Here is a 45,591-nt window from a genome sequence, read left to right on the forward strand (position 1 = left end):
TGGTGCGGATCGCCAAGGAGCACGACGTCCTGTGCACCGCCATCGTGCTCGACGTCCCCCAGCGCCTCGCCCGCGAGCGCAACGAGGGCCGCCCCGACCGCGACTTCGGCCCGCAGGTCATCACCCGCCAGACCCGCGACCTCAAGCGCAACCTCAAGCGGCTGAGCAAGGAGGGCTTCCGCACGGTGCACGTGCTCAACGGCCCCGACGAGATCGACTCCGCGGTCGTGCGGACCGAGAAGGGCTGGACCGACAAGCGCGATCTGACCGGCCCGTTCGACATCATCGGCGACGTCCACGGCTGCCGCGCCGAGCTCGAGGAGCTGCTCGCCGGGCTGGGCTACGCCGTGCGCCGCGACGACCACGGCCGCGCCGTGGGCGCCCACCACCCCGATGGCCGCACCGCCGTGTTCGTCGGCGACCTCGTCGACCGCGGCCCCGACACCCCGGGCGTGCTCCGGCTGGCCATGGGCATGGCCGGCGACGGCGACGCCCTGTGCGTGTCCGGGAACCACGAGAACAAGCTGGTCCGGGCGCTGAAGGGCCGCAAGGTCCAGACCACCCACGGCCTCGCCGAATCCCTGGAGCAGCTCGGCCGCGAAACCCCGGAGTTCCGCGACGAGGCGCTGGCCTTCTGCGACTCCCTGCTCAGCCACTACGTCCTCGACTCCGGCCGCCTGGTGGTGGCCCACGCCGGGCTGAAGGAGGCCTACCACGGGCGGGCGTCGGGCCGGGTCCGGTCGTTCGCGCTCTACGGCGAGACCACGGGCGAGACCGACGAGTTCGGCCTGCCCGTGCGCCACCCCTGGGCGCTCGACTACCGCGGCCGGGCGGCCGTGGTCTACGGGCACGTCCCCACGCCCGAGCCCGAGTGGATCAACAGCACCATCTGCCTCGACACCGGCTGCGTCTTCGGCGGCCGGCTCACCGCGCTGCGCTACCCCGAACGCGACCTCGTGCACGTGCCGGCCCAAGGGGTCTGGTTCGAGCCCGCCAAGCCGTTCGCGGGGGCGCAGGGCGGGGCGGACCGCGCGGCCGGTCCCGACCCGTCGCGCGCGGCGGGCGTCCTGGACATCGGCGACGTCGTCCCCGACCCCGGCTACGGCCGCCGCGAGCCCGTGGCCACCGCGCACGGCTCCGTCACCGTCCCGCACGAGAACGCGGCGGCCGCGCTCGAGGTCATGAGCAGGTTCGCCGTCGATCCCCGCTGGCTGCTGTACCTGCCACCGACCATGGCCCCGGCGCCCACGTCCACCGATCCCGGGCTGCTGGAGCACCCGGGCGAGGCGTTCGGCCACTACCTCGGCGCGGGCGTGGGGCGGGTCGTGTGCCAGGAGAAGCACATGGGCTCGCGCGCCGTCGTCGTGGTCTGCCGCGACGACATCGCGGCGGCGCGCCGCTTCGTGCCCGGGGCCACCGGGGCCGTCTACACGCGCACCGGCCGGCCGTTCTTCGCCGACCCGCACACCGAGGCCGCGGTGCTCGACACCCTGCGCGAGGGCATCGGCGCCGCCGGGCTGTGGGAGCGGTTCGCCACCGACTGGATCGCGTTCGACGGCGAGATGCTTCCGTGGTCGGCCAAGGCCGAAGGCCTGATCCGCGAGCAGTACGCCTCGGTGGGGGCGGCGGCGCGCGCCGCCCTGCCCGCGGCCGCCGAAGCGCTGGCCGCGGCGGCCGGGCGCGGTCTCGACGTCGCCGGCCTCTCCGGGCTGGTCGAGCGCCACAGCGCAGGGATCGAGGCGTTCAGCCAGGTCTACCGGCGCTACACCTGGCCCACCGACGGCGCCGCCGGCCTGCGCTACGCGCCGTTCGCGGTGCTGGCCGCCGAAGGCGCCGAGTTCGGCGACCGCGACCACGTGTGGCACATGGGGGTGGCCGAGGCCCTGGCCGAGCACTGCCCGATGGTGCGCACCACCCGCTACCGGGTGGTCGACACCACCGACCCCAAGGCCACCGACGCCGCCGCGGTGTGGTGGGAGGACCTGGTGTCGGCCGGGGGCGAGGGGATGGTCGTCAAGCCGTTCGACGGCGCGCTGGCCACCGGGCGCAAGGGGCTGGTCCAGCCGGGGCTGAAGGTGCGCGGGCCCGAGTACCTGCGCATCATCTACGGCCCCGACTATCTCGAGCCCCAGCGCATGGAGGCGCTCCGCGACCGCAGGCTCGGCCGCAAGAGCGGGCTGGCCCTGCGCGAGCACAAGCTCGGCCTCGAGGCGCTGGCCCGCCACGCCCGCGATGAACCCCTGTGGCGGGTCCACCAGCCGGTGTTCGCCATCCTGGCCCTGGAATCCGAACCCGTCGACCCCCGGTTGTGACCCCCGACCCCTCTCCTCCCGCCTTGGCCGCCGTCAGACCGCGGACCGGTCGGGGGTCGGGGAGGAGGCCGGGGTCGGTCCGAGGGCCCGCCGGGCGAACACCGTGCCCGAACGTCACGCTTGGCTCCTCTCTCAGCTCGGGCCGCTCTGCGGGCCTGGGGCCTCCGGGCGGGGCGGCGCTGCCCCCGGCCGCTCGTCGGCTCGTGGTGACGGGTCCACAGCGGAGGTGACGGATGAGCGGGGGCGTCGGTGTGCATGCCGACGTCCCCATTGGCGTTCCGACCTGCGGCGACACCGGTTCGGAGCCGTTGGGGCGGGCCACGGTGGGTCGCCGTACGCCAGGGGCGGCCAGGCTTTTCGGTCGGACATGGGCCAGGATCCTCCGCCGGCCCGGACCCATGGGTCCGGCCCGTCGGGGCCCGTCCGTGGCGGGTGATTTCGGAGGTTGGGTCGGACGGAGCGGCATAGTTCGCTACCCAGGAAACCAACCAAGGAAACAAGATGCCTAAAAAAAGACCACACAAAACTTTGTTTTCGGCTGACGGTGTGTGATTGACTGCTCCGCGCTACGCCCCGACGCGGCCCGTCACCGTGTGGCCGGCCCGCGCCCCCTACGTTCTTGGAGGCACACATGTCCGCTCTCCGCCGAGGCATGACCATCGCATCGTCGATGGTCGCCGGCCTCGCCCTCACCTTCGGCCTTTCGGTCGCCATCGCCTCTCCGGCCTCGGCCGCGGGCACATTCCAGCTCTGCAATGTGGGCTCTGGATACTGGGCCGTCGCGGACTTCGGATCCGGATTCACGAGCCGCGCCGTCAGCTCCGGCCAGTGCACCAGCTTCAGCACCAACGGCGGCGTGGACTTTAAGGTGACGATCACGAACTCCGGCGGGCGGAACAAGACCACCACCAGCTACCACATCCCGAGCGGCCGGAGCATGAACTTCTCCACCGGCGGCACCTTCTCCGCCCCCCAGTTCACCCCGCAGGTCCACTAGGACGCCGCCGGTGCCGGACCCGGGCCGTGCGCTGCGGCCCGGGCCGGCCCGCCCTTCCGGGGCCGCAGGTAGGCTCGGCACCTGTGGGCACCGGCGACCTGGCGCGGCACCGGCGCCTCATCGCCCGGCGGCCCGTCCCGGTCCGCGGCCGGGGGTTCCCAAGCGAGGAGATCCGGATGAAGGTCCTGCTGACCGGCGGTGCCGGGTACATCGGCACGCACACCGCCGTCGAGCTGATCGCGGCGGGCCACGACGTCGTGGTCCTGGACTCCCTGGTCAACGCCCATGCCGAGGCCCTGCGCCGGGTCGAGCGCATCACCGGGCGGGAGGTGCCGCTGCACGTCGGCGACTGCGCCGACCCCGTTGCCGTGCAGAAGGTGTTCGCCGACCACGCCCCCGACGCCGTCGTCCACTGCGCCGGGCTCAAGGCCGTCGGCGAATCCGTGGGGCAGCCGCTGCGGTACTACCGCAACAACCTCGACGCGCTCCTCACGCTGTGCGAGACCGCGCGCGACCACGGCGTGCACCGGCTGGTGTTCAGCTCCTCGGCCACTGTCTACGGCGACCCCGCCACGGTCCCCATCACCGAGGACATGCCGCTGTCGGTCACCAACCCCTACGGCGCCACCAAGCTCTTCGCCGAGCAGATCCTGCGCGACCTCGCCGCGGCCGACAACGCCTGGAGCATCACCGCGCTGCGCTACTTCAACCCGATCGGCGCCCACCCCAGCGGCCTGATCGGCGAGGACCCCCAGGGCGTGCCCAACAACCTCTTCCCCTACCTCGCGCAGGTCGCCGTGGGCCACCGCGACCGGCTGCTCGTCTTCGGCGACGACTACGACACCCCCGACGGCACCGGGGTGCGCGACTACCTGCACGTGACCGACCTCGCGCGCGGCCACGTCGCCGCGCTCGACCACCTCGGCGACTCCACCGGCTTCCGCGCCTACAACCTCGGCACCGGCGCGGGCACCTCGGTCCTCGAAGCCGTCCGGCTCTTCGAACGCGCCTCCGGCGCCGCCATCGTCCACGAGGTCACCGGCCGGCGCCCGGGCGACATCGCCACCTGCTACGCCGACCCCTCCGCCGCGCTGCGCGACCTCGGCTGGCGGGCCGAGAAGACGGTGGCCGACGCCTGCGCCGACGCCTGGCGCTGGCAGGCCGAGAACCCCCTCGGCTTCAACGTCCCCCAGGACTTCGCCGGGGCCCGGGTCGAGGTCTACGACGAGCTGTGGCAGGAGGACCGCGACGGCGGCCACCCGGAGCTCGGCCGGACGCTTTCGGTGTGGGGGCGCAGCGCCTCGGGCACCTGGCTCGGCCGGTCCGACGCCCTGCGCGACCTCAGCGCCGACGACATCGACGTCCTGATCGAGAACGACGGGTACCTGTTCGTCAGCGAACTGGGCCGCGACCAGGTGCTCGCCCGCCTCGCGGCGGCGTTCCCCGGGGCCGACATCCACTACTACGACGACGACACCCCCGACGGCGGCGAACTCACCGATACGGCCGGCGTCGACCCGGTCTTCCGGGTGGAGTACCTCATGGGCCGACCGGTATCCGACTAGCGGCCCGGCCCGGACGGCCGGCCAGGTAATCGGTTGGGCCCGGGGATCCTTCGCGGGCGCGCGAGCATCTCGCCGGGTCGGGGGTCCGGGTCATGAAGATCTCCGTCATCGCGGGCAACGATGGGGCCCTGCGCTTCTACGAGCGGGAAGGTGCCGTCGATTTCGTGAAGACGCTGGTCATGCCGGTCTCAGGGTGATGGCGCACAGGCCGTTGCGGACGTGCCCGCAGCTCAAGGAAGGGGTGCTCCATGGCGATCCTCGTGCTCTTCACCAAGACCGGTGAGGGGCCGGACACCGTCTCCTATGCGTGCGGCTTCGACGGGAATTCGGAGGAGTTCCACTTCACCCTCGGCACCGGTGACCTCGAACTGCGGGACCGGACGGACGGCGAGCCCGTCCCCCACGCCGTGCTGTGCGCGCGGTCCAAGGCCGTGCGCATGTTCCGCGAGACCGGCACCTGGCCGGCCCGCGGCGCCTACTGCGCCTGACCCCGCGCCGGGCCGCGCTTCGAGGTCACGACGGCCCCTGCGCGGTGGCCCGCGTGACGGTGGGGACCCGCTTCTGGGCGGGGACCAAGGGGGCCGAGCGCTCGGGCGAGTGGATGTGCTCGGGCCGGATGCCCTGCATCATGACCCGCGCCACCACCCGCGACCAGCCGCGGATGCCCGGCGCCGTGCGCAGGGGGAACGGGATGTGGGGCTCCTCCGTCGCCGAGAGCACGCGCCGGATCACCTGGCGCTGGATGACCTGCTGGAACAGCTGGGTGCCCGCGGTGGCGGCCCAGCGCCGCTGCTGCACGCGGGCGAGCAGCGCCGGGTTGAGCGTCCGCTCGAACCGCCGCGGGTCGGCCTGCGCCCGCAGCAGCGGCTCGGACAGCAGGTTGGCCGATGCCACGGCGTCCTGGATCGCGAGGTTGATGCCGACCCCGCCGATCGGCGACATGGTGTGCGCCGCGTCGCCGATGCACAGGTAGCCGGGGCGGAACCAGCGCCGGAGCCGGTCCAGGCCGACCTCGAGGTAGGCGACCTTGTCCCAGCCGTCGATCTCGCGGACGTTCTTCTCGCCGAGGAAGGGCAGCACCTCGAGCAGCCGCTCCTGGAACTCCTCGATGCTGCGGGTGCGCACATCGTCGGCGCCGTCGGCGTCCTTGGGGATGAGGTAGGCGACCTGCCAGTAGTCGCCGCGGTCGATCGCGACCGCCATGGCACCGGTGCCCAGGCGGCCGTTGAGCCCGACCTCGGGGGCGTCGGGGTCGCGGGAGACGCGCAGCCACAGGACGTCCATGGGTGCGCCCAGGTCGACCGGGACCAGCCCCGCGGCGTCGCGCAGCCGTGATCGGCGCCCGTCGGCGGAGACCGTCAGCACGGCGTGCAGCTCGCGCTCCTCCTCGGAGCCGTCCTCGCCGCGCTGGATGTAGCGCAGGCCGCGCACGGCCCCGTCCTCCTCGATCGGCGCCGTGGCCTCGGCGCGCATCAGCAGCCGGAACCCCGAGTACCGCCGCGCGTGCTCGACCAGCATGTTGAGGAAGTCCCACTGCGGGATCAGCGCGATGTAGGGGTGCGGCCACGGGTACCGCGACAGGTCGGCGGCGACGAACGGCTGCTCCGCCGCGCCGATGGTCAGGCGGGTCGCGTTGCGGTGGGGGATGCGCTCCAGCTCCTCGCCGAGGCCGAGCTCGTCGAGGAGTTCCAGGGTGGAGGGGTGCACGGTGTCGCCGCGGAAGTCGCGGATGAAGTCGCCGTGCTTCTCCAGCACGGTGACCTCGACCCCGGCCCGGGCGAGCAGCAGCCCCAGCATGATCCCGGCGGGCCCGCCCCCGGAGATGGCGACGGTGGTGGTGTCCGTGTGCGTCTCGGTGTGCGTCATTGCAGCCTCCCAAAGACCGCGTCTCGTGTTGCGTCGAAATTAATTCAACGCCTGATGAAATGGAACCCCCGTCACCCGTCCCCTGTCCAGGGGGCGGCGGCTGTGATGTGGGCGACGTTGTCGCACCCAGGTCCTCTGCCCCGACGGAGCCGCGAAAACGTGGTTACCGGTGGGTAGTCAGGCGTCGGCGGGCGGACTAGGCTCCCGGCATGGCACCCGCCGCCCGCCGCCCCACGGAGGCACCGATGCTCGATCCCTCGCTGATCAGCAGGCTCACCCGGCGCGTCGCCGCCGCCTCCGGCGCCACCTCCACCACCAGCGCGCCGTTCACCGGCAAGCCGCTCGCGGAGCTGCCGCAGTCGTCCGCTGCCGACGTCGCCGGCGCCTTCGAGCGCGCCCGGACCGCGCAGGCCGCGTGGGCGGCCCTCCCGCCGCGCGACCGCGTGGCCCCGTTCGAGCGCTTCCACGACCTCGTGCTGGACCGGCAGCGCGAGATCCTGGACATCGTGCAGTGGGAGACCGGCAAGGCGCGGCGGCACGCCTTCGAGGAGGTCTACGACGCCGCCGGGGGCACCCTCTACTACGCGCGCCGCGGCCCGGCGCTGCTCCGCCGCCGGCGCACCCCGGGCGCGGTGCCGGGGGCCACCCGCACCTACGTGCACCACCAGCCCAAGGGCGTCGTCAGCGTCATCACCCCGTGGAACTATCCGCTCACGCTGCCGGTGGCCGACGCCGTTCCGGCGCTGATCGCGGGCAACGCCGTCGTCGCCAAGCCCGACACCCAGACCGCGCTGACCGCGCTGTGGGCCATCGACCTGCTCGTCGAGGCCGGGCTCCCCGAGGACCTGTGGATCCCCGTCCTGGGCGAGCCCGCCGAGATCGGCGACGCCCTCGTCGACCACGCCGACCACGTCTCCTTCACCGGGTCCTCGGCCGTGGGCGCGCACATCGCCCAGCGCGCGGCGGCCCGGCTGGTGAGTTGCTCAGCGGAGCTGGGCGGCAAGAACCCCGCCATCGTCTGCGAGGACGCCGACCTCGACCGGACGGTCGAGGGGGTGCTGCGGGCGTGCTTCAGCAACGCCGGGCAGCTGTGCATCTCCATGGAGCGCATCTTCGTCCACGACGCGATCCACGACGACTTCGCGGGTCGGCTGGCGGCGGCGGTCGGCGAGATGACCCTCAACGCCGACCTCGACTTCACCGCGGACATGGGGTCCCTCACCTACCGGCGCCAGCTCGACCGGGTGGCCGCCCACGTCGAGGACGCCCGCGCCAAGGGGGCCGACGTCCTGGCGGGCGGCCGTCCCCGCCCCGACATCGGCCCGCTGTTCTACGAGCCCACCCTGCTGGCCGGGGTGACAGAGGACATGGACGCCTGCGCCGATGAGACCTTCGGCCCGGTGGCCGCCGTCCACCGCTTCGCCGACGAGGACGAGGCGGTCGAGCGCGCCAACGCCACCGGTTACGGGCTCAACGCCAGCATCTGGACCCGCGACGTCGCGCGCGGCAGGCGCCTCGCCGAACGGATCCGCAGCGGAACCGTCAACATCAACGAGGGCTACGGCGCCGCATGGGCGAGCTACGACGCCCCGATGGGCGGCATGAAGCGGTCGGGCCTGGGCCGCCGCCACGGCGCAGAGGGCCTGCTGCGCTACACCGAGCCCCAGACGATCGCCAGCCAGCACCTGGTGGGCCTGGCCGGCCCGCCCGGAATGGACGGCGAAACCCTCGCCAAGACCCTCACCCTCGGCGCCCGGCTGATGAAGCGGTTCCGCATCCGGTAGGGGCGCGGGACCCTCCGGCATCGGGTACCCGGACACGTCCGGAGGGTATTCTTGCAGGTCAGGATTATTCTGAGAATTTTTCGCGTCTTCGGCGAACCAAGATCGTGGCCCTGGCATCGCACATAGTGCATTCGCAATTAAGCCACAAAGATGCCTAGAAAGAGACGGTCCGAAATGCTGAAGAAGATCGGTGTGCGCTCGGCTCAGACGTTCGCTCTCGGGGCCGTCGTGGCCTCCGGACTCGCCATGGCCGCCCCGGCTTTCGCCGACGACGCGTCCACCGCCGGGCCGAAGGCCCTGGGCGCCCCGGCCGCCTCCGACAACGCGTCCGAGAACGCCGCTGAGAACGCGTCCGAGGTCGGCACGGCGAGCGTCCGGGACTGCACCGCAGAGGACTTCGTCACCGAGGAGACCCGCGACGCCGCCGCCGGCAGCGTGTACATCACCATCACCTTCGAGAAGCTGGAGCCGTCCGACCCCTACGACGACGAGGCGTGCACGATGTACGGGGCACTGGACCGGATGTACTGGGGCGACGAGGAGGGCGAGATGATCGGCGGGTTCGGCCGGCAGGTGGGCTCCGCCGACTCCGTGTTCGGCATGTCCCCCGGGGACCAGGCCACGGTGACCATCAAGCGCCCCAACCCGGAGAACTACGACGAGTCGGAGTGCGAGCCGACCGAGGTCGACGGAATGTACCTCCAGCTCTTCAACGACGACACGACGACCTTCACGAACACCGAGGGCCAGGACAGCGTGTGCGCCACCGAGCTGAGCGTCTCCACGGTCTCCGAGATCACCAAGGTCGAGGCCTGAGAGACCTGACCCTCCAGCCCACCCCGACCACGCCGAGCATGGGGGACGTGCCCGGACGGTCGCCATCGGGGCGGGTGGCGGACGGCATGACCTGAGCAGCGGCCGGGGCACCGAACGGGTGCCCCGGCCGACGTGGTCAAGGGGCCGGGGAGAACCCGATGGCCATGCGTGATCCTGCTCCGTGCGCGGCCCCGGTACCGGCGAATTAGACTGGTTGCGACCCACACCCCATCTACCTGCGGGAAGGCCGTTACGTGTCCCTTGCCGGTGCTGGCGACAGCACGTTCGACACCGTCCTCGTCGTGGACTTCGGCGCGCAGTACGCGCAGCTGATCGCGCGGCGGGTGCGTGAATGCAACGTCTACAGCGAGATCGTGCCCTCGACCATGCCCGTCGAGGAGATGATCGCCAAGAACCCGAAGGCGATCATCCTGTCCGGCGGGCCCTCCTCGGTCTACGCCGACGGCGCCCCGCAGGCGCCCCGCAGCCTGTTCGAGACCGGGGTCCCGACCTTCGGCATCTGCTACGGCTACCAGGCGATGGTCCAGGCGCTCGGCGGCACGGTCGCCAAGACCGGCCTGAGTGAGTTCGGCCGTACCGAGGTCGAGGTCACGGCCGGCTCCCTGCTCTTCGACGGCCTGCCCGCCAGCCAGACCGTGTGGATGTCCCACGGCGACTCCGTCGCCCAGGCCCCCGACGGTTTCGTCGCCACCGCCAGCACGGCGAGCACCCCCGTCGCCGCCGTGGAGAACCGCGAGCGCGGCCTCTACGGCGTCCAGTTCCACCCCGAGGTCATGCACAGCGAGCACGGCCAGGCCGTGCTGCGCCACTTCCTCTACGAGGGCGCCGGGTGCCGCCCCACGTGGACGATGGTCAACATCGTCGACGAGCAGATCGAGCGCATCCGCTCTGAGGTCGGGGCCAAGCGCGTCATCTGCGCGCTGAGCGGCGGCGTCGACTCCGCTGTGGCCGGGGCGCTGGTGCAGCGCGCCGTCGGCGACCAGCTCACCTGCGTGTTCGTCGACCACGGGCTGCTGCGCAAGGGCGAGGCGGAGCAGGTCGAGAAGGACTTCGTGGCCTCCACCGGCGCCGCCCTCAAGGTGGTCGACGCCCAGGAGCGCTTCCTGTCCGCTCTGGCCGGGGTCACCGACCCCGAGGAGAAGCGGAAGATCATCGGCCGGGAGTTCATCCGGGTCTTCGAGCAGGCCGCCCGCGAGGTCGTCGCCGAGGGCGGCGAGGCCGACGAGGACGTCGAGTTCCTGGTCCAGGGCACGCTCTACCCCGACGTCGTGGAGTCGGGCGGCGGCACCGGGACCGCCAACATCAAGTCCCACCACAACGTCGGCGGGCTGCCCGACGACCTCCAGTTCAGCCTGGTCGAGCCGCTGCGGGAACTGTTCAAGGACGAGGTCCGCCGCGTCGGCGAGGAGCTGGGCCTGCCCGCGGAGATGGTCTGGCGCCAGCCCTTCCCCGGCCCCGGCCTGGGCATCCGCATCATCGGCGAGGTCACCCGCGACCGCCTCGACGTCCTCCGCGAGGCCGACGCCATCGCCCGCGAGGAGCTGTCGCGCGCCGGCCTCGACCGCGACATCTGGCAGTGCCCGGTCGTGCTGCTCGCCGACGTCCGCTCGGTGGGCGTGCAGGGCGACGGCCGCACCTACGGCCACCCCGTGGTCCTGCGCCCCGTGAGCAGTGAGGACGCCATGACCGCCGACTGGTCGCGCGTGCCCTACGACGTGCTCGCCACGATCTCCAACCGCATCACCAACGAGGTCCGCGAGATCAACCGGGTCACCCTCGACATCACGAGCAAGCCGCCCGGCACCATCGAGTGGGAGTAGATCGGGGCGCGCTCCGGAACCACCACGCCCCCGCCGCTGTCAGCGGCGGGGGCGTTTTCACATCCGACGCCGGTCCGGTCACAGGCCGAACGCGCCGCCCTCGATGAGGATCACCAGCCCGATGCCGATGAGCACCACCGGCAGCAGGATGTGCCCCCACCGGCTGAGGACGCCGGCCACCGCGGGGCGGCTGGTGATGAAGTAGCCCGCCGCGCACCACACGGCGAGCAGAATCAGGAAGACCACGCCGTAGACGGCCATCCCCGCGAGACCCGCCGTTGCGAACACGGGGACGTAGACGCCGATGTTGTCGCCCCCGTTGGCGAAGGTGACCAGGGCGACCGCGGCGATAGCGGGTCCCTTGCCGGGAGCGGTGCCGCCGCCTTCCTCCTCGTCCTCCTTGCCGCGGTCACGCCAGACCTGCCACGCGGCGCGCAGGCCCAGTAGCAGGGGCAGCAGCCCCAGATACGGCAGCGCCTCCTCCGGCAGGAAGGTCGCGCCGAAGGCGCCCGCCAGCGCCACCGCCAGGATCGCCCCGAACCCAAGGTACTGGCCGATGACGATCCGCAGGGCGGAACCGCGCCTGCCCGCACCCTGTGCGAAGAACAGCGCCAGGATGACGATGTCGTCGATGTTGGTGACGGCGAACAGCAGAGCGGCCTGGACGATGATGCCCGGGGTCACGTTCGGTCTCCTCCGCGTTGTGCCGGTTCGTCACCGTAGCGGATCGACGGAGGGCGGGCGACGGGGGCGGTGTCGTCTCATTCTTTGGACACGACATCGCAGTAGTAGTTCACGGATCGAAAGAACCGCACGCTGCCCACCTCGGCTCCGTCGAGCACCGCGCCGCCCATGGCCGCGAGGACCGGGTCGCGGCTGGATGCCAGCGCGACGAGGGTGGACCCCCGGGAATCTTGGGGGATTCCCGGGATCGTGATGGTTTCCAGCGATGCGTCCAGGACGGTGGAAGCGGCATCGCATGCGCTGTCGCGGCTCACGGTCTCCGGCGCGACCTGTGTCGCTAATTCCGCCCGTTGCTCGGTGATCGGGGCGGCGGACGCCGACAGTTCCGGGACAAAGATCGCGCCCAGCGCGGTGGCCACCGCTGAGGCGGCCGCGATCGCTCCGCCGACCCGGTGCCGGAGCCGACGACTGGGGGAGGCCACGGGCTCATGCTTGGGCCGGAGCCGGTCGACGGCCCTCCGCAGCAGGGATCCGGCCAGCGCGCAGGAACAGAAGACCGCGAGCAGCGGGATGGTCACAAGAGTGACGGCGCTCGGATCCGCGTACCCTTCGCGCATCGTGTCCCAGACGGAGCCCCAGCAGGAGCCGGACGGATTCTGCACCGTGCACCCTGTGGCGGTGCCCACCACGAAGACGGCGGGTGCCGGCGCCGCCACTGTGAACGCGCACACGGTGGCGGCGCACAACGCGGCACCGGTCCGGCCGCGTCCGCCGATCCAGGCCCCGAGTCCAAGGCTCACCACCACGATCGCGAGCAACGTGAGGAGGCCGATGATGATGAGGGCGACGGACGTGTATCGCTGAAGCGAGGCGCTGGACGAAGGGCTGTACATCACGAGCGCCGCTGTCATCGCAGCGAAAGCGGCGAGGAGGACGATCCCTGCCGTCATCGGCATGTACGGGCGGCGCGCCAGTGTGCCCGTTCCCGTGGTCCAGGTAGAGGCGGAGACCGCGAAGGCCGCCGCGCATCCGGCCGCCGCGCATAACGCGGGGGAATCGGTGGCTGTGGTGAAGAGGGCCACTCCGACGGCGATCGGGCCGAGCCCGCCCTCGTTGGCCAGCGTTCCGGTGAAGCCGGTCCACCATGTGAACGCGCAGCCGAAGACCACCGCGCCGCAGAGGATACCGGCGGCGCATGCCGCACGTCTGCGCTGCGTGGCCTCCAGCCATATCCGCGCGCACAGTGCCGACCACCGGAGAAAGGCGAAGCAGACGGCCCACAGAGCCGCGGCCGACGCCATGGCGAGACCCGGATGCGGTGCCAGTAGGAACCCGGACCATCCGGGGAAGAGCAGATGGGGCAGCGAGTACCCGAGAAGTATTCCGGATGCCAGCGCGGTGGCCGCGGTACCCGCTCGGCGCAGGCGCACGGAACCCGCATGGACCGCGTTCCACACCTCCGCCGCGACAACGGCGCCGATCGGTGCGGCGAGCAGGAGGCCGACGTCCGGGCCCGCCTGAAACGGGGCGCTCGCGGTCACGAGCCTGCCGACGACTCCCAGGTGCAGGTAGCCGGTGCCCAGCGTGAGCCCGGCGATGAACAGGTCGCCTCGGCTGATGGCGGCGAGCGGGCGCGGATCGCCGAGGACGCGCAATCGGCTTCCGGGAGAGGGGTGATAGCCGCGGAACCGGCGCCACCACGTCGGTCGATCGTCCGTGGAGCGCATATCGGTGAGGATGGCGCGCAGGCCATCGCCGGCCGGGCCCGCTTGGGCCGCCCGGACGTCGGCATAGTGCTCGCGGGTGCGCAGGACCCGGGCGCGCATCGCCTGGAGGACGATCAGGGCGGGGACTACCGTGGCGATGGGTCCCAGCACGATCCTCCAGTACTCGGCCAGCTCGTTGGGCACCTGAACCGTGCCCGCGGCCAGCAGGAAGACCAATAGGGGAACGCCGAGAACGACCGCGAAGGCCCACCATGAGGCGATCGTCAGGTAGGTGAGTCCGACGTCGCGATTGCGCAGGTGGGCTTCTTCATGGCGGAGCACGGACAAGGACCGGATGTCGAGCCCGTGGCCGTCCTCCTGCTCAACGAGTAGGGAGGAGTCGACGGACATCCGGTACCGCCCGAATGCCCCGAACACGCGGGCGCCGCCCGTGGTGCCCCGAGTGATCAAGATGTCAACGCGGCGGCCTGCACGGTCGGGCCCGGTGGTCATCCCGGAGCGGGCGAGGCGGAGCGCCCCGTCGTCGGGATCGCGGACCGGGTTCAGCCGCCGAGCCAGAATGGCGGGATGGACCGCGTGGGCGGCCACGGTGAGCAGTGCCCAGATCGGTCCCGCAGCTATCAGGTAGAGAGCGATGAGTCGTTCCTGTCGGATGTGGCAGGTGAGGAATGTGTTGAGGACGGCGTGGTCGGAAAGCGCATCGGCCTCGGAGCGAACCTGGTCCGCGCATGACGCCGACGTAAATCCCAGCGGATCCACCCCATAGGCGAGCCCCAATGGCACGTACCAGATCCCCGCGTACATCGCTCCGACCGCCGCGGCCATGATGAGCAGGGCGAACCGGATCCGGGTCGCCGACGGCAGCAGGAACGGGTCGAACCGGTCGGCCGTCTGCTCTTCGACGGTGCCGGGATCAGTCGTCGTCACCGGGACCGCCCGGGCGCGTGAGTTCCGCGACGATCGCGGCGGCCAGGTCTCCCGCCTGTTCCGGCGGGATGCCGGTGCGCACGGCCCGTTCGGTGATGGCGGCGACGATGCCGGGGATCTCCGCCGAGCTGAGCGGCCGGATCTCCGTATCGGGGCCGGGTGCCGCGCGTCGCCGCAGTCGCAGCAGCTCCGCGATCCGGCGCCATGCCCGGTTCCACCAGGGGCGGATGGAATCGGCGATCGATTCGACGACCAGGTCGTGAAGTACCCCCAGCACGAAACCGGTGATCACCCCGACGGCGATCGAGCCGAACCCCAGCGGATTGTCGCCTCCGCGCTTCGCACGGCCCTTCGTGAAGAAGAACTCGTCGAGGACCTGCGGGTAGGCGGCCATTTCATCGGGGGCGATCTTCGCCACCACGGTCGCCGCGACGGAATCGATCGTCACGGGATTCGGCGGAAAAGGTCGTGTTTCGGACATCCGGGTCGACCTCCGAATCGCGGGGGAGCGGGAGGATAACGGTAAGTGATAACCGCGGAATTCTCCGGGGGCTCCCTTTTCTTTGGCGCGATCCGGCCATCCGTGTGTAACGGGCCCGGCCCTTAGGAACCCGCCTCCACCGAATGGCCGGCGAGCAGGTCCGGCAGCGGCTCCGTGTGCACGACGTGCAGGGTGGAGACCGCACGGGTCAGCACGACATAGAGGCGGTGCAGGCCCCGCGGCTCGGCGGCGACGATGCGGGCGGGCTCGGCGGTGACCACCGCGTCGAACTCCAGGCCCTTGGCCAGCGACGCGGGGACGCACACCAGCCGCTCGGCCTCCAGCGCGTCGTCGGCGGCGCCCAGTATCCCCGCCGCCAGCCCGGCGGCCGTGACGGCGGCGTGCAGGGCGGGCAGGTCGGTGTCGGCGGCGATCAGCCCGACCGACCCTTCCCCGGCCAGGGCGGTGCGGCACGCGCCGACGACCGCCTCGGCCAGCCCGCCGGCCCGCGCAGCGGCGATGTGCAGCGACCCGGGGGAGCGGCGGATCGCCACCGGGGCGCCGAGCCCGGGCGCGATCCGCGGCAGCAGCCGGGCCGCGAAGTCGATGATCTGCGCCGGGACCCGGTAGCCGCGGTCCAGGACGGCGAGCCGACCGTCGGGCTTGCCCAGGTGGTGCAGGAGGGTGTCCCAGTCGTCCGCCGCATTGGGCGCCGTGCCCTGGGCGATGTCGCCCAGGACGGTGCACGAGCCGCCGGCCGCGCGCCGCCCCAGCGCGCGGGCCTGCATCGGGCTCAGGTCCTGGGCCTCGTCGATCACGATGTGGCCCAGGCTCTCGGGGCGCTCGATGAGCCCGGCGGCCTCGTCGATCAGCGCGAGGTCGGCCTCGGACCAGCGGGCGCTCTTGGGGCCGCGCGGCCGCCCCGGCAGCAGGACCATCGCCTGCTCCTCCGGGGTGAGCAGGCCGTCGGCGGCGCGGGCGAGCCGGCCGGGATCGGTGAGCAGGCCCAGCAGCAGCCGCACGGGGTCGGCCTTGGGCCACATGGCGGTGACGGCGGCGCGGACCTCGCGCGTGCGCCGCACCTGGTCGTGGGTGCGGTCGTCGCACGCCTCGCCGGCCGCCTCCATGAGGCTGAGAACGGTGTGCGCGATGCGGTGGGCGAGCAGGTCGCGCCCTGCTCCGTAGGGCACCCCGCGCTCCCGCAGCTCCGCCAGCAGGCCGGCGAGGTCCTCGGGGTAGAGCCGGTAGCGCCGCGACCCCCGCTGCACCACCAGGGTCTCGGTGGCCGGCCGCGGCAGCGACCACAGGTCGCGGCGGATCACCTCGGCCATGCGGGCGTCGCCCTTGAGGCGGGCGGTGGCGGGGTCGTCGGCGGCGCGCACCGGGACGGTCTCCAGCAGTTCGCGCAGCGTGGTCTGGGCGACGTCGATCTCGCCGAGCGCGGGCAGGACGTTGCGGATGTAGGACAGGAACGACCGGTTGGGGCCGACGATGGCCACACCGGACCGGCCCAGCCGCTTGCGCTCGGTGTAGAGCAGGAAGGCGATGCGGTGCAGCCCCACGGCGGTCTTGCCGGTGCCGGGGGCGCCCTGCACGCACAGCGTGGTGGTGAGCGGGGCGCGGACGAGGTCGTCCTGCTCGGGCTGGATGGTCGCGACGATGTCGCGCATCGGACCGGTGCGGGGGCGCTCGATCTCGGCGGTCAGCAGGTGGCCGCCGAGGGCGGCCGCGGCCGGCAGGACGTCGCCCCCGGCGATGTCCTCGTCCTCGAATGCGGTCAGCTCGGCGGCGTTGCCGAACCCGTAGCGGCGGCGCACGCGCACGCCCATCGGGTCGGCGGGGCTGGCGCGGTAGAACGCCACCGAGATGGGGGCGCGCCAGTCGAGCACCATCGCGCGCCCGTGCTCGTCGTGCACGTGGCGGCGGCCGATGTGGACGCGGTCGGCCGCACCGCCGGTGTCGCCGCTCTCGCCCTCGCCTTCGAACACGGTCCCGGCGGCGAAGTCGAGCCGGCCGAAGAAGAGCGGGGTGTCGGGGAGGTCGGCCAGCGCCTCGGCGCGCAGCGCCCGTGCCTGCTTCAGCGCCTGGGTGGACACCCAGTCGCCGTAGACCTCGGGGGTCTCGGTGGCGAGGACGTCGTCGCGCATGCGGCGCAGGGCGTCGCGGGAGGCGGTGAGGTGGGCGCGCTCGGCCGCGATCTCGGGGTCGAGGGCAGGGGAGGGCTCGGGTACGGGCATGGGGTGGACCTCTGTGCGGGCGGGAACGGATGGACGGCGGCGGGTGCGTGGGTTCCCGCCCCGGGCCTGTGACCCGGTTCGTGCCGATCCTCAGCGCGCAGACGTGCAGTGCCGCCGGAGCGAAACATCGATGCTAATGCACCGCGCACCGCGTGGCAAAAAGGAAAGGCGGCGCGCCCGCCCCCGGTTCCCGGATCCGCCCCGCTTTTCCCCAGGATCGGGTAAAACCGCCGACACGTCCCCCGGGCCCTCGCGAACCGTGCCGTCCGCGCGATATCCGTGGCGTGACCACGGAATTCGCGGTCATCGTTCTTCGCTCGTCGCATCGGGGGTTCCTGTGAGTGTGAGTGTCTGGGCCGGCATTGTGGGCGAATTCTTCGGCACGGCGCTCCTGGTGCTGTTCGGTGGCGGCGTCTGCGCCGCCCTCGCGCTGAACAAGTCCAAGGCGAAGGGCGCGGGGTGGGTCGCCATCGCATTCGGGTGGGGGTTCGGCGTCCTGGCCGGCGCCTATATGGCCTTCCCGCTGTCCGGGGGGCACATCAACCCGGCGGTGACCGTAGGTCTGGCGTTCGCCACCGGCGACTTCTCCAAGATCCCCACCTACATCCCGGCGCAGGTGCTCGGCGCGATGCTCGGTGCCTTCCTGGTCTGGCTCACCTACCTGTGCCAGTTCCGGGAGTCGCCGGGCCCGTTCCTGAGCATCTTCTCCACCGAGCCCGAGGTCCGCCGCAGCGGGCTGAACCTCGTCACCGAGATCATCGCGACCTTCGCGCTCGTCTTCGTCATCGTCATCACCGGCGCCTACCGGGAGCTCCAGGCGTCGGGCACCGGGGTGCTGATCGTGGCCCTGCTGGTGGTGGGGATCGGGCTCTCGCTGGGCGGCCCCACCGGGTACGCCATCAACCCCGCGCGCGACCTCGGCCCGCGCATCGTCCACCAGCTGCTGCCGATCGCGGGCAAGCAGACCTCCGACTGGGCCTACTCCTGGGTGCCCGTGGTCGGGCCGCTCCTGGGCGGCGCCATCGGCGGCCTGCTCGGCGGCACGGTGGTGTCGCTGCTGTAACCCGCCCCCCGGCCCGGCCACCCGATTTCCCCGCCCGCCGAACCCGGTACTACATTGTGTCGTAGTAGAGGGAACGGAGGCGGGCGTGGTCGACGCGCTGACCACCACCATCGAGATCGCGTCGCTGATCATCGCCGTGTGGTGCCTGATCACCACCTTCCGCGACCGCCCGATGCTGGTCCCCCACCTGGTGGCCATGGGCGTGCTGTGGCTGCTCGTCATCGGGCAGGCAGTGGTCTCGGGCGTGCTGATGGCCGGAGGCGAGCGCCCCGCCGAGACCGTGACCTTCATCGGCTACCTCGCCACCATCGTCCTCATCCCCCCGGCCTGCGCCGTGTGGGGGTTCATGGAGCGCAGCCGGTGGGGCCCCGCGGTGATCGCCTTCGCCTGCCTCATCCTCCCGGTCATGATTGTGCGGCTGGAGCAGATCTGGGACCCCTCCCGTGTCTGAGCCCGCCTCGCGCACCGGGCCCGGGCGGGTACTGATCGCGGTCTACGCGGTCTTCGCCCTGGCCGCCACGGCCCGCGCCGCCGTGCAGATCCTCACGAGGTTCGAGGACGCCCCCCTCGCCTACCTGCTGTCCGCTGTGGCCGGGGCGGTCTACATCGTGGCCGCCGTCGGCATCGCCCGGCGCGGCCGCACCGCCCACCGCGTGGCCATGGTGTCGTGCGCCGTCGAGCTCCTCGGCGTGCTCGTGGTCGGCGGTCTCAGCCTCGCCTTCCCCGCCGCCTTCCCCGACGACACCGTCTGGTCCCGGTTCGGCAGCGGCTACCTGTTCATCCCGCTGGTCCTGCCGGTGCTGGGCCTGCTGTGGCTGCGCCACGTCCGCCGCCTGGAGCAGGCCGCCCCGGCTTGAGGGTGTGCGCCACCCGGCGCGGCGCGGCCGTGTAGCTTGCGGGCATGGCACCAAAGAACCGCAGCAGCGACCTGCCCGTCGTCGTCCCGGCCGAGCTGGTGGCCGAGCGCCGCGACGACTTCGTCGTCGCCGATGTCCGCTGGTACCTCGACGGCCGCTCCGGGCGCGCGGCCTACGACAGCGGCCACATCCCCGGGGCGGTCTTCGTCGACGTCGACGTCGACCTGTCCGCACCGGCGTCGCCCGAAGGCGGCCGGCACCCCCTGCCCAGTGCCGACGCCTTCGCCGCGACCCTGTCCATGCTCGGCATCGGCGACGGTGCCCGGGTGGTGGCCTACGACGACGCGGGCGGTTCGGTCGCCGCCCGCCTGGTGTGGATGCTGCGCGCGATCGGCACCCCGGCGGCGGTCCTCGACGGCGGTGTCCAGGCGTGGACCGGGCGGCTGGAGCGGTGGCCGGCCGAGCCCCGCCCCGCGCTGCGCAGTTCCGTGCCCTGGCCCGCCGACCGGATCGTGGACACCGCGACCGTCCGCGCCGGGATCGGCGACCCCGCCGGCCTGCTGGTCGATGCCCGCACCCACGTCCGCTACACGGGCGAGGCCCCCGCGCCCGTCGATGCGCGCCCCGGGCACATCCCCGGCGCCCGCAGCGCCCCCTGGGCCGGCAATCTCGCCGAGGATGGGAGGTTCGCCACACCCGAGCGGCTGCGCGAGCGGTTCGCCGCCCTGGGCGCGGACACGGCCGAAACCATCACCGCCTACTGCGGGTCGGGCGTGACCGCCTGCCACGACCTGCTCGCCCTTGAGCACGCCGGATACACCGGTACGCGGCTCTACCCCGGGTCGTGGAGCGCCTGGGCTCCCGACCCCGGGCTCCCGGCCGAGACCGGGGAGGGCGGCGGACGGCGGCCCTAGCGGGCGCCGCCATCGTGAACACACCGCGTGGCCTGCGGACTTTGGGTCAGTGGGCGGCCACGCGGCGGACCGTGTGAGAGGACGGGTGGAACTGGATCCATCGTCGGTCAGGATCGCCCGCCCGCGGGGACGACGCGCCGATGTCGCTTCTAACGGACAAAAGACGACCCGGTGGCGTGTCGTCCGAAACCGGGGGGCCGGGGTGGTGATGATGGACTCGAAACCCGGCCTTCCCGCCGTCTCACCGCGTTCTAACCCGAACCGACGATGCTCGTACCAATCAGGATGAGGATCCCGGAGGACCACATGAGCGCACCCGATTCCCCCCACGGCGACCCCGCTGACGGCACCGGCGCCCGGCGGCCCGACGATGTGCCCGGCGACGCCGCAGGCCAGTCCGCTTCCAGCGATCCCAGGTACGTCGATCCGGTCTACCCCGAGCGCGATACGGGCGGGCCCGCCTACGGCGAGCCGTCCGGGCCCGCCGACACGACCCTGTGGTCGACCCGCTCCGCCGGCGCCGCATCGGGGCCGGAGGGCACCCCGGAGCCGCCGGCTCCCGGAACGCCGGGCGGCTACGCGATCGGCGCCACCGGGCACGCACCCCACGCCCCGCACGCGGGCTGGCACGGGCCCCACGGCGACACCCGCGCGTTCGGCGCGTCCGCAGCCTCCCCGTGGGACACCGGCACCACCGGCACCGGTCCCCACCCGGGCGCCACCACCGGATCGTTCGCCCGCCCGCCGGAAGGCGGTGCCGCCGGCGGAGGACTGCCGCCCACCCCGCCCGAGGCCGCGTTCGGCATGCCGGCGCCCGGCTCCGGCCCCAAGCGCGAGCCCTTCTTCAAGCGCAACAAGGTGCTCGGCGTCGCCGCCGTCACCGCCCTGGCCACCAGCCTGATCGTGGGGCCGGCGGCCGCCATCGTGACCACCCGGCTCCTCGACGGAGGCGGCGTCAGCTCCCTCACCGGCCCCCCGTCCGGCTCGGCGTCCTCCGGCACGGTCAGCACCGTCGCGGAGTCGACCCTGCCCAGTGTGGTGTCCATCCAGACCAGCGAGGGCAGCGGCGGCAGCGGCGTCGTCATCAGCGACGACGGCCAGATCCTGACCAACAACCACGTGGTCGCCGGCGCCAACGGCCCGGTGCTCGTGCAGTTCAACGACGGCAGCGAGGCCGAGGCCGAGGTCCTGGGCGCCGACCCGGTGTCCGACCTCGCCGTCATCCAGGCCAGCGGGGTCAACGGCCTCACCGCCGCGAGCTTCGGCGACTCCGACCGGGTCGAGGTCGGCGCCGACGTCGTCGCCATCGGCTCCCCGCTGGGGCTGTCGGGGACGGTGACCTCCGGCGTCGTCAGCGCCGTCGACCGCCCCGTCAACACCGGCAACGCCGGCCAGCAGCCCGAGCAGCAGGACCCGCTCGCCCCGCCGGACGAGGGCGGCCAGTCCTCCGGGCTGCGCACCGCGACCGTCATCAACGCCATCCAGACCGACGCACCGATCAACCCCGGAAACTCCGGCGGGCCGCTGATGAACATGAGCGGGGAGGTCATCGGGATCAACACCGCGATCCTCACCGCGGGCCAGGGCGCCGAGGCCGGGTCGATCGGGCTGGGCTTCGCGATCCCGATCAACCAGGCCCGGACGATCGCCGCGCAGCTCATCGAGACCGGGACGGCCGAGTACGCCGCGATCGACGCCACCATCTCCGAGCCGCGCCAGGGCACGGGGGCGACCATCGTCGAGACCTCGCGCGGCGGGGCGGCGGCCGAGGCCGGACTGGAGCGCGGCGACGTCGTGACCTCCATCGACGGCGAGTCGGTCGAGAGCCCGGACGCGCTGATCGCGGCGGTCCGCTCGCACGAGCCCGGCGACACCGTGACCGTCGGCTACACCCGCGACGGCAACGACGCGGAGGTCGAGATCACGCTGTCGGCCCAGTCCGCCGAGAGCATCGGCGGCTGACCCGGTCGGCCGGGCCGGGGCGGGTAGGGGGGCGCTCCGGACCGGTGTGGCGCGGCCGCCGGGCCGCGTGGCCGGATGGGGGACCCGTCCCGACCGGGGGCCGGACGGGTGACCCGGCCCCGCGGGCCCGGAGGCCGGCGCCGGACGCGGTCCGATGCCCGCCCGCGGGGGCGGCGGGCATCGGCGGACGCGGCGGATGCGCTGTGTCGTTTGGTCCTATGGGCACGCTCGCCTTCTTGCTCGGCTCCAACGGCTCTGCAAGTCGGGCCTTCGGCCGGGGGCGGCGGACGGTATCGTTCGAGTCACGGTGCGGTAGGGGTGCGACACGTTCCGCAATGGTTCCGCCTCCGGTGGGCCCGGGGCGGCCACCATGGCCGTGCCGGACGGGGCCGCCCCGCGCCGACACCAGGAGAGATCGAACCATGGCCGTTCCCCCTCCCCCCACGACCGGTGGCCGCGCCCCCGACCGGGGCGGCGCCCACGCCCGCGAGGACGCCGCGGGCACGGGACGGCTGCGGGTCCTCATCGGGACCGACACCTACCCGCCCGATGTCAACGGCGCCGCCTTCTTCACCGCCCGCCTCGCCCAGGGGCTCGCCGACCGCGGCGCCGACGTCCACGTCCTGTGCCAGTCGGCGCACGGCCCGCCCGGTGTCGCCCGCGACGGCGGCGTGGTCGAGCACCGGCTGCGCTCGGTGCCGTCGCTCGCGCACGAGACCCTCCGGCTCACCCTCCCGCCCGGCGCCGCCGGCCACACCCGCCGGCTGCTGGTCCGGTTGCGCCCGCACGCCGTCCACGTGCAGAACCACTTCATCGTCGGCCGCCTGCTGATCGGGGCGGCCCGCCGCTACGGCATCCCGGTCGTGGCCACCAACCACTTCATGCCCGAGAACCTCTTCCACCACCTGCGGGTGCCCGCCCCCTTGCGGGGCCGGATCGGCCGGGCGGCCTGGCACGACTTCGTCCGCGTGCTCGCCGGTGCCGACCACATCACCACCCCCACCCGGATCGCCGCCCAGCTCCTGCTCGACCAGGGGTTCGACCGCCCCGTGGAGGCGGTGTCGTGCGGGATCGACCTGCGCCGGTTCCACCCGCTCGCCGACCCCGGCGCCGAGCGCCCGCGGGTGCGCGCCCGGTTCGGCCTCCCCGACCGCCCCACGGTCGCCTTCGTCGGGCGGCTCGACGAGGAGAAGCGGGTCGAGGAGCTGATCCGCGCCGTTCCGCGGCTCCGGGCCGTCGGCGCGCAGCTCGTCCTCGCCGGGAACGGCGTCCGGCGGCCGCTGCTGGAGGCCCTGGCCGCGCGGTGCGGCGTCGCCGACCGGGTGCACTTCCTGGGCTACGTGCCCGAGCGCGACCTGCCGCTCGTGTACTGGGCGGCCGACGCCTTCGCGATCGCCGGGACCGCGGAGTTGCAGAGCATCGCCACGCTGGAGGCCATGGCCAGCGGGCTGCCGGTGGTCGCCGCCGACGCCATGGCGCTGCCGCACTTGGTCCACACGGGGCGCAACGGCTACCTCTACCCGCCCGGTGACAGCGGCGCCCTGGCCAAGTTCCTCACCGAGATCCTGGTGTCGCCCGCGGAGCGGGCCCGCATGGGCGAGGCGAGCCGGGAGATCGCCGTGCGGCACGACGAACGCGTGTCGCTGGCGAGGTTCGAGCGGATCTACCGCGACGTGGCCCGGGTGCGGGTCTCGGGGCTCGCGGGCGCCTGAACCGCCGGAACGGGGCGGGGCGAGCCGGGGCGCGACGACCGCGCCAGCGTCACCACCCCGATGGTGCCGACCACGGCGGCCACGATCGCCACGGAGGCGTTGACGGGGTCGTTCGGCACCCGCTCACCGAAGAACGCCACCCCGATCAGGGTGGCGGCGAACGGATCGCTGATGAGCAGGGTGGCGTAGGCGAGCGCGAAGTGGCCGGTGCGGTAGGAGTTCTGCACGACGAGGGCGCCGCACAGGCCGATCACCAGCGCGACCACGGTCAGCGGGCTGAGGACCGCGAGCGGGTCGGCCAGGGCGCCCACCCCGATCACCCGGGCCAGCGCCGAGGTCATGGCGTAGGCCACGCCGCCGGCCACGGCCAGCGTCCAGGCGCGTGCGGCGTCGCCCACCAGCCGCGCCACCGCCACGCACAGCAGCATCGCCGCGGCGCAGGCGAGCGGCATCAACACCATCTCGGTGGATGTCAGATGGGGGGCGCCGGCGTGCGAGGGCACCGTGGACAGCAGCCCGGCGAGGGCGGCCGTCACCGCGAGCGACCCGAAGATCTGCTGGGCCGACGGCCGCCGCTTGCGGAAGAAGGCCGAGAGCAGGACGGCGAAGAGCAGGCCGCTGATCCCTATCGGCTGGATGATGATGAGCGGCGCGTGGCCCAGCGCCCACATGTGCGCCCCGACCCCGCCCACGGTCAGCAGCGACCCGGCGCACCATCTGCGGCTGCGCGCCAGGTGCCGGAGGAGCCGCAGCTGGCTGATGCCCGCAACGGGCGCCCGCATCGCGGCGCGCTCCTGGAGGGCCGCACCCAGAGCGGCGGCCAGCGCCCCCGCGATGGCAACGGTGACAGACCACGTCATGTACCGGCTCCGCCCTTCCCCCGATGTGTCCGGCCGATGCGTCCGCCGACGCGACGTCCCCGCGGGGCCTCGGACCTGAATCACTACGTGCCGCCCGCGGAACACTCCACCGGTCCGGACGGCCGCATCCCGGTACCGTCGAACGGACCTGACCTGCGGGCATCTTGATAGGACGCGAGTGAAACGACGATAAAGGGCAAACCGAGATTACCCAGTCCGGAGCGTTCGCGCGCCCGGCGGCCGGTGAGGGACCACCCTACGGCGTCAGGGGAGAGTGGGCACCCAGAAGCCGATCACGGCTCCGCCGCCGGCCCGGTTGTGCGCGAACACCCCGCCGTGGTGGGCCATCGCGATGTCGTGCACCATCGACAGCCCCAGGCCCGACCCGGGCAGCGAGCGCGCCGATGTCGCCCGGAAGAAGCGCTCGAAGATGTGGTCGGCTTCGCCGGGATCGAGCCCGGGACCCCGGTCGCGGACCTCCACGCGGCCCCGGCTCACCACGATCTCGATCGGGGCGGTGCCGTCGGGGTCGAACTTGGCGGCGTTCTCCACCGGGTTGGACAGCGCCCGCTCCAGCGCGCCCGGGACGCCCATGACGGTGCTGTCGTCGGCGTCGACGGTGATCTCGCGCCCGGTGCGCCGCCGGGCGCGCGCGGCCACCTGCTCGGCGATGCCGCGCAGGTCCACCTCGCGCGGCGGTTCGTCCTCGCGGCTGTCGGTGGCGAGCTGCACCAGCTCGTTGACCAGGTCGGTGAGCTCGCGGGTCTCACCCTGGAGGTCGTCGATCAGCCGGTCGCGGGCTTCGGGGTCGAGCCGGTCGATCCGCCGCATGACGCTGACGTTGGTGCGCAGGCTGGTCAGCGGGGTGCGCAGCTCGTGGGACGCGTTCTGCACGAGCCGCCGCTGCTCCTCCTTGGCGCCGGCCAGCCGGGCCAGCATCGCGTTGAAGGCGTTGCCCAGGCGCCCCACCTCGTCGTTGCCGGCCTCCTCCCGGCCGGGGGCGGGGTGGTCCAGCCGCCCGGTGGAGCTGACGTACTCGGCCGCCTCGGTGAGGCGGACCAGCCGGCCGGTGACGGTGCGCCCCACCAGCCAGCCGGCGATGCCCGCGCCGACGAGCACGGCCACGCCCACGCCCACCATCTGCCACGCCAGCGAGTCGAGCATCCGCTCCGTCGGCGACAGGCGCTGCCCGATCTGGATGGCCCCGGAGCCGCCGCCGATGGACACGGTGGCGATGCGGTAGTCCTCGCCGTTGGCCGCCCCCTCGCGGGTGGCGACCACCCCGGGCTCCTGCTCGGCGGCGATCTCGCGGTCCTCGTCGGTCGTCGGCAGGATCTCGAGCGCCTCGGGGCTCTGGACGGAGACGTTCAGGCCGCCGTCGGGCCGCACCACCTGGAAGACGAAGGAGTCGGAGTGCAGGAAGGTGAAGCCGCTCCCGCCGGGGCCGCCGCCCGTGTTCGGCTGCGGGGGCGTGCGCAGGTCGGAGCTGAGGCCCGCCACCGTGGCGTCGAACTCCTGCTCGTGGTCGGTGCGGATCATGAAGGCCGCCGTGTTGTAGGCCAGCGCACCCACCAGGGTGATGACCGCCGCCGCGACCAGCGCGAACCACACCGCGAACCGGGTGCCCAGCCGCCAGTCGGCCACCGGCCGCCACCGCCGCAGCAGGGCGGCCGCCTGGGAACGCACCCAGGTCATCGGCGGGCCTGCGGGCGCACCGTGTAGCCGACCCCGCGCACGGTCTGGATCAGCTGCGGCGCCCCCGCCGGTTCCAGCTTGCGGCGCAGGTAGCTGATGTAGACCGCGAGGTTCTTGGACTCCGGCCCGAAGTCGTAGCCCCAGATCCGGTCGTAGATCGTGGCGTGGTCGAGCACGATCCCGGCGTTGCGGACGAGCAGCTCCAGCAGGTCGAACTCGGTCTTGGACAGCTCGACCTCGCGCTCGCCGCGCCAGACGCGCCGCGCCGCCGGGTCCAGCCGCAGGTCGTCGACCTGGAGGAGGGGCTCGGGGCCCTCATCGGGGGAGACGGGGGCGGCGCGGCGCAGCAGCGCCCGCAGCCGGGCCAGCAGCTCGTCGAGCTCGAACGGCTTGGGGAGGTAGTCGTCGGCCCCCGCGTCGAGCCCGGCCACCCGGTCGGGGGTCTCGACCCGGGCGGTCAGCATCATGATGGGCGTGCGGTCGCCCTCCGCGCGCAGCACCCGGCACACGCCGAGGCCGTCGACACCGGGCATCATCACGTCCAGGACGAGGAGGTCGACGGGGTCGGCGTGCACGGCGGCGATGGCCTGCACCCCGTCGCTCACGGTCCGCACCGAGTAGCCCTCCAGCTGGAGGGCCCGTTCGAGGGACTCCCGGATGGCGCGGTCGTCGTCGGCGATCAGCACGCGGCTGGCTGGGCTCATAGGCACATCGTGGCCTATGAGGGTTAGCCTCCGGTAAGAGGCGCGGCGCCGGCGGATGAGGGCGCCCGCCGCAGGTCCAGCTCCCAGGTCTGGCCGACCAGCTCGCGGCCGAACCGCGGGGCCGGGTCCTCCTCCACCAGGGTGAACCCGGCGCCCTTGTAGATCCGCCGCGCCGACGCCAGCACCGAGACCGTCCACAGCACCATGCGCGTGTAGCCGCGCGAACGGGCGTAGGAGATGCAGTGGCCGACCAGCCGGCCGCCGATGCCCCGGCCGCGCGCCCACGGCTCCACGTGCAGCAGCCTCAGCCGGGCGGTGGTGTCGTCCTCGCGGACGCAGAAGACGGCGCCGGCGCGCTCGCCGTCCGCCTCGGCGATCCAGGCGTCCTCGCACGCGGGGTCGTGCGTGCGGCCGTAGTCGGCGGCGATCCCGGCCACCAGCGCCTCGTAGGTGTGGTCGAAGCCGTGCTCGGCGGCGTACAGGGCCCCGTTGCGCTCGACCACCCAGCCGAGGTCGCCGGGGCGCAGGGGCCGCAGCACCGGGTCGGCGCCGGCGGGCTCCGCGCCGGGCTCGGCGAGCAGCCGGCGGACGCTGCGCAGCGCCGCGACCAGCCGTTCCCGGTCGGCGGGGGAGAGGTGGCCGATCAGCTCGCGGACCTGGTCGGTGGAGCGGCCGTCCAGGGTCCGCGCGGCCGCGGTGCCCTCGCCGGTGGGCGCGATCACCTGGCGGCGGCCGTCGTCGGGCGACGCCGTGCGGGTGAGCAGGCCGCTGCTCTCCATCCGGGTGAGGACCCGGCTGAGCTGCCCGGCGTCCATGTCGAGCGCCCGGCGCAGGTCGACGGCCTCGGTGCTGTCGCGGTGGGCGAGCTCGTAGAGGATGCGGGACTCGGTCAGCGAGAACGGCGAGTCCAGCAGCCCCGGGCGCAGGACCCCCACACGCCGGGTGAAGAACCGGTTGAACGCCCGTACCTCGGCGATGTCGGCGGCGGGCACAAGTGCGGGTTCGGCGGCCATGTTCTGTTCCCCTCGGTCTGCTCGGCCGGATTCGTTGACTCTGTCAAGCAAATCTACAGCCGTCCCCCGGGCGGGGGAACCGCCCGCCGCTAGGAGGGGGTGCGGCGCAGGCCCGCTGCCCGGCCCTTGTGGGCGATGACCAGGGCCATCTTGCGCGACGCCTCGTCGAGCATCTCCTCGCCGAGCATCACCGCACCTCGGCGCTCCACCGTCGTGGCGTGCTCGTAGGCGTCCAGGATCGCCTCGGCGTGGTCGTAGTCCTCCTGCCCGGGCGCGTAGACCTCGTTGGCCGCATCGACCTGGAGCGGGTGCAGCACCCACTTGCCGTCGAAGCCCAGCGCCGCCGACCGGCCCGCCGAGCGCCGGAACGCGCCGGTGTCGCGGACCTGGAGGCAGGGGCCGTCGATGGCCTGGAGGCCGTTGGCGCGGGCGGCGGTCAGGATGCGCATCAGCACGTAGTGGTAGGCGTCGCCGACGTCGTAGCCGGGCGGCTGCTCGCCGACGGCCAGCGACTTCATGTTGAGCGACGCCATGAAATCGGCCGGGCCGTAGACCAGCGCCTCCAGCCGGGGCGACGCCGCGGCGATCGCGTCGACGTCCACCAGCCCGCGGGCGTCCTCGATCTGCGCCTCGATCCCGATGCGGCCCGGCTCAAGGCCCGCGGCGCGCTCGATCTGGGTGAGCAGCAGGTCCAGCCAGCGCACCTGCTCGGCCCCGGTGACCTTGGGCAGGATCAGGCAGTCGACGTTCGCCCCCGCGCCCTCGGCGACCGCGATCACGTCGCGGTACGTCCACGCGGTGTCCAGGGCGTTCACGCGCACCGCCCGCACCCGGTCGCCCCACCCGCCCTCGTTGAGGGCGGCGACGACACGGGCGCGCGCCGCCTCCTTCTCCGCCGGCGCGACCGCGTCCTCCAGGTCCAAGAAGAACGCGTCGACCGGCAGGCCGCGCGCCTTCTCGATGAACCGCGGGCTGGACCCGGGCACGGCGAGAACCGACCGGCGCGACCGCGACGCCACCATGCACACTCCTCTACTACGTCTCTACGACGACGGCTCCGGAGCCCACATCCTGCCAAACGCCCCGGGCGCGGCGGCCTCCGGCCCGCATCCGGGTGCGGGCCGCGAGCCCGCCCCGACGATCCCCGCATAAGGTGCGTACAGGCACGAGGAGAGCGCGGGAGAGGGCGACGGTGGCACAGCAGAACCCGGAGATCGCGGAGTACCCCACCAGCTCCCACTGGGGCACCTACTCGGTGCTGGTGGCCGACGGCACCGTGGTCGGCGTCCGGCCCGACCCCGCGGACCCCGCTCCCTCGCCCATCATCGGCAACGTCCCCGAGGCCCAGCACCACGCCACGCGGGTCGACCGCCCCGTCGTGCGCCGCCGCTGGCTCGAGAACGGCCCCGGCCCCGACGACCACCGCGGCCGCCCCGACGACGAATACGTCGCCCTGGAGTGGGACGACCTGCTCGACCGGCTCGCCGCCGAACTCGACCGGGTCCGCCGCACCCACGGCAACCAGGCGATCTACGGCGGCTCCTACGGCTGGGGCAGCGCCGGCCGCCTCCACCACGCGCAGAGCCAGCTGCACCGCTTCCTCAACAGCATCGGCGGCTACACGCGTTCACGCACCACCTACAGCCACGCCGCCGTCGAAGTGCTCGCCCCCCACGTGCTCGGCGACCAGGGCGCCTACGACCTGCTGCGCCGCCCGGCCACCTGGCAGGCGATCGCCGAGCACACCGACCTGCTGGTCACCTTCGGCGGGCTGCGCGTCTCCAACGCCTGGACCGCCTCCGGCGGGCGCGCGGCCCACACCGCCGAGCCGGGCATGCGCGCCGCAGCGGCCCGCGGGCTGCGCACCATCTCCATCAGCCCGCTGCGCGACGACACCCTGGCCGACATGGGCGCCGAATGGCTGCCAGCGGCGCCGGGCACCGACACCGCGATCCTGCTCGCGCTCATGCACGTGCTCTTCACCGAGGGCCGCGCCGACACCGCGTTCCTGGACCGCTACACCGTCGGCGCCGACATCCTGCGCCGCTATGTCCTGGGCGAGACCGACGGCACCCCCAAGAGCCCCGAGTGGGCCGCCCCCATTTGCGAACTGCCCGCCGAGGAGCTGCGCGGGCTCGCCCGGCGCATGGCCGCGGGCCGCACGCTCATCAACGTCGGCTGGTCCGTCCAGCGCGCCCGCTACGGCGAGCAGCCGCTGTGGGCGGGGATCGCGCTCGCCGCCTGCCTGGGGCAGATCGGCCTGCCCGGCGGCGGGTTCGGCGCCGGGTACGGGTCCATGGGCAGCTACGGCGGCGGCGCCACCCCGCTCGGGCTGCCCAAGCTCCCGCAGGGCGCCAACCCGGTGGACGAATACATCCCCGTGGCGCGCGTGGCCGACATGCTCCTGCACCCCGGCGAGGCCTACGACTTCAACGGCGAGCGCCGCCGCTACCCCGACATCAGGCTCGTCGCCTGGGCGGGCGGCAACCCCTTCCACCACCACCAGGACCTCGCCCGCCTCAGCCGCGCCTTCGCCCGCCCCGACACCGTCGTCGTCGCCGAGACCCACTGGACCGCGACCGCCCGCCACGCCGACATCGTCCTGCCCGCCACGACCTCCCTGGAACGCGACGACGTCACCGCCGGCCAGGGCGACCTGCGGCTGCGCGCCATGCCGCGGGCGGTGCCCCCGCACGGGCAGGCCCGCAACGAGTACGACGTCTACGCCGCCCTCGCCGAACGGCTCGGCGCCGGCGCCGCCTTCACCGAGGGCCGCACCTCCGCCGAATGGCTGCGGCACCTCTACGAGGACTGGCGGGGGCGCACCGGCCGGTCCGAGGAGGTGCCCGGGTTCGACGCCTTCTGGGCCGACGGCTCGACGCCGCTGCCGGGGCGGACGGAACCCGTCACGCTCCTCGGCGACTTCCGCGCCGACCCCGTCGCCCACCCTCTGGGCACGCCCAGCGGCCGGATCGAACTGTTCTCCGCGACCATCGCCGCCTTCGGCCACGCCGACTGCCCCGGCCACCCGGTCTGGCTGGACCCCGGTGAACGGCTGGGCACCGAGCGCGCCCGCACCTGGCCGCTGCTGCTCCTCGCCAACCAGCCCACCGGCCGGCTGCACAGCCAGCAGGACATGGGCGCCCACAGCCGGTCCCAGAAGATCGCCGGCCGCGCCCCGCTGCGCCTGCACCCCGACGACGCCGCCGCGCGCGGGCTGTCCGACGGCGACGTGGTGCGGGTGTCCAACGACCGCGGGAGCTGCCTGGCCGGGGTCGCCATCAGCGACGACCTGCGCCGCGGGGTCGTGCAGCTGTCCACCGGTGCCTGGTACGACCCGTCGGCGCCAGGGGTCACCTGCGCCCACGGCAACCCCAACGTCTTGACCGCCGACATCGGCACCTCGTCCCTCAGCCAGGGCACCACGGGCCAGCTGGCCCTGGTCGAGGTGGAGCGCCACACCGGCCCCGTTCCCCCGGTCCGTGCGTTCACCCCGCCCCGGATCACCGACCGGTAGGGAGAGTCGTTCCAGCTGGGGAGACGTCCGTCACCTGCGGTCCCGGGTTTCGCCGGAACGGGACGTAGGTTAGCCTCGTCTAAGTTCGGCCGAGCCCGGCCGCCCCCCGAGCGATGGAGGACGCGACAGTGGTGTGCCTGCTGCACCGGCCTGCGCCGGCGGTGTGCCGAGGCGCGGCGCGATGAGCCTGGAGCGTCCCTCCACCGCGGTCACCGGCGCCTCGGGGGCCGGAGCCGATGCCGCCGTCGCCGCGGACCTGCTCGGCGACCGCACCCGGGCCAGGGCCCGCACCCACCTGGCGCGTACCGCCGGGCTGGCGGCCGCCCTCGGCGTCCTGGTGGCCTGCGCGCTGCTGAGCATCGCCGTCGGGGCCAAGGCCATCCCGGTCGCCACCGTCTGGGACGCGCTGTGGAGCTACGACGGCTCCTACGACCACAGCGTCGTCCGCGAACTGCGGCTGCCCCGCACCGTCCTCGGGATCTTCGTGGGGGCCGCCCTCGGCCTCGCCGGGGCGCTCATGCAGGCGCTCACCCGCAACCCGCTCGCCGAACCGGGCATCCTCGGCGTCAACTCCGGCGCCGCCGCCGCGGTCGTGGTCGCGATCTTCGTCTTCGGCCTGGCCACCCCGGCCCAGTACCTGTGGTTCTCCTTCATCGGCGCCGGCCTCACCGCCCTGCTGGTCTACAGCCTGGGATCGCGCGGCCGGACCGGCGCCACCCCCGTGCGCCTGGCGCTCGCGGGCACCGCGGTCGCCGCGGTCCTCCAGGGCTTCGTCCACAGCATCATCCTGCTCGACGACTTCGTCTTCGACCGCATCCGGTTCTGGCAGGTCGGCTCCCTCGTCGGCCGCGACCTCGACATCTTCGTGCAGGTGTGGCCGTTCCTGATGGCCGGGGTCGTGATCGCCCTGCTCCTGGGGCCCGCGCTCAACACCATCGCCCTCGGCGAGGACCTCGCCGCGGCGCTGGGCGCGCGGATCAACCGGACCCGCGCCGTCACCGCGCTGGCGATCATCCTGCTGTGCGGCGCGGCGACCGCCGCGGCCGGCCCCATCTGGTTCGTCGGCCTCATCGTCCCCCACATCGCGCGGACCCTGACCGGCCCCGACCAGCGGTGGCTGCTGCCCTACTCCGCCGTGCTCGCGGCGATCCTGCTCACCGGGGCCGACACCCTGGGCCGGATCGTGCTCCCCAACGGAGAACTGGAGGTCGGCATCATCACCGCCCTGGTCGGCGCCCCGGTGTTCATCGCACTCGTGCGGCGCAAGAAGATGGCCCGGATATGACCGCGACCCTGCCCCGCTCCGGCCCCGCCGCCCCGGCGGCCGCGGCCCGCCCCCGCGTGGTGCGCATCGCCGGCGGCCGGTTCTCCTTCGTCCTGCGGCCCCGCATCGCCGCGGTCTACGCCGTCCTGGCCGCCGCGATCGCCGCCGTGTTCGCGGTGTCGCTGATGACCGGCGACTACGAGATCCCCCTGCCCCGCGTACTGCTCGCCCTCATCGGCCGCGGCGAGCGCCTGGACCTGTTCTTCGTGCAGGGCGTACGGCTGCCCCGCGCCTGGGCGGCCGTCCTGGTGGGCGCCGCGCTGGGCGTTGCGGGGGCGGTGTTCCAGAGCCTGTCCCGCAACCCGCTGGGCAGCCCCGACATCATCGGCTTCACCGGAGGCGCGGCCACGGGCGCGGTCGCCACCATCCTCGTCTTCGGCGGCACCATGCTCCAGGTCTCCCTCGGCGCGGTCGCCGGGGGCGTGCTGACGGCGGCGATCGTGTACCTGCTGGCCATGAAGAAGGGCGTGCAGGGATACCGGCTCATCCTCGTCGGTATCGGCATCAACGCCATGCTGCTCGCGGTCCGCGACTACCTCATCACCCGCGCCGAGCTCACCGACGCCATGACCGCGCAGGTGTGGATGATCGGCAGCCTCAACGGCCGCGGCTGGGGCCAGGTCATCGCCGTCGCGATCGGCGCCGGGCTGCTGATCCCGCTCATCCTCGCACTGGGCCCCCGGCTGCGGCTGATGGAGATGGGCGACCAGACGGCCCACGCCCTGGGGGTCCCGGTGCAGGCCACCCAGGCCGTCGCGCTCGTCGCGGCGAGCGCGCTGACCGGCGCGGCCATCGCGGTCGCCGGACCGATCGGGTTCATCGCCCTGGCGGCGCCCCAGCTGGCCCGCCGCCTGGCGCACACCAACGGCACCGCGCTGTTCGGCGCCGGGCTCATGGGCGCCCTGCTGCTGATCGCCGCCGACCTGGCGTCCCAGCGCGTGCTGGCGCCGACCCAGTTGCCCGTGGGCGCGGTCACCGCGATCATCGGCGGCAGCTACCTGGTGTGGCTGCTCCACCGGGAATGGCGGAGCGGACGTGCCTGACGCCAGCGACCAGGAAAGGCGGCCGGCCCGGGACCGGGCCGACCGGTTCGACGAGAAAGAAACAGCAGTGAACACCACGGGAAGCGCATCCGACGGCGCCGGGCCGTCCCGGCTGTGGGGCGAGAACCTCACCCTCGCCTACGACCAGAGCGTCATCTCCCGCGACCTCGGGATCACCATCCCCGACAACTCCTTCACGGTCATCGTCGGGCCCAACGCCTGCGGGAAGTCGACCCTGCTGCGGGCGCTGTCGCGGATGCTCAAGCCCGCCGAAGGCGCCGTGCACCTCGACGGCCGGCTGATCGGGTCCTACCCCTCCAAGGAGGTGGCCCGGCGGCTCGGGCTGCTGCCGCAGAGCTCGGTGGCCCCCGACGGCATCACCGTCGCCGACCTCGTGGCGCGCGGGCGCTACCCGCACCAGAAGTTCCTCAAGCAGTGGTCGCGCGCCGACGAGCAGGTCATCACCGACTCCATGGAGGCCACGGGGGTCGTCGACCTCGCCGGGCGCATGGTCGACGAGCTGTCGGGCGGCCAGCGCCAGCGCGTGTGGCTGGCGATGGTGCTGGCCCAGCAGACCCCGCTGCTGCTGCTCGACGAGCCGACCACCTTCCTGGACATCGCCCACCAGATGGACGTGCTCGACCTCTGCGCCGAACTGCACCAGGAGCGCGACTACACCCTGGTGGCGGTGTTGCACGACCTCAACCACGCCTGCCGCTACGCCACCCACCTCATCGCGATGAAGGAGGGCAGGGTGGTGGCCGAGGGCGACCCGGCCGAGATCATCACCGCCGAACTGGTGGAATCCGTCTTCGGCCTCCCGGTCCGCGTGATCCCCGACCCCGAGACCGGTACCCCGCTGGTGGTCCCCGCCGACCGGACGGGACGCATCTCCGGGCGTACGGCACGCGCTGCGGATGCCGTCGTAGAATCGGCCTAGGAACACCTCCGGCGGACCGCCAGGTCCGCGTGGACCGCTTTCCGAACATCATCGGGGCCCGGCGACGCCCGCCGCCCGATTCCCTCCCTCCGCGGAGCCGCTGCGCGCCCGATTCACCGTGGGCCCCGGCTTTCCCGCATCGGATGATCTCCCGCACCCGACCACCGCCTTAGGTCGTCGTGTCCGGTGACCGGGGCGGTCTCGCCACGTACGCCACCGACACGGAAGGCCGCAGCATGCCGCAGTACCCGCACACGCCGGAGGACACCGACCCCGAGGGCCGCGGCGAGCCGCGGTTCCCGCGCCCACCGGAAGGCACCGCCGACACCGACCGCCGCGTCGTCATCACGGGCGGCCCGGGATCGGGCAAGACCACGCTGGTCGACGCGTTGCGCCGGGCCGGGTTCGCGACGTCGCCCGAGGCCGGGCGGGCGATCATCCGCGCCCAGTCGGCCATCGGCGGCCTGGCCCTGCCCTGGACCGACCCCGGGCTCTTCGCCGAAGCGATGCTGTGCTGGGAACTGCGCTCACACGAGGCCGCCGGCACCTCCCACGGGCCCGTGATCTTCGATCGCGGCCTCCCCGACATCGTCGGCTACCTACGGCTGGAGGGGCGCGAGGTCCCCGCTCACGTCGACGCCGCCGCGCGGGCGTTCCGGTACCGCGCCCAGGTGTTCATCGCGCCGCCCTGGCCCGCGATCTACCGGGCCGACACCGAACGCCGCCAGACCCCCGAAATCGCACGGCGGACCTACGAGGCCATGGCCGCCGCCTACACCGACCACGGCTACGAGCTGATCGAGCTGCCGCGCGCCCCCGTGGCGGAGCGGGTCCGGTTCGTCGTCGACCACATCGGCGGATCCGGGGCGGTCGGCCGACCCGGGTGAGGTCCACCCGTTGCGACCGGCCGGGGTCGGCCGGTCCCCACGGCACAGGCTCCGGCGCCTCAGCCCGTCACCGAAGGGCTCCACGGCCGGGGCGCGGCCGGCCGGGCGCCGGGACGGTTGCCGCGCGCCGCAACCGGTACACCTCGCGCACCGCGATCAGCGCGGCGAGCCCCGCTCCGGCCGCCGCGAGGACGCGCAGCGGTGACGGCAGGACGCGGCGGGCGGACGGCACCGGCTGCGGGGACAGAGGGTCCGGCTCGGGCGCCTGCCGGGGGACCGCCACCACCGGCGGCTCCTCGGGCGGCGGGGACGCATCCGCACCCCGCACCTCGGGCGGCGGGGCCGCCCCGTCGACGCGGTCCGCAGCTGGCTGCGTGGCTTCGGCCGCGAGCGAGGTGCCGAACCGGGCCAGCAGCCGCTCGCCCGCCGCCGCAAGGACGGCCGGCTCCACCAGCGCCCCGCGGCCCGTGACCGAGACGTCGGCGTCGATGGTGACCCGGGTCGACCCGCCCTCGTCCGACAGCCGCCCGGCGATGGTCGCCGACGCCCGGCCGTCGCCGCGCGCCTCCCGCGCTTCGGCTTCGACCACGAACTCGCCGTCGCCCCGGTCGGCGGACAGGATCAGCAGCCGCCCGCGGTAGGTCACCGTGAGCCCGCGCAGCCGCACCCGGAGCCGGCCGTCGGCGCATTCGCCGTCGACGGAGTCGAGGGTCGCGCCCGGCAGGTGGGGGGCGATCCGCGGAAGGTCGCGCACCATCCGCCACGCCTCCTCCACCGGGACGGCGAGCAGGAAATCGTGCCTGACCGGGATGCCCATAGCTGCGCCACCTTCCGCGTCCTGGGGCTCGCACCCCCGGGTATGCCCCGCGGGCGCCGCCGCTAACGACGGTCCCGGGAACAGGAAGGGGGAGCGCCGGCGCCAACGGCCGCGGAAACGCGCCGGCGCCGGGAAGCACGGGCCGGCGGCGCCGCCCCGGGGTCTCAGGCGCGGTCGTCGTGGTCCCGCGACCCGGCAAGCGCGCGCGCCACCCCGGCCGTCCCCACGCCGATGGCGAGGACCGGCAGGACCCAGACCGCGTCGAACCCCCAGTCGGTCGAGCCGCTGATCACGAAGGCCGCCCCGAGCGCGATGAACAGCAGGCCGGCGATCAGCGATCCCCAGTCGGTCTTATGGCGTGACACGCCGCACCTCCATATCGGCACCGATCGCACGCAGATCCACGACCAGCGTCGGCGGATCCTCGGACACGTCACGGCGAGCCGACGAGCGAGCGGAGGCGGCGCCGCCCTCGGCCGAAGGCCCCCGTTCGTGGGGCCGTTGGAGCAGAGCGAGAAGGCGAGCGTGACCTGTGGACACAGTCCCCCCGCTGTCCCCCGCGGCCTGCCCTCCGCCTTCCCCGGACATGCCCGTCGCCCCGTCCGCCGGTGCGGGGCCTGCGCCCGGCGCACCCTCCGTGCCCGGCCCGTGTGCCGTCGCCCCCGGATCCGTGGCGGGCAGCGGCTCCAGCGTCCGGCGCACGTCCAGCCGGGTACCCGCGCGGACGACGTCGTCCACCTGGATCTCACCGAACGATGCGCGGCCGTGCACGACGACCCGCGCCGACGCCGGCACCCACACGTACAGCCCCCCGAACCGCACCTCCGCGTCGACGGCCACCCGCTGTCCCGGCTCCAGCTCCAGCCCGGTCAGGTCCAGTTCGGCCACCCCGCCGGTCAGCGCGCGGGGCCGCTCGGCCTCGGCCACCGTGGCCGGGCGCCACTGCTCCACGCCGAACCGCATCGACGGCGCGTCCAGCGACACCGCAGCGATCAGCGCCAGCGTGACCAGTACCCCCGTGGCGATCAGCCCCCGCGGATCGCCCACCCACGTCGCGGCGACGAGGGCGACTCCGATGATCACGACGATGCTCCCGAGGTAGACGGGGCCGAGAGTGGGCCCCAGCAGGTCCGCCGGCGACGCGCTCCTGTGGAGGCCCAGGGTGATCCCGGTGGCCGCGACGATCCCCCAGAACACCAGCCGGAACCACCGGAACCCGCGGCGCCGGCGCGCCTCCCGGCGGCGCTCGCGGGCGTCGCGGCGCAGCTCCCGCGCCCTGCGCAGGCGTGCTCCGGCTTGGGCAGGAAGCGCCCAGTGGGCGCCGCCGGGGCCCGCGTGAGCCCCGCTCGCGGGACCGTCCCCATCGGCCCCGCCCGCCGGGCCGTCGCCTCCGCCCCCGCCCGCACCCCCACTGCCGTCGCCATCCCCGTCACCGACACCGCCGCCGTCCCCCTCGCCCTCCCGGCTCCCGGCCCCGGTCGCGTCGTGACCGGGGCGGGCGGCGCGCGCCCGGTCGGCCACCACCTTCAGGTCGATGGGCCCGGCCGGCGCCTGGGCCCAGGGCTGGGCCGGGTTGAAGTAGGCGGGCTTGGGCTCGGGTGCCGGGGCCGCCGGCGGCGGCTCCTTCGACCGCAGCAGCCCGGGCAGCTCCCGGTAGGTCCTCTGGAGGTTGACGCCCCGGTTGTGCGCCACGAGCGCGCCCAGGATGAGCGGCGTCGCCAGCACGAGCGTCCCCCAGCTGAACCCGCCGATCAGGCTGAAGGCCGCCGCCGCGGCGAGACCGGCCCCGAGCAGGGCGGGGACGGCGCGCGCGGCGAGCCTGCGGTTCAGCAGCTGCTCGGCCATCGCCGGCCCGCCGTCGGTGTCGCGCATCATCACCCACGAGGCGAGGTAGAGCGCCAGCCCCGTACCGCCCGCCAGCGCCGTGAGCGCGAACGCCACCCGCCACACAATGGGGTCGATCCGCGTATAGGAGCCGAGGCCGGCGCACACGCCCGTGACCACGCCGGCCTCGTTGAGCCGGACCAGCTCCCGGTCGTCGGCGCCGGACGCGGGATCGCCGGAGACCGGCACCGCGGATCCGCCCCGCGCAGTACCGTCCATCGGCCCTCGCCCGTCACTCACGATCGGTCACCACGTCCACCTCACACCCTCATCGTCGTCGCCCACCGGACCCGCTGGGCATCGGGGACGACCCTGATCACACCCTGAACCGGCACCAGGGACCCCGGGGGCGCGCCCCTGATGCAGCGCCTACCCCGCAAAGGGCATTCTGGGGAGGGACCGGACGAAAGGCGAGGAGGACGCGAGCACCGTGACCCAGACGGCGAGCGACATGCCGCGCCTCTACCGCGCGCGCGACGGGCGGCTCGTCGCGGGCGTCGGGGTGGGCCTGGCACGCCATCTCGGCATCGACCCGGTCGTCACCCGGCTCGCCCTGCTCGCCCTGGGCATCGGCGGCATCGGGATCGCGGTCTACCTGGCCCTGGTGTTCTTCGTGCCGGTCGAGCCCGAGCCCGAACCCGGCACCGAGGGAACCGAAGCCGCGCCCACCGCCGAGCGGCCCCGGGCGCGCATGGGCCGCGACATCGGCCAGCTCCTGGCGTATCTGGCCCTGGCCAGCGGTCTCGGCGTGCTCTTCCTGGTCTTCGGCGGCGTCTTCGACCCGCTGCTGTGGTTCCTCGTCTTCGGCGCCATGGGCGCCACCATCCTGTGGCAGCAGGCCAACCCCGCCCTGCGCGACGAGTGGATGGCCACCACCGCCTTCCGCGACCGCAAGAGCTGGGTGCGCACCGTCGCCGGCGTCCTGCTCGTCGTGGTCGGGGTCATCGGCTTCCTCGTCTTCCAGCAGCAGCTGCACGAGGCCCGCGCCGGGCTGACCTTCGCGATCGCCATGCTCGCCGGGATCTCCCTCATCGCCGCCCCGTGGATCATCGGCCTGGTCCGCGAACGCGACCGCGAGCGCCGTGAACGCATCCGCAGCCAGGAGCGCGCCGAGCTCGCCGCCCACATCCACGACTCCGTGCTGCACACCCTGACCCTGATCCAGCGGCGCGCCGAGGACCCCCGCGAGGTCCAGCGCCTGGCCCGCGTCCAGGAACGGGCCCTGCGCAGCTGGCTCTACCGGCGGCCCGCCGACGCCGAGACCACCGTCACCCCCGCCCTGGAACGCGCCGCCGCCGAGGTCGAAGAGGCCCACGGAGTGCCCATCGAGGTCGTCTGCGTCGGCGACTGCCCCATCGACGACGCCGTCCACGCCGGGCTGCGCGCCGCCCGCGAGGCCATGGTCAACGCCTCCAAGTACGCCGGGACCGACGCCATCTCCGTCTACGCCGAGGTCGACCCCGACGAGGTGCTGATCTTCATCCGCGACCGCGGCCGCGGCTTCGACCTCGGGGCCATCCCCGAGGACCGGATGGGCGTGCGCGGCTCCATCATCGGCCGCATGGAGCGGCACGGCGGCAGCGCCCGCATCCGCACCGCGCCCGGCGAGGGGACCGAGGTCCAGCTGCGCATGCCGCGCCCCGCGGCCGCCGGCTGACGGCCTGACGACCCCGTACCCCCGCGCCCGCCCGGCGCCCGCACGCGGGCGTGGCCGGTACCGGCACCCGGCGGCGCCCCGCTGACCGGGTGGGTAGAGTCCAGGGTGTGGGAGACGAGAACAGCACCTTCGCCGACGGCACATCCGTTCCGCGCGTCGTGATCGTCGACGACCACCGGCTCTTCCGGAGCGGGGTCCGCGGCGAGCTCGGCGACGCCGTCGACGTCATCGGCGAGGCCGGCGACGTCGACAGCGCCGTGCGCGTCATCACCGAGCGGCTGCCCGACCTCGTCCTGCTCGACGTCCACCTGCCGGGCGGGGGCGGCGCCGAGGTCCTGCGCCGCGTCCTGCCCCAGCACCCCGAGATCCGCTTCCTGGCGCTGTCGGTCTCCGACGCCGCCGAGGACGTGATCGGCGTGGTCCGGGGCGGCGCCCGCGGCTACGTCACCAAGACGATCTCCGGCAAGGACCTCGCCAGCGCCATCGTCCGGGTGGCCGACGGCGACGCCGTGTTCTCCCCGCGCCTGGCGGGCTTCGTCCTCGACGCCTTCTCCGCGACCGACGCGCCCCCGATGGACCCCGAACTGGACCGCCTCACCCAGCGCGAGCGCGAGGTCCTGCGCCTCATCGCCCGCGGCTACGCCTACAAAGAGGTGGCCAAGGAGCTGTTCATCTCCGTGAAGACCGTCGAGACCCACGTCTCCTCGGTCCTGCGCAAGCTCCAGCTCTCCAACCGCCACGAGCTCAGCCGCTGGGCCACCGCCCGCAAACTCGTCTGACGCCGGCGCCTAGCGCAGCGAGTCCGTCAGCCGCTTGAAGAACGCCTCGCGGTCGACCTCGGTGACCAGCCGGACCGAGGGGCGGGGGTCCGCCGACGTGTCGGCGCCGGGCCGCAGGTCGGCGATCGTCAGCCCGCGGGTGTGGCGGCCTTGGAGCTCCACCCGCACCGGCACGTCCACGTGCGCGGTCACCAGAGCGGGGTCGAGCAGCACCGCCGCGGCCAGCGGGTCGTGCATGGCGCACGCCCGCGCGCCGAACAGCTTGCTGTACCAGGCGACGTAGAACTCCAGGAAGTCCGACGTCGTCGAGGCGCGCTCGCCCTCGATCCGCTTCAGCCCGTCCAGCCACGCGGCGTCCACTTCGGTCTTCATGGTGATGTCGAGCGCGACCAGGGTCAGGTCGAAGCCCGCGGCGAACACCGCTTCGGCGGCCTCGGGGTCGTTGGAGGTGTTCGCTTCGGCCCACGGGGTGACGTTGCCGGGGGCGCGGACCGCGCCGCCCATGACCACGACGCGGCCGACCAGCTCGGGCAGCCGGGGCTCCAGGGAGAGCGCCAGCGCGAGGTTGGTCAGCGGGCCGACCGCGAGGACGTCGATCTCGCCGGGCGCCGAGCGGGCCAGCCGGACCAGCAGCTCAGCGGCCGTCTCCGCGACGGGCTCGTGATCGGCGGCGGGGAGCACGACGTCGCCCAGGCCGTTGGCCCCGTGCACCGATTCGGCCAGGGTCGGCGGCTGCACGAGCGGGCGCTGCGCACCCCGCGCCACCGGGACCCCGGGCGCCCCGTAGAGCCGCAGCAGGCGCAGGGCGTTGTCCGTCGTGGTGTCGACGTTGTGGTTGCCGAACACCGTCCCCACACCGGCGATCTCGGCTTCCGGCCGCGCGGTCAGGTACGCGAGCGCCAGCGCGTCGTCGATCCCCGGGTCGCAGTCGACGAAGATCCGCAAGTTGTCTCCCATGGTGTCCGATGGTGTCCGATCAGCGAAGGTCGCGACCCAGAGTAGGACCGGGACCGGGCACCGCCGCGAGGTGGGGCGGCCAGCGGGGCGGCTCAGGGGTCGGCGGGCGTGGGGGCGGACGGCTCCGCGCCCGCGCCCACACCGGGGCGGCCGCCCGGGACCAGCGCCCCGGCCAGCCTGTCGACGCCGACGATCACCAGCCCCAGCAGGTAGAACGCGATGGCGTAGCCGAGCACGTTCAGCAGCAGGCCGTCGTAGCCGATCACCGGCACGTCGACGAAGAAGTACGGGTAGGCGCTGCCGGGCAGCACGATCCCGCGCACCGTCGTGAACACCACGTAGACCAATGGGTAGGCCAGCCACAGGGCCGCGTGCCGCCACCGCAGTCGGCCGTGCCGGTCGAACAGCAGGAAGTCGAGAACGGCCAGCAGCGGGGTCACCGTGTGCATCAGGAGGCCGGTGTCGATGAAAGGCAGGACCTGGGCATCCGGCTCCCCCGGGACCGCCGGCGGCAGCGGAACCGGGCCGCCCGAGAGGACCAAATGGAACACCAGGCCGGTGATCAGGATGTAGAGCGTGGCCGCGCCCTTGACCACCGGCGGCGGGCCCGGCCGCCCCCGGAACGACGCATAGGCCCCGGCGGCGAAGCACGCCACGAGGATCGCGTTGCTCTGGACCGTGAAGTACACCAGCGGCGACCAGATCCCCGACCGCGCCATGTCCACGCCGATGCCGACCACACCGGCCACGACCACGACCGACCGGAACAGCCCGACCACGACCGGCATGCCCGCCCCTCCCTCTTCCCGACGACCAACCGATGCTATGCGCCCGCCCGCGCCCCCTCCGTTGGAGCCCGAGCCCGATGCCGACGGAATCAGCGCGGATCGGAGTTCCCGCTGGTCCGCGGAGCGCCCGCCCCCGCAGCCCAGGGGAACCGCCCGACGGGCGGCGAGCGCTCCGCGCTCCCCGTAACCTGGGGGGCGTGCCGTCCCTAGAGCTGTCCCTCAACGATCTCAACGCCCCGCAGCGCGAAGCCGTGACGCACTCCGGCAGCCCGCTGCTGATCATCGCGGGCGCCGGTTCCGGGAAGACCCGGGTGCTCACCTACCGGATCGCGCACCTGCTGGAGCAGCGCGGCGTGCGCCCGGGCGAGATCCTGGCGATCACCTTCACCAACAAGGCCGCCGCCGAGATGAAGCAGCGCGTCGAAGGGCTCATCAGCTCGCGCGCCGCCAATGCCATGTGGGTCCTGACGTTCCACTCGGCGTGCGTGCGCATCCTGCGCCGGGAGGGCGGCCGGCTCGGCTACCCCAGCAGCTTCACCATCTACGACGCCGCCGACTCCAAGCGGCTGATGCAGCTCGTCTGCAAGGAGATGGACCTCGACCCCAAGCGGTTCCCGCCCAAGTCGTTCTCCGCCCAGGTCTCCAACCTCAAGAACGAGCTGATCGACTACGACACCTTCGGTGAGAGCGCGCAGACCGAGCAGGAGAAGAAGCTCGCCGAGGCGTACACGCTCTACCAGCGGCGGCTGCACGAAGCCGGCGCCATGGACTTCGACGACCTGATCATGCTGACGGTCAACCTGCTGGAGATGTTCCCCGACGTCGCCGAGTACTACCGGCGCCGGTTCCGGCACGTGCTGGTCGACGAGTACCAGGACACCAACCACGCGCAGTACCGGCTGGTCCGCCAACTGGTGGGGATCGGCGGGGACACCGACCCCGCCGCCTTCCCGCCCCCCGAGCTCTGCGTGGTCGGCGACGCCGACCAGTCCATCTACGCGTTCCGGGGCGCGACCATCCGCAACATCCTGGAATTCGAGCGGGACTACCCCGAGGCGCGCACGATCCTGCTGGAGCAGAACTACCGGTCCACGCAGAACATCCTCAACGCCGCCAACGCGGTCATCCAGCGCAACCCCGACCGGCGCGAGAAGAAGCTCTGGTCGGACCAGGGGATCGGCCCGAAGATCACCGGGTATGTGGCCGACAACGAGCACGACGAGGCGGCGTTCGTCGTCGGCGAGATCGACAAGCTGCACGACGAAGGCGAGTTCACGCCCTCGCAGGTCGCGGTGTTCTACCGGACCAACGCGCAGTCCCGCGTGTTCGAGGACGTCTTCATCCGCACGGGACTGCCGTACAAGATCGTCGGCGGGGTGCGCTTCTACGAGCGCAAGGAGATCCGCGACATCCTGGCCTACCTGCGGGTCCTGGCCAACCCCGAGGACACGGTGAGCCTGCGCCGCATCCTCAACGTGCCCAAGCGCGGCATCGGCGACCGGGCGGAGGAGAGCATCGAGCTGTTCGCGGCGCGCGAGCGGATCTCCTTCGCCCAGGCGCTGCGCCGCGCCCAGGACGCCCCGGGCATCGCGACGCGCTCGCTCAAGGCCATCCGCGAGTTCACGGCCCTGCTGGAGGAGCTGGAGGAACTCGCGCCGAGCAGCAGCCCGTCGGAGATCATCGAGGCGGTGCTGCACCGCACGGGCTACCTGTCGGAGCTCGCGAACTCCAAGGACATCCAGGACGAGAGCCGGGTGGAGAACCTCGAGGAGTTCGTCGACGTCGCCCGCGAGTTCGAGAACACGTTCAGCGGGCCGCTGTACGGCGGCGAGGAGGAGGAAGAGCCCGGGGCCGCCGCCGGCGAGGAAACGGGCCCCGAGGGTGCCGCGGCGGCGACGGGAGAAGGCGCCGGAGAGGAGGCCGAAGGGGAGGGGGAGACCACCCCCGAGCCGACGCTCGTCGACTTCCTGGAGCAGATCTCGCTGGTGGCCGACACCGACCAGATCCCCGACGCCGACGAATCGGGCGGCGTCGTCACGCTCATGACCCTGCACTCGGCCAAGGGGCTGGAATTCCCGGTGGTGTTCCTGACCGGGATGGAGGACGGCGTCTTCCCGCACATGCGCACGCTGGGCGAGAAGGAGGAGCTGGAGGAGGAACGGCGGTTGGCGTACGTGGGAATAACGCGGGCGCAGCAGCGGCTGTACATCAGCAGGTCCGCCGTCCGCAGCGCGTGGGGTACGCCTTCCTACAACCCGGCGTCGCGGTTCCTCGATGAGGTCCCCAAGGACCTGGTGGAGTGGCGGCGGTCGGAATCCGCGATCGCCCCGTCGCGCCCGAAGTTCGCGACCCAGTCGCGCAAACCGTCCGCCCGGCCATCGCGCGAGGTGCCCACCCTGGAGGTGGGCGACAAGGTCACGCACGACTCGTTCGGCATGGGCACGGTGCAGCTGGTCGACGGTGTCGGCGACCGCACGAAGGCGAGGATCGACTTCGGCGCCGACATCGGGGAGAAGGACTTCCTGGTGAAGTTCGCCCCGATCGAAAAGCTCTGACCGGTCACGGTGACGGTGACGGCCGCCGCGGACACCGTGGACTCCGCGGCGGGTTCCGGCGGTTCGATAGCGCTCTGTGACCGGGAATCGGTAACGAGCGCTGTGCGGAGCCTGTAGTCTGAGGACACCGAGCGAGCAGAACACGGGATCCCCCGTGGGCGAGCCGGTTCCCCCGCTCCAGCGGCTGTCACGAGCACTCGGGACGGACGGTAGAGTGGGAACCACTCCGGAAAGCGACTCTGGATCTTGACAGGGAAGCAAGTCGGAGTAAGGTAGAAGGGTTGGCCTCGAACGGGAGCCGTGATAAGCTCCGGTCGGGAAATACCAACAAGACGGAAGCTCCGCCTCTGCGGAAAAGCCTCGGGAATTGCTCCTTGTGTGGGTGGTTCGGGCTTGTACGGGATGAGCGGTTGTTTTTTGAGAACT

Annotated in this window: 35 protein-coding genes and 1 pseudogene (1 of these 36 cut by a window edge); 21 read left to right on the top strand and 15 right to left on the bottom strand. The window is 73.2% G+C overall.

What is annotated here, in order from left to right; translation table 11 throughout:
• The 4 genes and pseudogenes from ACFOVU_RS28245 to ACFOVU_RS28260 all read left to right on the top strand — a co-directional run.
• On the top strand, nucleotides 1–2,312 hold the 3' portion of the coding sequence (locus ACFOVU_RS28245) for a polynucleotide kinase-phosphatase (protein ID WP_378538481.1). The gene continues 292 nt to the left of window position 1, outside the view; only the last 2,312 of its 2,604 coding nucleotides appear in the window; its start codon lies off the left edge, out of view; it ends in the stop codon at nucleotides 2,310–2,312.
• A 652-nt stretch (nucleotides 2,313–2,964) separates the two neighbouring features.
• Nucleotides 2,965–3,309 (top strand): hypothetical protein, encoded by a 345-nt coding sequence (locus ACFOVU_RS28250; RefSeq protein ID WP_378538482.1) that lies wholly within the window; start codon nucleotides 2,965–2,967, stop codon nucleotides 3,307–3,309.
• Between the two features lie 176 nt (nucleotides 3,310–3,485).
• Nucleotides 3,486–4,490: pseudogene (gene galE / locus ACFOVU_RS28255) on the top strand (UDP-glucose 4-epimerase GalE); the annotation flags it as partial.
• Between the two features lie 632 nt (nucleotides 4,491–5,122).
• Nucleotides 5,123–5,362 carry a hypothetical protein gene (locus ACFOVU_RS28260; RefSeq protein WP_378538483.1) on the top strand — a complete coding sequence of 80 codons (240 nt, stop codon included), beginning with the start codon at nucleotides 5,123–5,125 and terminating at the stop codon, nucleotides 5,360–5,362.
• Nucleotides 5,363–5,387: 25 nt separating this feature from the next.
• Here the strand turns inward: ACFOVU_RS28260 and ACFOVU_RS28265 are convergent, their stop codons facing one another.
• Nucleotides 5,388–6,740, bottom strand: a complete 1,353-nt coding sequence (locus tag ACFOVU_RS28265; RefSeq protein ID WP_378538485.1) for an FAD-dependent oxidoreductase — start codon at nucleotides 6,738–6,740, stop codon at nucleotides 5,388–5,390.
• A gap of 209 nt (nucleotides 6,741–6,949) precedes the next feature.
• Between ACFOVU_RS28265 and ACFOVU_RS28270 the strand changes: the two genes are divergently transcribed.
• From ACFOVU_RS28270 to guaA, 3 genes are all read left to right on the top strand, one after another.
• Nucleotides 6,950–8,524, top strand: coding sequence for a succinic semialdehyde dehydrogenase (locus tag ACFOVU_RS28270; RefSeq protein WP_378538486.1), 1,575 nt, complete (start codon nucleotides 6,950–6,952; stop codon nucleotides 8,522–8,524).
• Between the two features lie 174 nt (nucleotides 8,525–8,698).
• Nucleotides 8,699–9,340 carry a DUF4232 domain-containing protein gene (locus ACFOVU_RS28275; protein ID WP_378538488.1) on the top strand — a complete coding sequence of 214 codons (642 nt, stop codon included), beginning with the start codon at nucleotides 8,699–8,701 and terminating at the stop codon, nucleotides 9,338–9,340.
• 254 nt (nucleotides 9,341–9,594) lie between these two features.
• Nucleotides 9,595–11,181, top strand: coding sequence for a glutamine-hydrolyzing GMP synthase (gene guaA, locus ACFOVU_RS28280; RefSeq protein ID WP_378538489.1), 1,587 nt, complete (start codon nucleotides 9,595–9,597; stop codon nucleotides 11,179–11,181).
• A 78-nt stretch (nucleotides 11,182–11,259) separates the two neighbouring features.
• On the opposite strand, the gene ACFOVU_RS28285 is transcribed toward guaA, so the two are convergent.
• From ACFOVU_RS28285 to ACFOVU_RS28300, 4 genes are all read right to left on the bottom strand, one after another.
• Nucleotides 11,260–11,865 carry a cadmium resistance transporter gene (locus ACFOVU_RS28285; protein ID WP_378538491.1) on the bottom strand — a complete coding sequence of 202 codons (606 nt, stop codon included), beginning with the start codon at nucleotides 11,863–11,865 and terminating at the stop codon, nucleotides 11,260–11,262.
• A 77-nt stretch (nucleotides 11,866–11,942) separates the two neighbouring features.
• Complete coding sequence (locus tag ACFOVU_RS28290; RefSeq protein ID WP_378538493.1) at nucleotides 11,943–14,417, bottom strand: M48 family metalloprotease; 2,475 nt, start codon at nucleotides 14,415–14,417, stop codon at nucleotides 11,943–11,945.
• A gap of 88 nt (nucleotides 14,418–14,505) precedes the next feature.
• Nucleotides 14,506–14,967 (bottom strand): hypothetical protein, encoded by a 462-nt coding sequence (locus ACFOVU_RS28295; protein WP_378538494.1) that lies wholly within the window; start codon nucleotides 14,965–14,967, stop codon nucleotides 14,506–14,508.
• Between the two features lie 155 nt (nucleotides 14,968–15,122).
• A complete protein-coding gene (locus tag ACFOVU_RS28300) occupies nucleotides 15,123–17,237 on the bottom strand; it encodes a HelD family protein (protein WP_378538495.1) in 2,115 nt (704 codons plus the stop codon).
• 343 nt (nucleotides 17,238–17,580) lie between these two features.
• Here ACFOVU_RS28300 and ACFOVU_RS28305 point away from each other — a divergent pair, with 343 nt between their 5' ends.
• The 6 genes from ACFOVU_RS28305 to ACFOVU_RS28330 all read left to right on the top strand — a co-directional run bounded on the left by ACFOVU_RS28305 (nucleotide 17,581) and on the right by ACFOVU_RS28330 (nucleotide 23,745).
• Nucleotides 17,581–18,300, top strand: a complete 720-nt coding sequence (locus tag ACFOVU_RS28305; RefSeq protein WP_378538497.1) for an MIP/aquaporin family protein — start codon at nucleotides 17,581–17,583, stop codon at nucleotides 18,298–18,300.
• 85 nt (nucleotides 18,301–18,385) lie between these two features.
• A complete protein-coding gene (locus ACFOVU_RS28310; protein ID WP_378538498.1) occupies nucleotides 18,386–18,751 on the top strand; it encodes a hypothetical protein in 366 nt (121 codons plus the stop codon).
• Nucleotides 18,744–19,157, top strand: coding sequence for a hypothetical protein (locus ACFOVU_RS28315; protein ID WP_378538500.1), 414 nt, complete (start codon nucleotides 18,744–18,746; stop codon nucleotides 19,155–19,157). Before ACFOVU_RS28310 ends, ACFOVU_RS28315 begins: the two co-directional genes overlap by 8 nt.
• A 44-nt stretch (nucleotides 19,158–19,201) precedes the next feature.
• Complete coding sequence (locus ACFOVU_RS28320) at nucleotides 19,202–20,071, top strand: sulfurtransferase (RefSeq protein WP_378538501.1); 870 nt, start codon at nucleotides 19,202–19,204, stop codon at nucleotides 20,069–20,071.
• Nucleotides 20,072–20,377: 306 nt separating this feature from the next.
• Nucleotides 20,378–22,033: a trypsin-like peptidase domain-containing protein gene (locus ACFOVU_RS28325; RefSeq protein WP_378538503.1), complete on the top strand. Its 1,656-nt coding sequence runs from the start codon at nucleotides 20,378–20,380 to the stop codon at nucleotides 22,031–22,033.
• A gap of 422 nt (nucleotides 22,034–22,455) precedes the next feature.
• Nucleotides 22,456–23,745 carry a glycosyltransferase gene (locus ACFOVU_RS28330; RefSeq protein ID WP_378538504.1) on the top strand — a complete coding sequence of 430 codons (1,290 nt, stop codon included), beginning with the start codon at nucleotides 22,456–22,458 and terminating at the stop codon, nucleotides 23,743–23,745.
• Here the strand turns inward: ACFOVU_RS28330 and ACFOVU_RS28335 are convergent.
• The 5 genes from ACFOVU_RS28335 to ACFOVU_RS28355 all read right to left on the bottom strand — a co-directional run bounded on the left by ACFOVU_RS28335 (nucleotide 23,697) and on the right by ACFOVU_RS28355 (nucleotide 29,039).
• Nucleotides 23,697–24,605 carry a DMT family transporter gene (locus tag ACFOVU_RS28335; protein ID WP_378538506.1) on the bottom strand — a complete coding sequence of 303 codons (909 nt, stop codon included), beginning with the start codon at nucleotides 24,603–24,605 and terminating at the stop codon, nucleotides 23,697–23,699. The genes ACFOVU_RS28330 and ACFOVU_RS28335 overlap by 49 nt on opposite strands.
• 264 nt (nucleotides 24,606–24,869) lie before the next feature.
• Complete coding sequence (locus tag ACFOVU_RS28340) at nucleotides 24,870–26,300, bottom strand: sensor histidine kinase (RefSeq protein ID WP_378538507.1); 1,431 nt, start codon at nucleotides 26,298–26,300, stop codon at nucleotides 24,870–24,872.
• Nucleotides 26,297–27,004, bottom strand: coding sequence for a response regulator transcription factor (locus tag ACFOVU_RS28345; RefSeq protein ID WP_378538509.1), 708 nt, complete (start codon nucleotides 27,002–27,004; stop codon nucleotides 26,297–26,299). The genes ACFOVU_RS28340 and ACFOVU_RS28345 overlap by 4 nt, the downstream gene beginning before the upstream one ends.
• Nucleotides 27,005–27,027: 23 nt before the next feature.
• Nucleotides 27,028–28,017 (bottom strand): bifunctional helix-turn-helix transcriptional regulator/GNAT family N-acetyltransferase, encoded by a 990-nt coding sequence (locus ACFOVU_RS28350; protein ID WP_378538510.1) that lies wholly within the window; start codon nucleotides 28,015–28,017, stop codon nucleotides 27,028–27,030.
• 89 nt (nucleotides 28,018–28,106) lie between these two features.
• A complete protein-coding gene (locus ACFOVU_RS28355) occupies nucleotides 28,107–29,039 on the bottom strand; it encodes an HpcH/HpaI aldolase/citrate lyase family protein (protein WP_378538512.1) in 933 nt (310 codons plus the stop codon).
• A 170-nt stretch (nucleotides 29,040–29,209) separates the two neighbouring features.
• Here ACFOVU_RS28355 and ACFOVU_RS28360 point away from each other — a divergent pair, with 170 nt between their 5' ends.
• The 5 genes from ACFOVU_RS28360 (at nucleotide 29,210) to ACFOVU_RS28380 (ending at nucleotide 35,728) form a co-directional block, all read left to right on the top strand.
• On the top strand, nucleotides 29,210–31,534 hold the full coding sequence (locus ACFOVU_RS28360) for a molybdopterin-dependent oxidoreductase (RefSeq protein ID WP_378538513.1): 2,325 nt from the start codon (nucleotides 29,210–29,212) through the stop codon (nucleotides 31,532–31,534).
• Between the two features lie 181 nt (nucleotides 31,535–31,715).
• Nucleotides 31,716–32,819, top strand: a complete 1,104-nt coding sequence (locus tag ACFOVU_RS28365; RefSeq protein WP_378538514.1) for a FecCD family ABC transporter permease — start codon at nucleotides 31,716–31,718, stop codon at nucleotides 32,817–32,819.
• Nucleotides 32,816–33,901 (top strand): FecCD family ABC transporter permease, encoded by a 1,086-nt coding sequence (locus tag ACFOVU_RS28370; protein ID WP_378538516.1) that lies wholly within the window; start codon nucleotides 32,816–32,818, stop codon nucleotides 33,899–33,901. Before ACFOVU_RS28365 ends, ACFOVU_RS28370 begins: the two co-directional genes overlap by 4 nt.
• 67 nt (nucleotides 33,902–33,968) lie before the next feature.
• Nucleotides 33,969–34,841, top strand: coding sequence for an ABC transporter ATP-binding protein (locus tag ACFOVU_RS28375; protein WP_378538517.1), 873 nt, complete (start codon nucleotides 33,969–33,971; stop codon nucleotides 34,839–34,841).
• Nucleotides 34,842–35,077: 236 nt separating this feature from the next.
• Nucleotides 35,078–35,728, top strand: coding sequence for an AAA family ATPase (locus tag ACFOVU_RS28380; RefSeq protein ID WP_378538518.1), 651 nt, complete (start codon nucleotides 35,078–35,080; stop codon nucleotides 35,726–35,728).
• 67 nt (nucleotides 35,729–35,795) lie between these two features.
• On the opposite strand, the gene ACFOVU_RS28385 is transcribed toward ACFOVU_RS28380, so the two are convergent.
• The 3 genes from ACFOVU_RS28385 to ACFOVU_RS28395 form a co-directional block, all read right to left on the bottom strand.
• On the bottom strand, nucleotides 35,796–36,545 hold the full coding sequence (locus tag ACFOVU_RS28385; protein WP_378538519.1) for a hypothetical protein: 750 nt from the start codon (nucleotides 36,543–36,545) through the stop codon (nucleotides 35,796–35,798).
• Nucleotides 36,546–36,709: 164 nt separating this feature from the next.
• A complete protein-coding gene (locus ACFOVU_RS28390) occupies nucleotides 36,710–36,910 on the bottom strand; it encodes a hypothetical protein (RefSeq protein WP_378538520.1) in 201 nt (66 codons plus the stop codon).
• Complete coding sequence (locus ACFOVU_RS28395; protein WP_378538521.1) at nucleotides 36,897–38,669, bottom strand: PspC domain-containing protein; 1,773 nt, start codon at nucleotides 38,667–38,669, stop codon at nucleotides 36,897–36,899. The genes ACFOVU_RS28390 and ACFOVU_RS28395 overlap by 14 nt, the downstream gene beginning before the upstream one ends.
• Before the next feature lie 211 nt (nucleotides 38,670–38,880).
• Here ACFOVU_RS28395 and ACFOVU_RS28400 point away from each other — a divergent pair, with 211 nt between their 5' ends.
• Nucleotides 38,881–40,086 carry an ATP-binding protein gene (locus tag ACFOVU_RS28400; protein ID WP_378538536.1) on the top strand — a complete coding sequence of 402 codons (1,206 nt, stop codon included), beginning with the start codon at nucleotides 38,881–38,883 and terminating at the stop codon, nucleotides 40,084–40,086.
• A gap of 107 nt (nucleotides 40,087–40,193) precedes the next feature.
• Nucleotides 40,194–40,865 (top strand): LuxR C-terminal-related transcriptional regulator, encoded by a 672-nt coding sequence (locus ACFOVU_RS28405; RefSeq protein ID WP_378538522.1) that lies wholly within the window; start codon nucleotides 40,194–40,196, stop codon nucleotides 40,863–40,865.
• Nucleotides 40,866–40,874: 9 nt separating this feature from the next.
• Here the strand turns inward: ACFOVU_RS28405 and ACFOVU_RS28410 are convergent, their stop codons facing one another.
• Nucleotides 40,875–41,810 (bottom strand): nucleoside hydrolase, encoded by a 936-nt coding sequence (locus tag ACFOVU_RS28410; RefSeq protein ID WP_449289746.1) that lies wholly within the window; start codon nucleotides 41,808–41,810, stop codon nucleotides 40,875–40,877.
• A 104-nt stretch (nucleotides 41,811–41,914) separates the two neighbouring features.
• On the bottom strand, nucleotides 41,915–42,610 hold the full coding sequence (locus tag ACFOVU_RS28415) for a Pr6Pr family membrane protein (RefSeq protein ID WP_378538525.1): 696 nt from the start codon (nucleotides 42,608–42,610) through the stop codon (nucleotides 41,915–41,917).
• Between the two features lie 197 nt (nucleotides 42,611–42,807).
• Here ACFOVU_RS28415 and ACFOVU_RS28420 point away from each other — a divergent pair, with 197 nt between their 5' ends.
• Nucleotides 42,808–45,165 (top strand): UvrD-helicase domain-containing protein, encoded by a 2,358-nt coding sequence (locus ACFOVU_RS28420; protein ID WP_378538527.1) that lies wholly within the window; start codon nucleotides 42,808–42,810, stop codon nucleotides 45,163–45,165.
• Nucleotides 45,166–45,591 lie beyond the last annotated feature (426 nt).

It is taken from the genome of Nocardiopsis sediminis (assembly GCF_042650565.1).
GTDB classification, from domain to species: domain Bacteria; phylum Actinomycetota; class Actinomycetes; order Streptosporangiales; family Streptosporangiaceae; genus Nocardiopsis_B; species Nocardiopsis_B sediminis.

Coding starts and splice junctions, on each gene's coding strand:
- ACFOVU_RS28250 (WP_378538482.1), top strand. CDS start 2,965: ATGACCATCGCATCGTCGATGGTCGCCGGCCTCGCCCTCACCTTCGGC.
- ACFOVU_RS28260 (WP_378538483.1), top strand. CDS start 5,123: ATGGCGATCCTCGTGCTCTTCACCAAGACCGGTGAGGGGCCGGACACC.
- ACFOVU_RS28265 (WP_378538485.1), bottom strand. CDS start 6,740: ATGACGCACACCGAGACGCACACGGACACCACCACCGTCGCCATCTCC.
- ACFOVU_RS28270 (WP_378538486.1), top strand. CDS start 6,950: ATGGCACCCGCCGCCCGCCGCCCCACGGAGGCACCGATGCTCGATCCC.
- ACFOVU_RS28275 (WP_378538488.1), top strand. CDS start 8,699: ATGCTGAAGAAGATCGGTGTGCGCTCGGCTCAGACGTTCGCTCTCGGG.
- ACFOVU_RS28290 (WP_378538493.1), bottom strand. CDS start 14,417: ATGGCCGCGGCGGTCGGAGCGATGTACGCGGGGATCTGGTACGTGCCA.
- ACFOVU_RS28300 (WP_378538495.1), bottom strand. CDS start 17,237: ATGCCCGTACCCGAGCCCTCCCCTGCCCTCGACCCCGAGATCGCGGCC.
- ACFOVU_RS28320 (WP_378538501.1), top strand. CDS start 19,202: ATGGCACCAAAGAACCGCAGCAGCGACCTGCCCGTCGTCGTCCCGGCC.
- ACFOVU_RS28325 (WP_378538503.1), top strand. CDS start 20,378: ATGAGCGCACCCGATTCCCCCCACGGCGACCCCGCTGACGGCACCGGC.
- ACFOVU_RS28330 (WP_378538504.1), top strand. CDS start 22,456: ATGGCCGTTCCCCCTCCCCCCACGACCGGTGGCCGCGCCCCCGACCGG.
- ACFOVU_RS28335 (WP_378538506.1), bottom strand. CDS start 24,605: ATGACGTGGTCTGTCACCGTTGCCATCGCGGGGGCGCTGGCCGCCGCT.
- ACFOVU_RS28340 (WP_378538507.1), bottom strand. CDS start 26,300: ATGACCTGGGTGCGTTCCCAGGCGGCCGCCCTGCTGCGGCGGTGGCGG.
- ACFOVU_RS28345 (WP_378538509.1), bottom strand. CDS start 27,004: ATGAGCCCAGCCAGCCGCGTGCTGATCGCCGACGACGACCGCGCCATC.
- ACFOVU_RS28350 (WP_378538510.1), bottom strand. CDS start 28,017: ATGGCCGCCGAACCCGCACTTGTGCCCGCCGCCGACATCGCCGAGGTA.
- ACFOVU_RS28355 (WP_378538512.1), bottom strand. CDS start 29,039: ATGGTGGCGTCGCGGTCGCGCCGGTCGGTTCTCGCCGTGCCCGGGTCC.
- ACFOVU_RS28365 (WP_378538514.1), top strand. CDS start 31,716: ATGAGCCTGGAGCGTCCCTCCACCGCGGTCACCGGCGCCTCGGGGGCC.
- ACFOVU_RS28370 (WP_378538516.1), top strand. CDS start 32,816: ATGACCGCGACCCTGCCCCGCTCCGGCCCCGCCGCCCCGGCGGCCGCG.
- ACFOVU_RS28380 (WP_378538518.1), top strand. CDS start 35,078: ATGCCGCAGTACCCGCACACGCCGGAGGACACCGACCCCGAGGGCCGC.
- ACFOVU_RS28385 (WP_378538519.1), bottom strand. CDS start 36,545: ATGGGCATCCCGGTCAGGCACGATTTCCTGCTCGCCGTCCCGGTGGAG.
- ACFOVU_RS28400 (WP_378538536.1), top strand. CDS start 38,881: ATGCCGCGCCTCTACCGCGCGCGCGACGGGCGGCTCGTCGCGGGCGTC.
- ACFOVU_RS28415 (WP_378538525.1), bottom strand. CDS start 42,610: ATGCCGGTCGTGGTCGGGCTGTTCCGGTCGGTCGTGGTCGTGGCCGGT.